Annotated in this window: 51 protein-coding genes (1 of these 51 cut by a window edge); 21 read left to right on the top strand and 30 right to left on the bottom strand. The window is 61.8% G+C overall.

Annotated elements, in window-relative coordinates:
* A partial coding sequence (locus BM173_RS13285) for an integrase core domain-containing protein (protein WP_143089651.1) occupies positions 1 to 321 on the top strand: 321 nt, incomplete at its 5' end.
* 117 nt (positions 322 to 438) lie between these two features.
* Here BM173_RS13285 and BM173_RS13280 read toward each other — a convergent pair.
* Positions 439 to 1,470: a hypothetical protein gene (locus BM173_RS13280; RefSeq protein ID WP_143089650.1), complete on the bottom strand. Its 1,032-nt coding sequence runs from the start codon at positions 1,468 to 1,470 to the stop codon at positions 439 to 441.
* Positions 1,471 to 1,836: 366 nt separating this feature from the next.
* On the opposite strand from BM173_RS13280, the gene BM173_RS13275 reads away from it, so the two are divergent.
* Complete coding sequence (locus BM173_RS13275; protein WP_218152652.1) at positions 1,837 to 2,682, top strand: phosphatase PAP2 family protein; 846 nt, start codon at positions 1,837 to 1,839, stop codon at positions 2,680 to 2,682.
* A gap of 148 nt (positions 2,683 to 2,830) precedes the next feature.
* On the opposite strand, the gene BM173_RS13270 is transcribed toward BM173_RS13275, so the two are convergent.
* Positions 2,831 to 3,463, bottom strand: a complete 633-nt coding sequence (locus tag BM173_RS13270) for a tyrosine-type recombinase/integrase (protein WP_090482730.1) — start codon at positions 3,461 to 3,463, stop codon at positions 2,831 to 2,833.
* Positions 3,464 to 3,719: 256 nt separating this feature from the next.
* The gene (locus tag BM173_RS13265; RefSeq protein ID WP_090482853.1) at positions 3,720 to 4,457 is read right to left on the bottom strand and encodes a sulfite exporter TauE/SafE family protein; all 738 of its coding nucleotides are present in this window, start codon (positions 4,455 to 4,457) and stop codon (positions 3,720 to 3,722) included.
* Positions 4,458 to 4,517: 60 nt separating this feature from the next.
* Here BM173_RS13265 and BM173_RS13260 point away from each other — a divergent pair, with 60 nt between their 5' ends.
* Positions 4,518 to 5,132 (top strand): GNAT family N-acetyltransferase, encoded by a 615-nt coding sequence (locus tag BM173_RS13260; RefSeq protein WP_090482727.1) that lies wholly within the window; start codon positions 4,518 to 4,520, stop codon positions 5,130 to 5,132.
* A 19-nt stretch (positions 5,133 to 5,151) separates the two neighbouring features.
* Here BM173_RS13260 and secA read toward each other — a convergent pair whose 3' ends face one another.
* The 3 genes from secA to BM173_RS13245 form a co-directional block, all read right to left on the bottom strand.
* Positions 5,152 to 7,914: a preprotein translocase subunit SecA gene (secA, locus tag BM173_RS13255; protein WP_090482724.1), complete on the bottom strand. Its 2,763-nt coding sequence runs from the start codon at positions 7,912 to 7,914 to the stop codon at positions 5,152 to 5,154.
* 109 nt (positions 7,915 to 8,023) lie between these two features.
* Entirely contained in the window at positions 8,024 to 8,293 is a 270-nt protein-coding gene (locus BM173_RS13250) for a hypothetical protein (protein ID WP_143089649.1), read from the bottom strand.
* 104 nt (positions 8,294 to 8,397) lie between these two features.
* Positions 8,398 to 9,018 (bottom strand): energy transducer TonB, encoded by a 621-nt coding sequence (locus BM173_RS13245; protein WP_090482718.1) that lies wholly within the window; start codon positions 9,016 to 9,018, stop codon positions 8,398 to 8,400.
* Between the two features lie 113 nt (positions 9,019 to 9,131).
* Here BM173_RS13245 and argJ point away from each other — a divergent pair, with 113 nt between their 5' ends.
* The 4 genes from argJ (at position 9,132) to BM173_RS13225 (ending at position 14,974) form a co-directional block, all read left to right on the top strand.
* A complete protein-coding gene (gene argJ / locus BM173_RS13240; RefSeq protein ID WP_090482716.1) occupies positions 9,132 to 10,358 on the top strand; it encodes a bifunctional glutamate N-acetyltransferase/amino-acid acetyltransferase ArgJ in 1,227 nt (408 codons plus the stop codon).
* The gene (locus BM173_RS13235; RefSeq protein ID WP_245755893.1) at positions 10,355 to 11,152 is read left to right on the top strand and encodes an inositol monophosphatase family protein; all 798 of its coding nucleotides are present in this window, start codon (positions 10,355 to 10,357) and stop codon (positions 11,150 to 11,152) included. The genes argJ and BM173_RS13235 overlap by 4 nt, the downstream gene beginning before the upstream one ends.
* Before the next feature lie 100 nt (positions 11,153 to 11,252).
* Positions 11,253 to 13,439: an RNA degradosome polyphosphate kinase gene (locus tag BM173_RS13230; protein WP_090482845.1), complete on the top strand. Its 2,187-nt coding sequence runs from the start codon at positions 11,253 to 11,255 to the stop codon at positions 13,437 to 13,439.
* Complete coding sequence (locus BM173_RS13225) at positions 13,436 to 14,974, top strand: Ppx/GppA family phosphatase (protein WP_090482713.1); 1,539 nt, start codon at positions 13,436 to 13,438, stop codon at positions 14,972 to 14,974. Before BM173_RS13230 ends, BM173_RS13225 begins: the two co-directional genes overlap by 4 nt.
* Before the next feature lie 7 nt (positions 14,975 to 14,981).
* Here BM173_RS13225 and apaG read toward each other — a convergent pair whose 3' ends face one another.
* Positions 14,982 to 15,380, bottom strand: coding sequence for a Co2+/Mg2+ efflux protein ApaG (apaG, locus tag BM173_RS13220; protein WP_090482842.1), 399 nt, complete (start codon positions 15,378 to 15,380; stop codon positions 14,982 to 14,984).
* Positions 15,381 to 15,620: 240 nt separating this feature from the next.
* On the opposite strand from apaG, the gene BM173_RS13215 reads away from it, so the two are divergent.
* The 3 genes from BM173_RS13215 to BM173_RS13205 are packed head-to-tail and all read left to right on the top strand — an operon-like array spanning position 15,621 to position 17,767.
* On the top strand, positions 15,621 to 16,886 hold the full coding sequence (locus BM173_RS13215; protein WP_090482710.1) for a TadE/TadG family type IV pilus assembly protein: 1,266 nt from the start codon (positions 15,621 to 15,623) through the stop codon (positions 16,884 to 16,886).
* 3 nt (positions 16,887 to 16,889) lie between these two features.
* Positions 16,890 to 17,369 carry a TadE/TadG family type IV pilus assembly protein gene (locus BM173_RS13210; RefSeq protein WP_090482707.1) on the top strand — a complete coding sequence of 160 codons (480 nt, stop codon included), beginning with the start codon at positions 16,890 to 16,892 and terminating at the stop codon, positions 17,367 to 17,369.
* Positions 17,366 to 17,767: a TadE/TadG family type IV pilus assembly protein gene (locus BM173_RS13205; protein ID WP_177201912.1), complete on the top strand. Its 402-nt coding sequence runs from the start codon at positions 17,366 to 17,368 to the stop codon at positions 17,765 to 17,767. The genes BM173_RS13210 and BM173_RS13205 overlap by 4 nt, the downstream gene beginning before the upstream one ends.
* A 4-nt stretch (positions 17,768 to 17,771) precedes the next feature.
* Here the strand turns inward: BM173_RS13205 and BM173_RS13200 are convergent, their stop codons facing one another.
* Together BM173_RS13200 and BM173_RS13195 are read right to left on the bottom strand one after the other, a co-directional pair.
* The gene (locus tag BM173_RS13200) at positions 17,772 to 18,383 is read right to left on the bottom strand and encodes a 2-hydroxychromene-2-carboxylate isomerase (RefSeq protein ID WP_090482701.1); all 612 of its coding nucleotides are present in this window, start codon (positions 18,381 to 18,383) and stop codon (positions 17,772 to 17,774) included.
* Positions 18,380 to 19,585 carry a trans-sulfuration enzyme family protein gene (locus BM173_RS13195; protein WP_090482839.1) on the bottom strand — a complete coding sequence of 402 codons (1,206 nt, stop codon included), beginning with the start codon at positions 19,583 to 19,585 and terminating at the stop codon, positions 18,380 to 18,382. Before BM173_RS13195 ends, BM173_RS13200 begins: the two co-directional genes overlap by 4 nt.
* Before the next feature lie 82 nt (positions 19,586 to 19,667).
* Between BM173_RS13195 and BM173_RS13190 the strand changes: the two genes are divergently transcribed.
* Entirely contained in the window at positions 19,668 to 20,939 is a 1,272-nt protein-coding gene (locus BM173_RS13190; protein ID WP_090482698.1) for a phospholipid carrier-dependent glycosyltransferase, read from the top strand.
* 3 nt (positions 20,940 to 20,942) lie between these two features.
* Here BM173_RS13190 and BM173_RS13185 read toward each other — a convergent pair whose 3' ends face one another.
* The 10 genes from BM173_RS13185 to pgi form a co-directional block, all read right to left on the bottom strand.
* Entirely contained in the window at positions 20,943 to 22,055 is a 1,113-nt protein-coding gene (locus BM173_RS13185) for a glycosyltransferase (protein WP_090482695.1), read from the bottom strand.
* Between the two features lie 31 nt (positions 22,056 to 22,086).
* A complete protein-coding gene (gene leuB / locus BM173_RS13180) occupies positions 22,087 to 23,154 on the bottom strand; it encodes a 3-isopropylmalate dehydrogenase (RefSeq protein ID WP_090482692.1) in 1,068 nt (355 codons plus the stop codon).
* Positions 23,151 to 23,750, bottom strand: coding sequence for a DNA repair protein RecO (gene recO, locus BM173_RS13175; protein WP_090482689.1), 600 nt, complete (start codon positions 23,748 to 23,750; stop codon positions 23,151 to 23,153). The genes leuB and recO overlap by 4 nt, the downstream gene beginning before the upstream one ends.
* Before the next feature lie 32 nt (positions 23,751 to 23,782).
* The gene (locus BM173_RS13170) at positions 23,783 to 24,028 is read right to left on the bottom strand and encodes an accessory factor UbiK family protein (RefSeq protein ID WP_090482686.1); all 246 of its coding nucleotides are present in this window, start codon (positions 24,026 to 24,028) and stop codon (positions 23,783 to 23,785) included.
* A 31-nt stretch (positions 24,029 to 24,059) separates the two neighbouring features.
* Complete coding sequence (locus BM173_RS13165) at positions 24,060 to 24,614, bottom strand: TspO/MBR family protein (protein WP_090482683.1); 555 nt, start codon at positions 24,612 to 24,614, stop codon at positions 24,060 to 24,062.
* 117 nt (positions 24,615 to 24,731) lie between these two features.
* The gene (locus BM173_RS13160; protein WP_090482680.1) at positions 24,732 to 25,595 is read right to left on the bottom strand and encodes a hypothetical protein; all 864 of its coding nucleotides are present in this window, start codon (positions 25,593 to 25,595) and stop codon (positions 24,732 to 24,734) included.
* A 46-nt stretch (positions 25,596 to 25,641) separates the two neighbouring features.
* On the bottom strand, positions 25,642 to 26,997 hold the full coding sequence (gorA, locus tag BM173_RS13155) for a glutathione-disulfide reductase (protein ID WP_090482677.1): 1,356 nt from the start codon (positions 26,995 to 26,997) through the stop codon (positions 25,642 to 25,644).
* A 64-nt stretch (positions 26,998 to 27,061) separates the two neighbouring features.
* Positions 27,062 to 28,453: a DEAD/DEAH box helicase gene (locus BM173_RS13150; protein WP_090482674.1), complete on the bottom strand. Its 1,392-nt coding sequence runs from the start codon at positions 28,451 to 28,453 to the stop codon at positions 27,062 to 27,064.
* Between the two features lie 206 nt (positions 28,454 to 28,659).
* Entirely contained in the window at positions 28,660 to 29,646 is a 987-nt protein-coding gene (locus BM173_RS13145; RefSeq protein WP_090482671.1) for a calcium/sodium antiporter, read from the bottom strand.
* Positions 29,643 to 31,226 (bottom strand): glucose-6-phosphate isomerase, encoded by a 1,584-nt coding sequence (pgi, locus tag BM173_RS13140; protein ID WP_177201911.1) that lies wholly within the window; start codon positions 31,224 to 31,226, stop codon positions 29,643 to 29,645. Before pgi ends, BM173_RS13145 begins: the two co-directional genes overlap by 4 nt.
* Before the next feature lie 53 nt (positions 31,227 to 31,279).
* Between pgi and lepB the strand changes: the two genes are divergently transcribed.
* Genes lepB through BM173_RS13120 form a run of 4 tightly spaced genes read left to right on the top strand, consistent with a single transcriptional unit; the run spans position 31,280 to position 35,015 of the window.
* On the top strand, positions 31,280 to 32,179 hold the full coding sequence (lepB, locus tag BM173_RS13135; protein WP_090482668.1) for a signal peptidase I: 900 nt from the start codon (positions 31,280 to 31,282) through the stop codon (positions 32,177 to 32,179).
* The gene (gene rnc / locus BM173_RS13130) at positions 32,176 to 32,847 is read left to right on the top strand and encodes a ribonuclease III (RefSeq protein ID WP_090482665.1); all 672 of its coding nucleotides are present in this window, start codon (positions 32,176 to 32,178) and stop codon (positions 32,845 to 32,847) included. The genes lepB and rnc overlap by 4 nt, the downstream gene beginning before the upstream one ends.
* On the top strand, positions 32,844 to 33,749 hold the full coding sequence (gene era / locus BM173_RS13125; RefSeq protein ID WP_090482663.1) for a GTPase Era: 906 nt from the start codon (positions 32,844 to 32,846) through the stop codon (positions 33,747 to 33,749). The genes rnc and era overlap by 4 nt, the downstream gene beginning before the upstream one ends.
* Before the next feature lie 12 nt (positions 33,750 to 33,761).
* Positions 33,762 to 35,015, top strand: coding sequence for an MgtC/SapB family protein (locus BM173_RS13120; protein ID WP_090482660.1), 1,254 nt, complete (start codon positions 33,762 to 33,764; stop codon positions 35,013 to 35,015).
* A gap of 10 nt (positions 35,016 to 35,025) precedes the next feature.
* On the opposite strand, the gene BM173_RS13115 is transcribed toward BM173_RS13120, so the two are convergent.
* The 5 genes from BM173_RS13115 to plsY form a co-directional block, all read right to left on the bottom strand.
* Entirely contained in the window at positions 35,026 to 35,208 is a 183-nt protein-coding gene (locus tag BM173_RS13115) for a hypothetical protein (RefSeq protein WP_090482657.1), read from the bottom strand.
* Complete coding sequence (topA, locus tag BM173_RS13110; RefSeq protein ID WP_090482654.1) at positions 35,208 to 37,754, bottom strand: type I DNA topoisomerase; 2,547 nt, start codon at positions 37,752 to 37,754, stop codon at positions 35,208 to 35,210. The genes BM173_RS13115 and topA overlap by 1 nt, the downstream gene beginning before the upstream one ends.
* 82 nt (positions 37,755 to 37,836) lie before the next feature.
* Entirely contained in the window at positions 37,837 to 38,265 is a 429-nt protein-coding gene (locus tag BM173_RS13105) for a GFA family protein (protein WP_090482650.1), read from the bottom strand.
* Positions 38,262 to 39,380 carry a DNA-processing protein DprA gene (gene dprA, locus BM173_RS13100; protein WP_090482648.1) on the bottom strand — a complete coding sequence of 373 codons (1,119 nt, stop codon included), beginning with the start codon at positions 39,378 to 39,380 and terminating at the stop codon, positions 38,262 to 38,264. The genes BM173_RS13105 and dprA overlap by 4 nt, the downstream gene beginning before the upstream one ends.
* The gene (gene plsY / locus BM173_RS13095) at positions 39,377 to 39,976 is read right to left on the bottom strand and encodes a glycerol-3-phosphate 1-O-acyltransferase PlsY (protein WP_245755892.1); all 600 of its coding nucleotides are present in this window, start codon (positions 39,974 to 39,976) and stop codon (positions 39,377 to 39,379) included. The genes dprA and plsY overlap by 4 nt, the downstream gene beginning before the upstream one ends.
* 96 nt (positions 39,977 to 40,072) lie before the next feature.
* On the opposite strand from plsY, the gene murI reads away from it, so the two are divergent.
* The 4 genes from murI (at position 40,073) to BM173_RS13075 (ending at position 43,769) form a co-directional block, all read left to right on the top strand.
* The gene (murI, locus tag BM173_RS13090) at positions 40,073 to 40,867 is read left to right on the top strand and encodes a glutamate racemase (protein ID WP_090482642.1); all 795 of its coding nucleotides are present in this window, start codon (positions 40,073 to 40,075) and stop codon (positions 40,865 to 40,867) included.
* Between the two features lie 106 nt (positions 40,868 to 40,973).
* A complete protein-coding gene (gene hemA, locus BM173_RS13085; protein ID WP_090482639.1) occupies positions 40,974 to 42,194 on the top strand; it encodes a 5-aminolevulinate synthase in 1,221 nt (406 codons plus the stop codon).
* 65 nt (positions 42,195 to 42,259) lie between these two features.
* A complete protein-coding gene (locus BM173_RS13080; protein ID WP_090482636.1) occupies positions 42,260 to 42,952 on the top strand; it encodes a nitroreductase in 693 nt (230 codons plus the stop codon).
* Positions 42,953 to 43,001: 49 nt separating this feature from the next.
* Entirely contained in the window at positions 43,002 to 43,769 is a 768-nt protein-coding gene (locus BM173_RS13075) for a hypothetical protein (RefSeq protein WP_090482633.1), read from the top strand.
* 12 nt (positions 43,770 to 43,781) lie between these two features.
* Here the strand turns inward: BM173_RS13075 and BM173_RS13070 are convergent, their stop codons facing one another.
* Together BM173_RS13070 and BM173_RS13065 are read right to left on the bottom strand one after the other, a co-directional pair.
* Complete coding sequence (locus tag BM173_RS13070) at positions 43,782 to 44,984, bottom strand: type III PLP-dependent enzyme (RefSeq protein ID WP_090482629.1); 1,203 nt, start codon at positions 44,982 to 44,984, stop codon at positions 43,782 to 43,784.
* Between the two features lie 188 nt (positions 44,985 to 45,172).
* Positions 45,173 to 45,730, bottom strand: a complete 558-nt coding sequence (locus BM173_RS13065) for a LemA family protein (protein WP_090482627.1) — start codon at positions 45,728 to 45,730, stop codon at positions 45,173 to 45,175.
* Between the two features lie 65 nt (positions 45,731 to 45,795).
* Between BM173_RS13065 and BM173_RS13060 the strand changes: the two genes are divergently transcribed.
* A complete protein-coding gene (locus tag BM173_RS13060) occupies positions 45,796 to 46,740 on the top strand; it encodes a DUF3137 domain-containing protein (RefSeq protein WP_090482624.1) in 945 nt (314 codons plus the stop codon).
* Positions 46,741 to 46,895: 155 nt separating this feature from the next.
* Positions 46,896 to 47,909 carry a hypothetical protein gene (locus BM173_RS13055; RefSeq protein WP_090482621.1) on the top strand — a complete coding sequence of 338 codons (1,014 nt, stop codon included), beginning with the start codon at positions 46,896 to 46,898 and terminating at the stop codon, positions 47,907 to 47,909.
* Between the two features lie 3 nt (positions 47,910 to 47,912).
* Here BM173_RS13055 and BM173_RS13050 read toward each other — a convergent pair whose 3' ends face one another.
* The 4 genes from BM173_RS13050 to BM173_RS13035 all read right to left on the bottom strand — a co-directional run.
* Positions 47,913 to 49,091, bottom strand: a complete 1,179-nt coding sequence (locus BM173_RS13050) for a carboxynorspermidine decarboxylase (RefSeq protein ID WP_090482618.1) — start codon at positions 49,089 to 49,091, stop codon at positions 47,913 to 47,915.
* A gap of 41 nt (positions 49,092 to 49,132) precedes the next feature.
* On the bottom strand, positions 49,133 to 50,122 hold the full coding sequence (locus BM173_RS13045) for a peptidyl-alpha-hydroxyglycine alpha-amidating lyase family protein (protein WP_090482616.1): 990 nt from the start codon (positions 50,120 to 50,122) through the stop codon (positions 49,133 to 49,135).
* A gap of 99 nt (positions 50,123 to 50,221) precedes the next feature.
* Positions 50,222 to 50,854, bottom strand: coding sequence for a hypothetical protein (locus BM173_RS13040; protein WP_090482613.1), 633 nt, complete (start codon positions 50,852 to 50,854; stop codon positions 50,222 to 50,224).
* An 11-nt stretch (positions 50,855 to 50,865) separates the two neighbouring features.
* Positions 50,866 to 51,127 carry the 3' portion of a hypothetical protein gene (locus BM173_RS13035; RefSeq protein ID WP_090482610.1) on the bottom strand. 434 nt of this gene lie beyond the right edge of the window, so 262 of the gene's 696 nt are visible here — the last part of the coding sequence; its start codon lies beyond the right edge, outside the window; it ends in the stop codon at positions 50,866 to 50,868.

The raw sequence follows: 51,127 nt of genomic DNA, 5'->3' as shown, positions 1-51,127 counted from the left end.
GCCATCCTGCGCTGGTCACAGGAACGGCGGGTCGAGTGGCACTACATTGCGCCCGGCAAGCCGATGCAGAATGGCTTCGTGGAAAGCTTCAATGGCCGTCTGCGCGACGAATGCCTCAACGAGACGCTGTTCACCTCACTGGCTCATGCCCGGTTCGTGCTCGCTGCATGGCGGCACGATTACAACACGGTCAGGCCACACTCGAAACTGGGCGGGAAGACCCCCGCCGAGATCGCCGGCGAACGTGTCTGGGGGCATGCCCCCAGACACGTTGCCATCCCATCAAACATCAATCATGAAGGAGCGAGACTCTACCTCTGAATGGTAACAATCAGGGGAGCACGTCATGCGCTCTCAGGTCGGTTCTAATTATTCCGATCAAGCCTTCCGCTGTTCAAAAACTCGTTTTGGCGGCCCATTAATTTCGGCTTAGGAACCTTATCTAGGCGCACGATTGAGTTCCTCTGCATCCGAAGCAGTGCGAGCCTGTGTAATTCCGGGGATGCTAGGGCCGGGCTTTGCACTTCTTCGATTCCAAATCTCTCCTAGAAATTTCACAACGCTGGGAAGCCCTAATGCCAAGAAAGGGGCGAACATAATGCCCCAATAGTCATTGTCTGGGCGTCCGAGGAACAGAAGCGCAATGCAAAACAGCGCCACGTAAACTGCTGCTACCTTCAATTCGACACGTCGCACTGCGATGAGCGATAGGAGAAAAGTCATTACCACGGCAACGAGGGGAAAGCCCGACAATTGGCTCGTCAGGATATTCCATTTGGCCGCTGCAAGAACCATCGGCAGCCCTCCGGATACAACCCATCCCGGCGAAACAGGATCCGCCGACGTAACGACCGTCGAAACAGCTACTGAATGAGCAAACCACATACCAGCGCTCAAAAGTCCGACTGCGATAAGCCACAAAGCTCTTTTCCAATCGCGTGTCGTAAGCGCGACAAGTCCCATAGCGATAGCGAAGAGGATAGAAGTTTCACGTATCAAGACAGCGATGAATGCGAAAGCGATGCACAAACCGAGATTACGATAGAAGGCGAGAGACAACGCGATAAAGCAAATCGCCCAAGTTTCATGCAAATATATCGAGTTGGGTGCACCGACATTTGCCAAGCCGCTCATGAGCAAAGTGATCGTAGAAACCCGTTGCCAGGTGGGCAAATCTGAAAGTGCCCTCATCCAGGCAAGCGCGGCGGCAAGGCACAGGGCAATTAAAACGAAGAAGCGGGACAGTCGAGTCGGAAGATGTGCCAATGCGAACGCTAAAGTCGGTGGACGAAAGGCTGGCACTGGTTTCAACGGATAGCCACCGCTGCGCAGTTCGTCGGCTGCTACGTCGTAATAAGATTCTCCTTCATGCATCCTCTCAACGATATTCTGATAGAGCACACGGTCATCGCTCGCTGCGGCTGGAACCGCGAGGATGAGACAGCATATAGAAACGAGCAATCGGGTCATCTCGTCACAGTGGCCGATAACCGGTTTGGCTGGAAGGATGAATCAAACTATCTGATCCCAACTCTATGAAAATGCGGTTCCGCGCCTATGACTTTAGAACGAAGCAATGGTCTCGCGTTCGGCAAAGGAGGATCCTTAGTTCGCCTATTTACATTTGCAGATTTTCAGTCCCCTGATGAAACAAGCTGAAACTTACTGAATTTCGCCCTACCAATATGATTTTGTGATATTTAGTCTGGCGGCATGCGGGATCGGGCATGGATATACCCAGCGGTTTTTTTAACCCTCAGCAATGCTGCGCTAGCGTTGCTTCTTTTCCCAAACCCTCTCGCCCTTTTGCAGGGTCTCAAGATCGTCCCATTTTGGATGCTCGGCACTCTGGCTGGGTTTGGCGTGGTGGTGATATCCAAGACGCTTAAGATGATGAGAGCGGGGGAGGAACGTCCCTTGTTGAAGCTCAGGGAATGGGCCGATTGGCAGTTAGTTATGACTGTGATGGCAGCAATGACCTTAGCATGCCTCAATCAAACTGCGTTTCTATGGCTCAAGCCGACACTGAACATTTACGTGCCATTCACGGCGGACCCGCTGCTAGCGGATATTGATAGGGCATTATTCCTCAATCGCGATCCCTGGACGCTGCTGACGTGGCTGAACAATGATTGGTCAGGCCTCATCTATCACTTCATTTGGTATGCCTCGATAACGGGCTCGCTGATGATGCTGTTATCTCGGCCCGCAAGTGCCCGAAAAGCAGCGATGGCCTTGACCTATTTCGTTTGCTGGTCGGTGATTGGCCCGCTTATTCATTGCCTTCTACCAGCTGGCGGACCGATATTTTATCAACGCCTTGGTTATGGGGATCGCTTTGCTGGAATAGATGGAGGAATCGAAACTGAACGTGTGGCGGACTTCCTGTGGCACGGTTTCGAATCTGGCCACTTCGAAGTTGCTAGCGGAATTTCCGCTATGCCATCGCTGCATGTGACTTTGGCGGTGTGGACCGTGTTATGTGTTGCCCAGTTCAAACCGCGTTATGCGCTGTTGGTGGCGTTCTTCGCAATTTATGTATTTTTGCTCTCTATTTCGCTCGGTTGGCATTACGCGATTGACGGGATCGTTGGCGGCACATGTGCTGTATTTATCTATCACATCTTACGTACAATTTTTGAAAACCGTAGCCCACAGTCGTCAACCGCACTCATTCGATAGGACAGCTGGGCCGACTAGATGTGTCAGTCTGACCAACTTTACCCCGACGAAATCGAAGCGTGTCCGCTTTCCACCCAATAGTGGACATTCATGACCACCTGGTCGACGGGAAAGCGGCCCTTCCGCTTTGGGGAGGGCCGCCTCGGTCTCAGATCTCTGTTCGCTCAGCGAGAAGCAAAGCATCTTCGATATCGACACCAAGATACCTGACAGTGTTCTCGATCTTGGAATGACCAAGCAATATTTGGATGGCTCTCAGGTTGCCCGTCGCCTTGTAGATCATCGAAGCCTTTGTTCTACGCATCGAATGTGTCCCGTACTCTTCCCGGCGCAGTCCAATGGCTGTGACCCACTCATCAACCAGTCGAGCATACTGCCGTGTGCTTAGGTGGCCGTCGCGGTCTATCCGGCTCGGAAATGCAAAGTCGTCGACAGTGCCGCCACGACGCTCGAACCACACCATGAGGCTCGTTCGTACGTCACTGGTCAGCTCAAATTGAACCGGCCTGTGCGTTTTCTGCTGCATAACGGTCGCGCGCCTTCGGATCTCACTGCCTGCCACCAGGTCGCCGATCTTGAGCTTGACGAGGTCGCAACCGCGTAGCTTGCTGTCGATGGCGAGGTCGAACAACGCTCGGTCTCGGATCCGTTGCTCGCGATCGAGAAAGAAGCGAACCGCCCAAATCTGCTTCTGCGACAGAGGCCGTTTGGTCCCGACTTTCTTTCCGGCATTCCAAGGTGCTCGATCCTGCATCGCTGGATCATAGTGTGAGTAGCCCATGGCATTTCTCCTCGGCCAAGGATTGGCCAATTGAGGAAAAGCAATGATGCATGAATTCTAGCAAGTTTGATGACCGCTTTCAGGCGCTGGCCGACGAGCTCTCTATGTCCCAAATGGGGCGCAAAGCGGACCTTCAGCGGTTAGACATCGTCTCTTAGACGCGGCAGAACCCCGTCGCACGATTTGGGGCGGTTAGACAAATTTTACCCCAGAATTCCGCCATTGTGGCGGCCCAACTCGGGGAGCCACTTTTCTCTTACAATCCAAAAAGTAAGCGCGCGCCCACCCACGCGGTGAGCGCGGCCGTGCCCCATCGTATCCAGCGCTGGGGAAGGTATTTGAGCGCCAGCAGGCTGCCGATCTGCCCCCCGATCGCCACGGCGACGAGCAGTGGCAGGCCCACATCCAGCGCGGCAACGAACCTGCCCTCCCCGCCCTTCAGGATCTGGCCCGCCAGCCCGAAGAGCGAGTTCACGAGGATGAACAGGCTTGCAGTCGCGGCGATGGCTCGCGCGGAATTCCACTTGAGCAGGTGCAATAGCGGCGCGAGGAAGATGCCTCCGCCGATCCCCACGAGTCCTGCCAGATACCCGAGCGGCGCAGCGAACAGCCATGCCCACGCCCCGCGGTTCTGCGATTGCCCTTCCGTATCGCGCACCGGGACCAGCATCGTCGCCGCAGTCAGCAACAAAGCAGCACCCAGCATCGTCAGGAACGCTGTCTCCGATATCGGGGTCAAACCTCCGAGCAATGCGGCAGGCGCAGCAATCGCGGTGAGCACCCCGGCCTGACGCCACGGCGTCACTCCCGCCCTCGCAAAGCGAATGGTGCTGCCGGCCGCCACCCCGATGTTACACGCCAGCGCGATCATCGGGAGGATGCGGTAATCGACGCCCGACAGCGCCAGCAGCGCATTATATGTCGACCCGCCGCCGAAACCGACGCTTGCGTAGAGCAAGGCTGTGACAAAAAACGCGATGAGGAGCGGCAGCATCGCAATCACCTAGACCGCGTGCAGGTTCGCATCTAGCCTCTGAATTCGGGAGGGGATTGCATGACGGCGGACGATATCGAACTGGGCGACGGGCTTGTGCGCGCGAGAACGGGAGAAGGCGGCCTCGTCGGCGACATTACGGCCGAGGCGTTCCGCAACGATCCCTTTAATCTCTGGATGCTCGGCCGCTATCCGGCCATTCGTGCCCTATTCCGCCATCAGGCGAAGCGTATCTATGTGCCCCGGGGTTTCGTTTACCGCGCAGGCACTGACGGCGCGTGCATGTGGGCGCTGCCCGGAACGGACACGCTGTTCACCCGGCTGGACTATTACCTCTTCGCGCTGCCGACGCTGGTCTACAGCGGACCGGCGGCCATCGCGCGCGCGGTGAAGACCGGAGAGGCGATGGAGAAGAGCCACCCGACCTTCCCCCATGCCTACCTGTTCAGCATCGGGGTAAGGCCCGAAAAGCAGGGCACCGGCCTTGGCCGCAAGCTGATCCAGCCCGTGCTCGATGCGTGCGACCGGGCGCAGATGCCCGCTTATCTGGAGAACTCGAACCCGGCAAATACCGGGTTCTATGCCTCGTGCGGGTTCGAGCCCGTTGGTGAGATCAGGCCCACGCCGGACGCGCCTCCGCTGGTTCCGATGCTCCGCCAGCCCCGCCGGTCATAGCGACGGGGCGGCGGCCCGATCAGGCTTTCGCGCCGACCGAACCGTGGCAGTGCTTGTACTTGCTGCCCGAACCGCAGGGGCACGGTGCGTTGCGGCTGATTTCCATGTCCGCAAACGGGTTGTCGTGCGAGGATGCACCACCCGGGCTGGCAGCTGCGCGCGGGCTTCCGGCAAGCGAGCCGAAGAGGTCTGCGCGGCTTTCCGAACCGTCGCCATCGGCCGAGTTGTCGGCCCCGGTGAGCGGATCGATATGGCCGGTGAGGAAATCGGGCAATTCCGGCAATTCGACTTCCGGCAGCGGAGCGGGCTCTGCCAGTTCGATGCGCAGCAGTTTGGCAGTCACGTCTTCGCGCAGGTTGTCGAGCATGCGCTGGAATAGCGCAAAGGCTTCCTGCTTGTATTCGTTGATCGGCTGCTTCTGGGCGTGCGCACGCAGCCACACGACCTGGCGCAGGGCGTCGAGCGTAGAGAGGTGTTCCTTCCACTGGTGGTCGAGTTCCTGCAGCAGCAGGCTCTTCTCGATGCGGCGCCACAGGCCCGGATCGGCATTGGCGATCTTGGCGTCCATGCGGCCGTTCGCTTCGGCAAGAATGCGCTCTTCGATGATTTCCGGCTCGATCTGGTCTTCTTCGAGCCAGTCTTCGAGCGGGAAGCTCATGCCGAATGCCTCGTCGAGACGCGTCTTCAGCCCTTCGACGTTCCACTGTTCCGGATAGGAACCCGGCGGGCAGTTTTCGGCGACAATGGCATTGATTGCATCGTGACGCATATCGACGACGACATCGTCGACCGCCTCGCTGTCCATGATCTCGGCGCGCTGTTCGTAGATGACCTTGCGCTGGTCGTTCATGACGTCGTCGTACTGGACGACCTGCTTGCGGATTTCGTAGTTGCGCGCCTCGACCTTCTTCTGCGCGGTCTCGATGGCCTTCGACAGCCATTTCGAACCGATCGCCTCGCCGTCTTCGAGATTCGAATTCATCATGCGGGCGAACAGCGTGTCCGGCCCGAAGATGCGCAGGAGATCGTCTTCCAGGCAGAGGTAGAACCGGCTGAGGCCCGGGTCGCCCTGGCGCCCGGCACGGCCGCGCAGCTGGTTGTCGATGCGGCGGCTTTCGTGGCGCTCGGTACCGAGGACGAACAAACCACCCGATGCGAGAACCTTCTCGCGTTCGGCGGCGACCTCTTCCTTGATCTTGGCGATCGCAGCTTCGCGTTCCGGGCCTTCCGGCATATCGGCGAGTTCTTCCTCGACGCGGAATTCGACGTTGCCGCCGAGCTGGATGTCCGTACCGCGACCGGCCATGTTGGTGGCGATGGTGACGGCACCGGGACGACCAGCCTGCGCGACGATATGCGCTTCACGCTCGTGCTGGCGGGCGTTGAGGACTTCGTGGGCGACGCCTTCCTTCTCGAGGAACTGGCTGAGCAGTTCGGATTTCTCGATCGAGACCGTGCCCACGAGGACCGGCTGGCCGATCTCGTTTTTCTCGCGAATTGCCTTTGCAATCGCGGCGAACTTGTCGAGCGTGTTCTTGTAGAACTCGTCATCCTCGTCGATGCGCTGGACGGGAACATTGGTCGGGATCTCGACCACGTTCATCTTGTAGATGTCCCAGAATTCCGCCGCTTCGGTGGCGGCCGTACCGGTCATGCCCGACAGCTTGGGATACATGCGGAAATAGTTCTGGAAGGTGATCGAGGCGAGCGTCTGGTTCTCCGGCTCGATCTTGACGCCTTCCTTGGCTTCCACCGCCTGGTGAAGGCCGTTCGACCAGCGGCGTCCGTCCATCATGCGACCGGTGAATTCATCGATGATGACGACTTTCTCGTCCTTCACGATGTAATCCGTGTCCTTCTTGAACATGATGTTCGCTTTGAGCGCCTGGTCGAGGTGATGGACGACCTGCGTATTCTCGACGTCGTAGAGGTTGTCGGTTTCGAGGAGGCCGGCTTCCTTCAGCTTCTCCTCGATCGCGTCGGTGCCTTCTTCGGTCCAGGTGATGTTCTTCGTTTTCTCGTCCGCGTCGTACCATTCAGGATCGAGATCCTTCACGATCGCGTCGATCGAAACGTAAAGATCGGACTTGTCCTCGGTCGGACCCGAAATGATCAGCGGCGTACGCGCTTCGTCGATCAGGATGGAATCGACCTCGTCGATCACGGCGAAATTGAAGGGGCGCTGCACCATCTGGCCGCGCTCGTGCTTCATGTTGTCGCGCAGGTAATCGAACCCGAATTCGTTGTTCGTACCGTAAGTGATGTCCGCGCCATAGGCGTCGCGGCGTTCCATCTCGTTGAGGTTCGGCACGATCACGCCGATGGTCAGGCCGAGGAACTGGTGCAGGCGGCCCATCCATTCCGCGTCACGGCGGGCGAGGTAATCGTTGACCGTGACGACGTGGACGCCCTTGCCCTCGATCGCGTTGAGATAGGTGGCAAGCGTGGCGACCAGCGTTTTACCTTCACCGGTGCGCATTTCCGCGATCTCACCGCGGTGGAGCACGATGCCGCCGACCATCTGCACGTCGAAGTGACGCATGCCGAGGACGCGAACCGAGGCCTCGCGCACGGTTGCGAAGGCTTCGGGCAGGATGTCGTCCAGCGTCTTGCCGTCTTCCAGCTGGGCGCGGAATTTGTCCGTCTGGGCGCGCAATTCGTCATCCGAAAGCTCCTGAAGCTGAGGCTCCAGAGCATTGATTTCATTGACGATCTTTCCGATCGACTTGACGTAGCGTTCGTTGGACGAACCGAAGAGGGATTTGGCGAGAAGTTTGAACATGGTGGGGCGCAGGCCTCGAATGAGCGAGCTGAATTGCTGGCGGATTAAGAGAAAATGCCCGTGCACCAGAAAGGGTGCCGGGCATGAAACCGGATCTAATTGTCAGGGGCTATTCGAAAGCGCGGTCAGCGCCGAACATCACCGTGGGGATATAGATCGTGACCGGTTGCTGTTCCTTGCAGGGAGCCAGCTTGTCGGTCCGGGATTTCTGTTTGCGCTGCTTTTCCGAGCAGGGGGACTGTGCGTCCTTCGCATCGTCCTGGTCGGCGCGCTGTTCGACGCCGATCCGTGTCGTGCCATCAAACGCCGCCTGCACAGGTGCACCCATGGCTGCAAGGCCAGTGAGGAGTGCTAGAAAGGCGAGAAGACGTCTGGTCATCGTTCGACCTAGATAATGCCTCATCTGCATGGCGTCCACCCCGACTCCCAGTTTTCCCTAAATCAATGCTTGCCAGTATTTAATGAATACAAGTTGAATTGAGATCAATCCTCGTCGCTCAGCGGCAACCGCTCTACGATATGAGTTAGCCGATAACGCCTCTGTTCAAGCGTTCCGTCTTCGGAGCGGGGAGGCTCGAAAGTAGGCGCAACGTCGCAAGGATTTTTCTCCGCGTCATCGGGCAGGCCTTCGACCCGGCATTCTTTCACCGACCCATCGCGATCGACGAGATATTCGAGGACGAAGTGCCGTTCGCTGGGCAAGCTCTTCGCGCCGGGAAGGACAAAGCGGACCGCTTGTTCGTAACGCGATGCGATCGGAATACCCTTCTCGTCACGCGCGGGTTTGAAACGGCCGCGCTGCATCAATTTCGCACAAGCGATGCGGTCGAGGTCGGGAATATCGCTGCTGACGGTGACGCGGCAGGCACTGACACGCCCGGACTTTTCGATGACCAGTTCGGTGACGACCCTGCCCTGCGATCCGGTGCGTTCCGCCCAGTTGGGATAATCGGCAGTCGTTACCCAGTTGGCGGGATTTTCCGTCGGCTGCGCCTTTTCCGCAGGCTCTATCGGCAGCATCCGGACCGGCGGAACTATATCGCTTTCTTGCGCCGCCACTGGCGCGGATACTGTTACAGCCAGAAGCGTGATGAATTTATACATTGCGACCCCTTCCGTATCTGCAAATCGATAAGAAATTACCGCCGCAAATACATCGGGCGAGGTATCGCGCGATACGGCTTGACGCAACCCGTCATGCGAATAAGCCACAGGCTATGGATTTACCCCCTTCTCCGCTCGCCCGGCCCTTTCCCGATATGCCGCCCATCGCGGGCGCAGAGCTGCGTGTGGCCCGCGCCCGCTACAAGGAATGGGACCGCGCCGACCTCACCTTTGCCAAGCTGGCCGAGGGCACGAGCGTGGCAGGCGTTTTCACCAGCAGCGCCTGCGCGTCGAGCGAAGTCGAACTGGGGCGCGAGCAGGTGAAGCTCGGCGAGGCACGCGCGCTGGTGGTCAACGCTGGCAATTCCAACGCTTTTACCGGCATCCGCGGACGCGAGGCGGTCGAACAGATCATGGCGCAGGTCGCCGAGGCGCTCGACTGTAAGCCGAGCGAGGTCCTGGTCTCTTCCACCGGCGTCATCGGCGTGCCCCTGCCCAAGGACAAGGCGCGCGCAGGCATCGCTGCCGTCCTCGATGCCCCCACCTGCGGGTGGGAAGAGGCGGCGCAGGCGATCGGCACGACAGACACTTTCACCAAGGGTGCCCAAGCAGCAGCCATGGTCGGCGAAACGCGCGTGGAGATGTGCGGTATCATCAAGGGAAGCGGCATGATCGCCCCGGATATGGCAACCATGCTCGGCTATGTTTTTACCGATGCAGCCGTGGCGCCGGCCTTCCTCCAGGAGCTGCTATCGAAGGCCAACGCGGAAACCTTCTCCTGCATTACGGTCGATGGCGACACCTCGACCAGCGACACGGTGCTGGCTTTCGCGACCGGCAAGGCTGGCAATGGCGAACTATCGTCCTGGGAAGATGTCGGGGCGGATGCATTTTACGCGGCCCTGCTGGAGGTGTGTCGGGAGCTAGCGCAACTCGTCGTGCGCGACGGCGAAGGCGCACAGAAGTTCATTGAAATCGCGGTTACGGGCGCAAAGAACGACGAAAGTGCCCGGCGGGTGGCGCTATCCATTGCCAACTCACCCCTGGTAAAGACCGCGATTGCAGGCGGAGATGCCAATTGGGGCCGCGTGGTAATGGCGGTCGGGAAAGCGGGAGAGCCTGCCGACAGGGACCGGTTGTCGATCGGTTTCGGCGGCGTTTGGGCGGCCAAGGACGGACAGCCGCTGGCAGATTACGACGAGGCGCCCGTCGCGCGGCATCTGCAAGGCGATGAGATACGGATCGACGTCGACCTTGGCATTGGCGATGGCAAGGCCACCGTGTGGACGTGCGATCTCACGCATGGCTACATCTCGATCAATGCGGATTATCGTTCTTGAACGCCCTGGATCGGCGGATACGCGCGCTGATGGAAAGCGTCACGCAGGCAGCCATCCTGCCGCGCTTCCGCAACCTTGCCTCCGGCGATGTGGAGGACAAGGGCGGCAACGATCCCGTGACCATTGCCGACCGTGACGCTGAAAAGCTGCTGCGCGAAGGGCTGTCCGCAATCGATCCGGACATTGCCTTCGTCGGCGAAGAAGCCGCACACGAGGATCCGGCAACGCTCGACCATTTGGGCGATGACTGCTGGATCGTCGATCCCGTCGACGGGACACGCAATTTCGCTGCCGGTCACGCTCCCTTCGGCGTGCTCATCGCGCGGGCAAGCGGCGGCCTCACACAATCGGGCTGGATATACGACTGCCTTAGCGGCCGCTTCTGCTCTGCCCATCGCGGACGAGGTGCGTTCGTGGATGGCGAGAAGGTGATGGCCAAGCCATCGGGCCGGACACCGCCCGTCGCGGCGATCTCGCTTGTCTATATGGACGATGGCCAGCGCGAAGCGACCAAGCGTCACATCGCGCCGAACTACGAACTCGTCGACATTCCCTATTGCGCGGCGGAGCAATATCCGCGCCTCGCATTGGGCGAAAACGATGTATCGATCTTCGAGCGAACACTGGCATGGGACCATGCGGCGGGCACGCTTTGGCTCGAGGAAGCGGGCGGAAAAGCCGCCCGTCCCGATGGGTCGCCTTACCGGGTCGATGAACACGGCCGCACAGGCCTTATCGGAGCGGCCAGCCCCGCCTTGTGGGACGATCTGGCCCGCCTCTATGCAGAAATGTGACGGTGATCTGACCAGCCCCGACAAACGGTGACTTCAAGGACGGGTTTCAAATAGCGCACCTTCATTCTACATTCGCAAGGCAGCCATCGAAGGATTGTTCGTGACCCTAGGCAATGCTCCCAGTTCCGGCGACGAGGCCGAAGCGCACGATGCAGGCGTGGATGCGCCGGTCGAGCCGCAAGCCGCGGAGGAGCGTTACACCAACCGCGAACTGTCCTGGCTCAGCTTCAACCGGCGCGTTCTCGCGGAGAGTGAGAACGAACGCTACCCCCTCCTCGAACGCCTCCGCTTCCTTTCCATTTCGGGCAGCAACCTGGACGAATTCACCACTGTCAGGATTGCGGGTCTCGAAGGGCAGGTACAGCGCGGTATCGAAACGACGGGTATCGACGGTCTCAGTCCACGACAGCAGCTCGATGCAATCCGTGAACAGGTTCTTGCGCTGGAGGATCGCCAGCAGGAAAGCCTTGAAGTCCTGCGAGACCTGCTTGCCAGCGAAGGCATACTGATCGCTACGGTCGAGCAGCTGGATCGCAAGTCGCAATCCTGGCTCAAGGACTATTTCACGACCGACATCCTGCCCCTGATTACACCGCAGGCGATCGACCCGTCGCACCCCTTCCCCTTCGTGGCGAGCGGCGGCATGGGCGTGCTGTTCCGCCTCAAGCGCGGCAAGCGCAAGGGCGAACTGGTCGAAATGGTGCTCATCCCCTCGGGCGTGCCGCGCTTCGTGCGCGTGCCGGGAGAACTGGCGATCTACGTCGCGATCGAGCAGCTGGTGACCCAGTTCGCCGACCAGCTTTTTCCCGGTTTCAAGATCCTTGGGGACGGCGTCTTCCGGGTGCTGCGCGACAGCGATATCGAGGTAGAGGACGAGGCTGAAGACCTGGTGCGCTATTTCCGCACCGCCATCCAGCGGCGACGCCGTGGCCGTGCGGTCATGCTGGAACTCGACGACGAATGCGACGCATCCGCCGAAGCGCTCTTGCGCGAGCATTTCGATGTCGATGCCGCCATGATCGTCAAAACCGGAGGAATGCTGGGGCTGCACGACCTGTCCTCGATCTGCAACGAGCCGCGTCCCGACCTCAAGTTCACGCCCTTCTCCCCGCGCTATCCCGAACGTGTGCTGGCCCATGATGGCGATTGCTTTTCCGCGATCCGGGAAAAGGACATCGTCATCCACCACCCCTATGAAAGCTTCGAAGTGGTGGTCGATTTCCTGCACCAGGCCGCGGTCGATCCAAGCGTGGTCTCGATCAAGCAGACCCTTTACCGCGCTGGCGACCAGTCGCCGGTAATCGCCGCCCTTGTCGAGGCCGCGCAGAACGGGAAGGCCGTGACCGCAGTGGTCGAGCTGAAGGCGCGTTTCGACGAGGAGCGTAACCTGCGCTGGGCGAACGAGCTCGAACGTGCCGGCGTCCAGGTCATTTATGGCTTCACCGAATGGAAGACGCACGCCAAGGTCAGCCTCGTCGTCCGCCGCGAAGAGGACGGATACCGCACCTACTGCCACTTCGGGACCGGAAACTATCACCCGGTCAATGCGCGCATCTATACCGATCTCAGCTATTTCACCGCCGATGCCGCCCTCGGCCGCGATGCCGCCAAGATGTTCAATTTCATCACCGGCTATATCGAGCCGGACTCCCTGGAAAAGATCGCCGTTTCGCCCATCGGGATGCGCCAGAAGCTCTACGATCTGATCGACGTGGAAATTTCCAATGCCAAGGCGGGCAGGCCGTCAGGCATCTGGGTGAAGATGAATTCGATCACCAATCGCGAACTGATCGACAAGCTTTACGAGGCGAGCCAGGCCGGCGTGGAAATCCGCATGGTCGTTCGCGGCATCTGCTCGCTGCGTCCGGGCATTCCGGGCATGAGCGAGAATATCAGCGTGAAATCGATAATCGGGCGCTTCCTCGAACACGGGCGCCTGTGGGCATTCGCCAATGGCAAAGTACTGCCAAGCCGCCAGGCAAAGGTTTACCTCACCAGTGCCGACGCCATGAGCCGCAATCTCGATCGGCGGGTGGAGGTGCTCGTGCCGGTCACCAACAAGACCGTGCACGACCAGCTTCTCGGCCAAGTGATGCTCGCCAACATCCTCGATACAGAACAGAGCTGGAGCCTCGATTCCAGCGGCCAGTACCAGCGGATGCGCAAGGGCGAGGACGGGTTCAACTGCCACGAATATTTCATGTCGAATCCCTCGCTATCGGGTCGCGGATCGGCGCTGCAAAGCCACGAAGTGCCCCGACTGACCCTGAGCGGAGCGCGCAAATGACGTCTGTAAAGTCGAGGAGCGCCAAGTGGCAGCGGCGCCTAATCCATCCGCCGCGCGCGGTTATCGACATCGGCTCCAACACCGTTCGCCTGGTGCTCTACGAAGGAACCGCGCGAGCGCCCGAAACCGTCTGGAACGAGAAGGTCGCAGCGCGACTGGGGCGTGACTTGTCCGAAACGGGCCGCATACCGGACGAGGCAATGGACGAGGCCCTTGCGGCTCTCGCGCGATACGCCCTGATCATCGAAGATCGCGGAATAGACAATGTACAGACCGTCGCCACCGCTGCTGCACGCGATGCGCAGAACGGGGCGGAATTCCTTTCCCGCGTCGAGGCTCTTGGCCTGTCCCCGCGGCTGCTGTCCGGCGAAGAGGAAGCGTGCGCCTCTGCTTTTGGCGCCATCGGAGCCTTTCCCGGCGCCAATGGCATGGTCGCCGACCTTGGCGGCGGCAGCCTGGAACTGGTCTCCATCGGAGACGGCGAATGCAAGGACGCAGTGAGCCTGCCTTTCGGCACCCTGCGCCTGCCGGCCCAGCGCGCCTCGAGCGAGGATTTCGCAGGGACCGTGCACCAGGCCCTGCCAGGCGTCGTCTGGACGTCGGATCATGGCGGCCCCCTGTACATGATCGGCGGCACCTGGCGCGCACTGGCCCATTACGCCATGCGCGACAGCGACTACCCTTTGACCGACCCGCATGGATTTTGCCTTTCGGTCGAAGACGCGCACGCGCTGGCCACCGACCTCATCGATGCCGATCCCGACAAGCTGGTGCAGATTTCCGGTATTTCCGCGATGCGTGCCAGCTACCTTCCCGATGCCGCAGCCCTGCTCCGCCCGCTCCTCGACGAATTGAAGCCCGAAAAACTGGTCTTCTCCAGCTGGGGTATTCGCGAAGGGCTCCTGTTCAGCCAGCTTTCGGACATCACCCGCTCGCTCGATCCCCTGCTGGCAGGCGTCCACGCCTTTGCCGAGCCGCGCGATGCTCCCATCGTCGATGCGACCCGCATCGTTGGGTGGACCGTCGAACTTGCCGATGGCGCGGGAAAACGGAACGAGCGGATCAGGCTTGCCGCAGCGCAGCTTGCGCTCGCGCTGCAACGCGTAGAGCCGAACATGCGGGTGAACCACGCCACCGAATGGGCGCTGGACAAACGCTGGATCGATTGCGACGCGCGTGACCGGGCGATGATCTGTGCGGCCCTATTCGGCAGTCTGGGCCGTACAGAGGTGCCGGACAAATTGCGCGTCCTGGCCAGTGATGACGATTTGCGTGAGGGCGTGACCTGGGGCCTCGGCTTCCGACTGGCCCGAAGGCTTGGCGCAGGAGCGCGAACGGCCCTGGCCTCAAGCCGCCTGAGGCTGAAGAAGAAATCTCTCGTCCTCTATCTCGACAACAGCCGCGCAGCGCTGGCTACTTGGCCGCTGACAAAGGACTTCGAAATCCTGGCCGAATGGCTGGACCGCAAGCCCAAGATCAAGACGGGTGAGTTCCACTTCGAGGACGACCTCGAAGAAGAGGATGAAGAGGAATAATTCCTGATCAGTCAGCTGTCGCAGGTGCTGCGAGCGGGAAAAAAGGAATGCGGACCTCGAAGGGCGAGCCGTCTTCGCGGTGGAAGGTGTAGAACCCTTCCATCGATCCGAAGGCCGTTTCGAGCGGGCAACCGGATACATAGTCGTGGCTTGCCCCCGGAGCGAGCGAGGGCTGTTCGCCGACCACACCTTCGCCATCGACATGCGCCACCATTCCGCGGGCATCGGTGATGCGCCAGTGGCGGGTCTTGAGCTGGACGGTTTCATGCGAGCCGTTCTCGATCCGGATGTGATAGACCCAGAACCACTTGTCGGCATCTGGCTGGGACTGTTCCGGGAGGAAATTCACGGCGACCCGGACGGTGATCCCGTCGGTCGTGGCGGCGTGTTGAAATAGCTCCTTGATCACAGTCACAAGTTAGGAATTGTCGAGCGCTGGACAAGGTTCCAAGGGCGCCAAAACGGCATTTATCCGCCGTTTTTTGCTTCGCGCGCCCTCTGCCGCTCCAGAATTTATGTGGGCCGCTGCCTGCTCCTTGCCCGAAGAGCCTATGGTTAACATCGGTTTACCGAGGTTTGCGACAAACTCTTAGCAAGCCCCGCTGTATCCCGGACCGTGACGAATTCGACGACCGGGGAAACAGGGATGCGTGACCGTATCGGGACATTTCTGAAGCGCCTGAGAAAAGACGTCTCGGGCAATATCCTGCTCATGGCAGGAGCCGGAACCACGGCCCTCATCGGTGCGGCCGGGATCAGCGTCGACACTGTCCAGTGGTATCTCTGGAAGCGCCAGATGCAGCAGGCGGTCGACACGGGCGCAGTCGCAGGCGCACTCGCCATGTCGTTCGGCCGCGATCACAACGCGGCAGTGACTAGCGAAGTGGGTCGCACCGCAAACACCGCGCACACGATCGAACTGGTCTCCACCCCGCCCACCTCGGGTGCATGGTCGGGTGACAATGGCGCCATCGAAGTGGTTGCCACGACAAGCCAGGTTCTCGCCTTCTCGTCGATCTTCCTCGACACGCCGCCGACCATCCGCACCCGCGCAGTCGCAACTGCGGTGGCAACGGGCAATCCCTGCGTGCGCGCCCTTGCGACAGACGGCACCGGCATCGATGTTTTCGGTAATGCCCTGGTCAACCTGGGCTGTCCGGTTTCGTCCAACTCTCCGGGCGGTGTTTCCGTCGACCTCGGGGGTTCGAGTTACCTGGACACTAATCTTGTCCTGAGCGTCGGAGGAATTGATTATGGCGCAGGCAACATTCCGTCGGATGCCGCGCTCGTTTCTTACGGCTTGCCGGTCGAGGACCCGCTCGCAGACCGTAACCTGACCTGGCACAACGACTGTCCGCAGAACAATTTCCGCGTCCGCCCGAGCGATACGACGACGCTCAATCCATGCCGCTACAACAATGGCCTGCGCATCCAGGGTACGGCCTATTTCAATCCCGGCGTCTACGTCATCCATGGCGGAGCTTTTACCATCAACTCTGGGGCGAGGCTGCGCATGGCGCCGGGCACCACGGGCGGCGTTACCTTCGTCCTGACCGGTAACAGCGCCAACACGGTGGCCACCCTGTCGATCAACGGTAGCGCCGATATCGATCTCAAGGCGCAGACGATGGCCGAAGATCCGCTGTGGGGTGGCATCCTGTTCTACCAGGATCGCATCTCGTCCGATCTCAGCAACACGATCAACGGCGGGTCGAACATCAACCTGCACGGTGCGATCTATTTCCCCACCAGTGACCTCACCTACAACGGGAATTCGGCACAGACGGCGCAATGCCTGCTGATCGTGACGAACCGGATCAACTTCGGCGGGGCCAACAACATCGACAACAATTGCGATTCCGATCTCACCGCCATCAACTCGTCCGCATTCACCATCCGGGTAGTGGAGTAAGCCATGCTGTTCCATTTCTTCCGCAAGCTACGCGACGACATTTCGGGTGTCGGTTTCGTCGAGCTGGCCCTGACCGCTCCGCTGCTCGCACTCATGTTCCTTGGCATGACCGATCTGTCGATCATCGTCGCCTCGCGCATCGACCTGGAACAGGCCGCGCAGCGCACGACGGACCTCGCCCTCGCCAAGCGCCCGACCAGCACGGACACCAGCTATCTCGTCGCCGAGGCCATGGCCGCCAGCGGTCGGCCTGCGAGCGATGTCACCGTCACCTACATCCTGGAATGCAACGGCACGGTCATGAGCAGTTTCAACGATACCTGTGCCGCCGGCGAAGTGCCCAAGCGTTTCGTCAGCGTCTCGATCGTCGAACCGGTTGCTACCGGGTTCAACTGGCGCGGGCTCGCCGGCATGTTCACGGGCGAAGTCGCTGCCTACGAAGGCACGACGGTAACCGGCGACAGCATCGTGAGGCTCCAGTGAAGAGCCTTGCCCAGCACATCCGCCGCGACGACGCCGGCTCCTTCGGGGTGGAATTCGCCATCGCATTGCCGGTGCTGATCGCACTGATGATCGGCATCCTGAATTTCGGCCTTGTTTTCAACGCCAACGGCTCGATGCGCAATGCGATGGGTGAAGGCCTGCGCTATGCCAAGGTCGAGCGCACAGCGAGCGATGCGGACGTAATTTCCGTAACGCGCCAGTCGCTCGTCGGGGTGGCACCCAACGCCGTCCAGACGCTCACCTTCAATCGCGCAACGGTCAACAATACGGAGACCGGCACGATGACCATGACGATCGTGATCCAGCCGATCATTCCCTTCGCGCCCTTGCCCCCGATCAGGCTGACGCAGACGAAATCGATCTACCTGCCGACCTGACCGGTCAGGGCTTCCCGCCCGTCAGATAGGCTTCGATCTGCTCCAGGCGTTCCTTTCCGAACCACATTTCATCGCCGATGAAAAAGGTCGGGATGCCGAAAGCACCGCGGTCGACGGCTGACTGGGTGTTATCGACCAGCTTCTGTTTGACCTCCGGATCCTGCGCCGCGTTGAGGAAGCGTTCGGCATCGAAGCCCCCCTCCTCCAACACCCTGCCGACCACGTCGACGTCGCTGCAATCGATATTGCGTTCCCACACGGCTGGCTGGAACAGGTCGACCAACCGCTGCATCTCGTCCTGATTGCTCGACGCTACGAGTATGCGCTGGAGCAGGATCGTGTTGAACGGCAAATCCGGGTGCATCCGGAAGGCCGACAGCTCGTGCCGGTCGATAAATCGCTGGAATTCGAGCGCGGCGTAGGGGACTTTGCCCTTCACATTGGCATCGCGCATCATCGGGGGAGAATTGCCGGTCAGCTTGTGCATGCCGCCGAGAAATACCGGCGTGACTTCCAGGTTCGCACCGGTTCGGGCGACAATCTGCTTGAGCGGATACCAGGCGAGGTAACCGTTGGGAGCTCCCAGATCGAGGATCAGTTCTACCGTTTTGCTCATAGTCCGGCCGCCTTCAGTGCCTGGTCGAGATCTTCCTTGATGTCCTCGACGTCTTCCAGGCCGACATTGATCCTTAGCAGTCCTTCGGTCACGCCCATTTCGTCGCGCGCCTCCTGCGTCATCCCGGCATGGGTGGTGCTGGCGGGGTGGCACATCAGGCTGCGCGCATCGCCGATATTGTTGGAGATATCGACGAGCCGTAGCGCATCCAGGATGGCGAAAGCGGTCTTCCTGTCGCCTACATCGAAGGCGAAAATCGGGCCTGTGGCGCTCATCTGGCGCTTGGCCAATTCGTGGCGCGGATGGCTCGGGAGGCCGGGATGCAGCAGTTTGGGCGCACGCGCTTCGATCGATTTGCCGAGTTCCACGGCATTCTCGCTCTGCCGATGTGCCCTGAGGCTCAGCGTTTCCAGGCCCTTCAGCACGACCCACGCATTGAACGGCGCGCAATTGGGGCCGGTGTTCCGCTGGAACGGCAGCAGGACCTCGTCGATCCATTCCTGCGAACCGCATACGGCTCCGGCGAGCACCCTGCCCTGCCCGTCCATCAGCTTTGTCGCGCTGTAGGCCACCACGTCGGCACCGAAATCCATCGGCCTCTGGAGCGCGCTGGTGGCAAAGGCATTGTCGACAACGGTCGTAATCCCGTGCGCACGCGCGACCTCGCAGACGTGGGCAAGGTCGACCACATCGAGCGTCGGGTTTGCCGGGGTCTCGAAAAAGAAAACCTTGGTGTTCGGGCGGATGGCCGCTTCCCAAGCGTCGTCATCGGCACTGTCTACGACGGTAGTCTCGATACCGAAGCGGGGGAGGAGATGATCCAGCAGCCAGCGGCACGAACCGAAGGCGGCCCGCGCACCGACAACGTGGTCGCCGGCCGAGACCTGGCACAGCAACGCAGTCGTCATTGCGGCCATCCCGCTCGCCTGTGCGCGGCAGGCTTCGGCGCCTTCCATCAGGGCGATGCGCTCTTCCAACATGGCGACGGTCGGGTTCTGGAGCCGGGAATAGGTCATCCCTTCCGCCTCGCCCGCGAAGCGGTCCGCTACGGTTTGCGCATTATCGTAGGTATAGCCCGACGTCAGGAACAGTGCCTCGCTCGTCTCGCCATGCTCGCTGCGCCACGTGCCGCCGCGCACGGCCTGCGTGGCAGGACGCCAGTTGGAGGTGATCGAGCGGTCGGTTCCGGTGGTTTTCTTCATCGCCTGCGGGATAGCATGCGCGGCCTTTGCGGCAAGCAAAGCCTGTTGTGTCGAGTGAAACGCTCGCTTAATCGGTTACCCGATGATGCGCGCACCCGAGCAGCCTCTGGATCCTCTTGGCTGGTGCGTAGCGCTGGCCCTCGGCTTCTGGCTGCTCGTCCTTTGGAACCTCGCAATCCCGAGCGCTCCGTACTTCGACGAAGTGCATTACGTGCCCGCCGCGCGCGAGTTGCTCATGCTGGAGCAGTTCAACAACCGCGAGCATCCCTTGTTCGGCAAGGAGATGATCGCGCTGGGAATAGCCGTCCTGGGCGACAATTCGTGGGGCTGGCGCATTTTCCCCTCGATCGCCGGGATGCTTGCCCTGTTCGCCGCCATGCGCGCCGTATGGTTCGCAACGCTCAGCAGGTTTGCCACGATCACGTCGGGCGTTCTCCTTGCGACGGGATTCCACCTCTTCGTCCATGCGCGCATCGCCATGCTCGACATCTTCATGATTGCGGCGCTGGCAACGGCATTCTGGCAGCTGGCTGGAGCCATGCGCGAACCGGAGACCGGCCGATGGAGGCTGGCGCTGGCGGGCGTCGCGCTCGGTCTCGCGATGGCGAGCAAGTGGAATGCAGTACCCGTCGTCGTGGTTCCGGGCCTCGCCTTCCTCGCGCTGCGCTGGAAGGCCGGCCGCAGGCGCCTCGTCCTGTCGCGCCGCGGCATGCCGGTGCCGGGAATTACCCTTGCTGAGGCATTCCTGTGGCTCGGCCTTGTGCCACTCGCGGTCTACTGGATTACTTTCTGGCCCGGCTACCGGTTCGAAGTGAATGGCATCGAGAACGGCATCTTGGCGCATCACCGGCTCATGCTCGACCTGCAAACGCAAGTGCTCACCATGCATCCTTACGAATCCACGTGGCCGGAGTGGATGCTGAACCTGCGTGCGATCTGGTATCTCTACGAGGAAGTCGACCAGGCCCAGCGAGGGGTCATGCTGGTCGGCAATCCCTTGACAATGCTGATCGGCTTGCCAGCCATCGTGTGGTGTGCGCTTCGCGGGATCATCAAGCGGCAAGCTGCTCATGGCGCAGTCGCCCTGCTTTACGCGGTGAGCCTCGGCCTCTGGCTTTTCGCCGAGAAATCCACGCAGTTCTATTATCACTACTTCCTGCCAAGCAGCTTCCTGCTTATCGCCATCGCCCTCCTGCTCGACGATCTGTGGAAGGCAGGCTGGCGGAAGCTGGCGATCGCGGTGCCGGTGGCGAGCGTCATGCTTTTCGTTTTCTATTACTTGATCCTGGCTGCAGAGCCGCTCAAAGGGCCCGACAGTTTCGCGGTCTGGACGTGGCTGGAATCCTGGCGTTAGCCCCTAAAACCGACCCCAGACGAAGCGGCTGGACAGGGCATAATTCCAAACCGATGCGATCGCTATCCCGATAAGCGCGGCGAGCACTTCATGGACGCCGCGCTGGAACAGCATCGTGGCGATGGCCACGTTTGCCACGGCGCCGACCGAACACGCCGCCACGAAGCTTGCCCAGCCGCGAAGCAGCTCGCCAGCCTTCCTGATGCGCCGGTCACGATAGGTGAGGAAATTGTTGAGCCAGAAGTTGAAGGTCATCGCACCCAGCGTGGCGATTGCCTGGCTCCATGCGAAATTCGCGCCTGCCAATAGCAGGAACAGATAGAGGATCGCCATGTGGACCAGCACGCCGAGCGCGCCGACGGTACCGAACAGGGCGAAACGCGTCGGTATGAACTTGCCGAAGGTCTTGTCGTAGAGACCTGCTAGGAAATCAAGAGCGATCGCCCGGTCGAGCTTGCTCTCACCCGAGCGACGGGCGGCGAAATCCAGCGGGAATTCCTCGACCACGAGAGGTTCTTCGGACGTTGCCAGCAGGTCCAGAAGGATCTTGAAACCGATACCTGACAACCCAGGCACCAGCTTGAGCGCCGCCTCGGTCGGCAGGAGGAAATATCCGCTCATCGGATCGGTCAGCTTCACGCCGGTCAGTTTGCGCGCCAAGGCGTTTGCGACATTGGAAAGCTGCACCCTGTCGGGACGGCCCCAGTCTTCCGTGCTGGCACCTTTGGCAAACCGGCTTGCCACAGCGACTTGCGCCCTGCCCGATCGCACCGCTTCGAGCATCGGCGCAAGCAGCTTGGGATCATGCTGGTGATCGGCATCCATTACCGCGCAATAGGGAGCGGCGGTCGCGCAGAAGCCTTCTATTGCGGCGCTTGAAAGGCCCCTTCGACCAATTCGCTGGATCACGCGAACGCGGTGGTCCGCCCGCGCCAGCCTACGAGCCTCCTCGGCAGTGCCGTCCGACGAATTGTCATCGACAACTAGGACTTCCCACCCGGTCTCACCAAGGGCCCGGTCGATCCGCTCGACAAGCGGCGCGAGATTGTCGCGCTCGTTCAGCGTCGGCAGGATGATCGCCAGCTGAAGACTGCCTTGGGGTCCGGTCGGGTTCATGACGCGACCCTTGCGGAGGGGGCTGCAATTCTCAAGCGGTTGCTTGCAGATGTCTCACGATGGCATCGCCAATCTCCTGCGTGCTCGCGCTACCGCCGAGGTCTGCACCGCGAACTTCGCTGGACAGGCTCGCCGCGACTGCCCGCTCGATCCGGTTCGCATCCGCATCGCGGCCCAGCGAATGGCGCAGTAGCATGGCGAGGCTCAGGATCGCGGCGACGGGATTGGCCTTGCCCTGCCCTGCGATATCCGGAGCACTGCCATGGATCGGCTCGTAGAGGCCGAACGTGCCGAATTCGGTCGTGCGTTCGCCCAGGCTGGCGCTGGCGAGCAATCCGATCGACCCGACGCAGGCGCTGGCCTGGTCTGACAGGATATCGCCGAAAAGGTTACCGGTAACGATCACGTCGAACTGGCCCGGGCTGCGCACCAGCTGCATCGCGGCATTGTCGACATACATATGGTCGAGCTCGACATCCGGATACTCGCCAGCCAGTTCGATGACCGTTTCACGCCAGATGCGGCTGGTTTCGAGCACGTTGGCCTTGTCGACGCTGGTCAGTTTCTTGCGGCGTTTCTGGGCGGCGCGAAATGCGCTGTGGGCGATGCGGCGGACTTCGGCCTCGTTATAGGACATGTCGTCCCAGCCTTCCCTGCCCCCTGCGCTGTCACGCTCCCCCTTGTCGCCGAAGTAGACGTCGCCATTGAGCTCGCGCACGACGAGCAGATCGATGCCGCGCGCCAGTTCGGGCTTGAGCGGGGAAAGGTCCTCGAGACCCGGAAATCCGGCAGCAGGGCGCAAATTGGCAAACAGCCCAAGTTCGCTCCGCAAGCCAAGGATCGCCTGTTCGGGACGATGTTCACGCGGGAGAGTGTCGCATTCCGGATCGCCAACGGCACCGAACAGGACAGCGTCCGCTGCGCGCGCCATTTCCAGCGTTTCGGCGGGAAGCGGATGACCATGCCGCTTGTAGGCAATGCCGCCCACGTCTCCTTCGAACAGGGTGAGCTGCGGCAGCGCAAGCGCATCGAGCACCTTGAGCGCTTCGCGCGTGACTTCGGGCCCGATGCCGTCACCCGGCAATACCGCAATCTTCATGTCTCGATCCGTCCCAGACGCTGCCTCAGTACAGTCCTAGCGGCTAGAACGTCGGCGCGTGTGTCGGCAAGGAGATAGCGCGCTATGAGGCCCTCCGAACGGTCGAGAATTTCCAAGGCCTCGCCAAGCCCCGCTATCTCGGGCCGCTGGCCGCCGTAGCCCAGCTCCCGCAGGAGGAGCACTTCGTAGCTCGCGAGTGCCGGCGCCCAGCCACGGGCGGACGGCGCACTGCAGATCGCGTCAAGCAGGGCGACGAGCGCGTTGTAGAGGCTCGGATAAGCATTGCGTTCCGGCAGAGCCGAAGCCGTCAGGGCGCAAGTCCAGGCAATGGCCGATGCCGGAAGCGGCTCGGTAAGCCAGGGCCCGCGGCTTTGCGACAGCTCCAGCCGGGCGAACGGCAACTGGCTATCGGACTTCGCGCGAATTTCCGCTTCGACGAGATTTCCCGGAATGACCACGGGGCGCAGCTGACGCCCCCTGCCACCTGCGACATAGGCTGCCACCACGCCGCTTTCTTCGGTCAGCAGACGAGCGATCACCGCTGTCTCGCCGTGCGGACGGGCGGCAATTACTATCGCTGGCGCGGAAAGGTGCATCCTGTCCCCCTACCCCAAGGCAGGGGCAAGCGTCACTTGTGCTTGGCTTCGAGCGCGGCGATGCGCTCTGCCAGCTTGTCGCATTCTTCGCGGGCACGGGCGGCCATCGCCTTGACCGTGTCGAACTCTTCACGCGTCACGAAATCCATTCCGCCGAATGCTTCCTTGGCGCGTTCACGGGCGCTTTCGCGAGCTTCGCGGGTCATGCCCGCAAGCGTGCCTGCCGCCGAATTGGCGAGTTTGACGAAGTCGGCGATCATGGGGTTCTGGCTCTGCATGGCAGTTATCTAGGCGCGAAAGGCCCGCGCTTCAATTGCCGATGCGCACACGCTCCGAACCGCCCGAAACCGTGCCGCCATCAGCGTCGGGATTGAGCTGGAGGAACTGCCAGTTGAGAACGGTCGCGAACAGCACCCATGCGAGATAGGGCAGCAGCAGGATCGCCGCCAGCTGCCGGACCATCCAGAACAGGGCGATTACTACCAGCAGCGTGATATCGATCGCGATCAATACCGCGAGGGCAAAGGTGAGCTCCTTCATATCGAAGAACACCGGCGTCCAAGCCAGGTTGAGCAGGAAATGCACGACGAACGCCGTCAACGCGATACCGCGTCCGCGCGCGCCCCAGGCAGCGCAGACGAGCGCGACCGCAAGGCCGATCATTACGTAAAGGATGGTCCAGACGATGCCGAAGGTTGCCGGAGGCGGATAAATGCCGGGCTTTTCGAGCGCCTGGAACCAGTAGCTGTCGGGCCCGCCAAGCTGGCCGGACAGGAAACCGAGCAATACGCAAAGGGGCACCGTGAACAGCGCCCAGCGAATGAAACTTGCGCGCAATTGTCCGCGCGAAGCCAATACGTTCATCGAAAACCCCCACAGGCGATTCGTTTGTTTACCTTGTGACCACCACGGCACCTGCTGGCAACACGGGGCGATGAACCATGCCGGATCGGGACGGTTCGAGCGGATCGAGACGGATACTTAGCTGTCCGCGCCCTCGCCGGCACCGGGTGGCGGCGGCGGAACCACCGGGTTCCTCAGATGGGGGTAGTTGGTGAGAAAGCGCTCACTGCTTTCGGGTGAACCGACCACCAAAATGGGCGCTTCGCCACATGACGCGCGTAGATTCTGTTCGGCTTGGGGCGAGATATAGGCAGAGGGAGGGCCGCCCCAACTCATCGCTTCGCCGAGCCGCGCTCTTGTCTGCCCCCCGACGCGATCGACGAGGATGTAATACCCTTCGCTATCGCGATCGAGGCCGATCTCGGCGTGGAAGAAGGCCAGCTTGTCGGCCTCCCCCTCACCTTCGGTTGCCCAGAAACAGCCGTCGCGCAATTCCACCCTGCCAGCCAGCAGCGCTTCGTTTTGCGCGCCCGTACGCGCCGAGGATGCCGGCCATACGCGGATGCCCTCGCTTGCCGCTTCGGACACCTCAGGCAGGTTCATTGCAGGGACAAACGACCAGGAGATATGGGTGGGAACATCCCAGCCGTTTTGCGTGGTCCACGACCGGAACTCGCTTTCGGTCATGCCGACATCGAGATGCGTGACGGCCCCGCCAGGCCCTTTTCCCTCGAACCCAGCGCCAAGGAGCAGGTTTTCGGCTTCGAGCCGTTCGAACCACGTTTGCCCGACAGCCTTCGCGCTTGGCGGTATCGGCCCAGTCGCGTCGCGGCGGACATAGCCCTCGCCTTCAATACGCGCTTGCTTGGTCAGGGATGCATAATCGGGCGCCGGAGCCTCCACCTGCGTCGCGTAGTCGCGATCGGCGGTTGCGGTGGAGCTGTCATCCTGCGCAGGTGCGCAGGCGCCCAAGATTACAGCAAGGGGGAGCAGATATCGCATCACGCAATCCTGCTCGGGCTTGGCTGACACCCGGCTGAACGCGGGATCATCGCATCAGGACAAGCTCTTCCGCCATCGTCGGATGGATTGCCGTCGTCGCGTCGAAATCCGCCTTCGTCAGACCAGCCTTCACTGCGATCGCTGCCGCCTGCATCATTTCCGGCGCCTCGGGTGCGATCATGTGAATGCCGACGATCTTCCCGCTGTCGCCATCGCAGATCATCTTCATGAGGCTGCGCTCGTTGCGACCGGCGAGTACGTTCTTCATCGGGCGGAAATCGGAGAGGTAGACCTTGACCGAGCCCAGCTGGTTCTTCGCCTCGCCCTCGGTCATGCCGACTGCCGCAATCGGCGGATGGCTGAAGACGGCGCTGGGGATGCAGCTATGGTCGACCGCAACGGGATCTCCGCCGCCGAAGACGGTATCGGCAAATGCCTGGCCTTCGCGAATGGCGACCGGCGTCAACTGTACGCGATCGGTAACGTCGCCCACGGCATAGATGTGATCGACATTGGTCTTGCTGAACCGGTCGACCTTGATCTCGCCGCCGTCCCCAAGCTCAACGCCTGCCGCGTCGAGGCCGAGACCTTCGGTATTCGGAAGCCGGCCGACCGCGAACATGACGAGGTCCGCGTGCTCTTCCTCGCAGTCGGAAAGTTTGACGAAATAGCCGCCGTCTTCGCACGGCTTGATGTATTCGAAGGTCGTGTTGAAGCGGAAGCTGATCCCCTTCATCGTCGAAATCTGGAGCAGGCGGTCGCGTACGGCTTCGTCATAGCTGCGCAACAGCCTGTCGCCGCGATTGACGATGTCGACCTTGCTGCCGAATTCGTTGAAGATACCGGCGAATTCATTGGCGATGTAACCGCCGCCAGCGATGATCACCTTCTTCGGCAATTCGTCGAGATGGAACGCCTCGTTCGAACTGATCGCATGCTCGGCACCCTGGCATTCGGGCATGCGCGGACGCGCGCCGGTTGCGATCAGGATGTACCTGGCAGTTACCTTCTTGCCGCTTGCGAGGGTAACCTCGTGCGGACCGGTAATTTCCGCTCGTTCGTGGAAGATCGTGACATCGTGGTTTTCGAGCGTTTCGGTATAGGCGCCCTCCAGCCGGTCGACGTCGGCCAGCACATTGTCGCGCAGGGTCTTCCAGTCGAACTTCTTGCCTTCGATCTCCCAGCCGAACTTCTGGCAGTCCTCGAGGTCTTCGGCAAAATGCGCGCCGTAGACGAGCATCTTCTTCGGGACGCAGCCGCGAATGACGCAGGTTCCGCCCACACGGTGTTCCTCGGCGATCGCGACCTTGGCGCCATGTGCCGCCGAAACGCGGCTGGCACGCACCCCGCCGGAGCCCGCGCCGATGGTGAAGAGGTCGTAATCGTATTCGGTATCGGCCATCCGGCGCTCCTGTCAGCTTTGCGCGTGTCTCTCGCCAACAGTGAGCGCGATGGCAAGTTCCGAGTTAACTTACGCCGCGAGACCGGTTGCGGTTACGGTTGCGATTGCGATTTCCGCCGGGGCGGCCACCACGCGGCTTGCCTCCGCCTGGCGCTCCATCGCGCTTGGGTGCGCCGGCCCGGTTGGGATGCTTGTTCTTGGGCTTCGGCTTCTTGGCAGCGGCATTGCCGGTCGGACGAACCTTGGGCTTTGCCATGCGCTGCCCGGGGGCCGCGCGCTTGGTCGGTCCGACGCCTTCGACGACAGCGCGGAAGTTGTCGGGCAGCGGCAGCCGCTCGAACTCGGCGTCGGTCTTCTTGCGAATGTCCTTGAGGTAATCGCGTTCGTCCTCGGCGCAGAAAGCGATCGCTACGCCGTCGCGGCCTGCACGCGCGGTACGGCCGATGCGGTGGACGTACTGCTCCGGCACGTTTGGCAGCTCGTAGTTGATCACATGGCTTACGCCCGGAATGTCGATCCCGCGTGCAGCGACGTCGGTCGCGATGAGGATCGGCGTCTTGGCGCGCTTGAATTCATCGAGCGCGCGTTCGCGCTGCGGCTGGCTCTTGTTGCCGTGGATGGCGTTTGCGGGAATGCCTGCCTGGCCAAGCTTCTTCACGATACGGTCGCAGCCATGCTTGGTGCGGGCGAAGATCAGCACGCGTTCGAACTTGCCGGGCACCTTGTGGCGTTCCGACAGGACCATCTCCAGCAGCGTCTGCTTTTCGTCCTGCTGCACCATGAAGAGATACTGGTCGATGCGCTCTGCCGTCGTGCTTTCGGGCGTTACGCTGACCTTGACTGGGTTGCGGCAGTACTTGCCGACCAGTTCCTGGATCTGCTTGGGCATGGTGGCGCTGAAGAACAGGGTCTGGCGATTTTCCGGCACCAACTGGCTGATCCGACGAAGCGCATGGATGAAGCCGAGGTCCAGCATCTGGTCCGCTTCGTCGAGGACGAGGATTTCCACGCCATCGAGCTTGAATGCCTTCTGGTCGATCAGGTCGAGCAGGCGGCCCGGAGTCGCCACGAGGATATCGGTGCCGCGGTGCAGCTTGTTGCGGTCCTTGTTGACCGAGGTGCCGCCGACGATGGAGTGGACCTTGAGGCCCGCGAGCGCACCATAATCCTTGGCACTGTCGGCAATCTGGCCAGCCAGTTCGCGCGTCGGTGCAAGCACCAGCATGCGGCAGGATTTGAACGGCGTCTGCTTGTCGGCTTCGCGCAGGCGATCGATGCTGGGAAGCATGAAAGCCGCGGTCTTGCCGGTGCCCGTCTGGGCGATGCCCATCAGGTCGCGGCCTTCGAGGACGGGCGGTATGGCCTGTGCCTGGATCGGCGTCGGTTCGGAATAGCCTTTGAGGTCCAGCGCCTGGAGAACGGGCTGCGACAGGCCGAGATCGGTGAATTTTGTCATGAATACTCGCATTATATGCGGCGCGCAGACGGATTCGTCGCGCGGCGCGGGTGTCAAACGACCCGCGTGAAAAGGGAAGTCATTGGAATAAGACCGAGGCGCGGCCGGGGCGATGAATGTCTCTCAAATCGCCGCTTCACGCTGGCTAGCGCGCTTCGATGGGCCTCATGTGGATGCTGCGCCGCACAAAGTCAATGAACCTCGGCTTATACCGTGCTGACGGTGTAGGCGAGGAAACCGACGTAAGCTGCCAGCAAGATCCCCCCTTCACGCCTGCCAAGCCGACCGCCCGTCCATGAAAAGACGATCGCTGCGATGGCTGCCAGCAGCAGGATGTAGAGATCGCTCGTCAGGATGCTGTTCGGGATCGGGCCCGGCGCCACCAGCCCCGTCACTCCGCCGATGAAGAAGATGTTGTAGATGTTCGAGCCAAGCACATTGCCGAGCGCAATGTCGCTTTCCTTGCGCAAGGCAGCGATGATTGTGGTGGCAAGTTCCGGCGCGGATGTTCCGGCAGCTACCACAGTCAGTCCAATGACCGTATCGGAAACCCCCAGCGCGCTTGCGATTTCGATCGCTCCATCGACAAGGACAGTGCCGCCGGCGACAATCAGTACGATCCCGACGAGGAAGAAGGCGACCGATTTTACCAGCCCCTTGCGGTCGGGCCGTGGGTGATCGTGTAGCCCGGGATCGGCGTGTTCCGCGGCTGCGGTCCTCTGGCTTGCCGCCTGTAGCTGGTGTCCTGTCCGCTCTTGGTGATAGGCGAATGCGATATAGGCGGTGAGTGCCAGCAGCATTCCTGTGCCTGCAACCCGGTCCAGTCCGATGGAGTTGCCTGCGAGCAATAGCACGACAACGCCGGCCAGACCGACCATACCGTCGCGCCACAGCACGCTGCCGCGCACGGCGATCGGCGAAATGAGCGCCGCCGCTCCAAGAATGAGCAGTGTGTTGGCGAGGTTGGACCCGACGATATTGCCGAGCGCGATACCGGGCGATCCGGCAAGCGCTGCCTGGACGCTTGCCGCGAGTTCCGGCGTGGATGTTCCCAGCCCGACGATCACAAGGCCGACCAGCATGGGCGACAGGCCCACCTCTTCCGCCAGGCGCGACGCACCGCGGACGAGCAGTTCGCCTCCGCCCACCAACAGGACGAAACCAAGCAGCAGAAGCAGGATGGAGGTGGTCACTCGGCGAGGCCCGCGGCTTCCAGCAGCGCTTCGGTGCTGGCGTCGAACTCTTCGCCGCCTTGCTCGATCGCCTTGGCCATTTGCTTGCCGAGTTCGACGCCGAACTGGTCGAAGGGATTGATGCCCATAAGGACGGCGCTGGCGAAGGTGCGATGTTCGTGAAATGCAATCAGGGCGCCCAAGGTGGCGGCATCCAGATCGTCGCACAGGATCGTCGCGCTCGGCCGGTCGCCGGGATAATTGCGCGCCGGATCTTCGCCCTTCTTGCCTGCCATCAGGGCGGCCCCTTGCGCAAAGCAGTTCAACAGCAGGATACGGTGGTGCGCCGGATCTAGATCGTCGCCGGGCGCCGCGCTGGCGATGAAATCCACCGGTATGAGGTGCGTGCCCTGGTGCAGCAATTGGAAGACCGCGTGCTGCGCGTCGGTGCCCACCCCGCCCCATGTGATCGGCGCGGTCGGGCCATCAACGGGCTGCATGTCTGCGGTAACGCGCTTGCCGTTGCTCTCCATTTCCAGTTGCTGGAGATAGTCGGGAAACAGGCCAAGCCGCTCGTCATAGGCGAAGACCGCCCGCGTCTGGCATCCGCGAACGCGCGTGTAATAGAGATCCGCGAAAGCAGCCCGCAGCACGAGGTTTTCGCGCCCGTCCGTATCGCGGAAATGCGCATCGACTGCCGCTGCGCCTGCCAGCATCTCGCGAAAATCGTCCATGCCCACCGCCAGCGCGATGGGGAAACCGATCGACGACCAGATCGAATAGCGCCCGCCAACGCTCTCCTGGAACGGCAGGATGCGCGTCTCGTCGACGCCCCATTCCACGGCACCTTCGGGGTTCGCTGTTAGCGCAATCACCCTGCCCGACGGATCGGATACGCCATTGTCCGACAGCCATTTCAGCGCACTTTGCGCATTGGTCATCGTCTCGATCGTGGTGAAGGTCTTGCTGGCGACAGCGATCAGCGTCTTGGCGGGATCGCATTTAGCGAAAGCCGCTTCCAGCGCGACGCCGTCGATGTTCGAGACGACGTGCACATCGCACAGCGACAAGTCGCGGCTGAGGGCATCGACGCCCAGCGCCGGGCCAAGGGCACTTCCCCCGATCCCGATATGGATGAGATGGGCGATTTCGCCGAAAGCACCTTGGTGGATCGCTTCGACCAGCATGCCCATCCGGTCGATGAGGGCAGCCGCTTCTTCGACCTTCGCCGGGTCGCCGACACCGCGCAGGGTGGAGTGGTCTGCCGCGCGGCCTTCGGTCGGATTGACCACCTCCCCAGCGAACAGTTTTTCGCGCTGGCCGGTGAAATCCATCGTGTCGGCAAGCGCCTCGAACCGGTCGAGCACGGCCCGGTCGAGATGGGTCTTGGACCAGTCGAACAGGATACCGCCCGGTGCCATCGGGTCTTCCGCCCGATCAGCAGCCAGTTCCAGCCGCCCGGACAGCATGGCGACACGCTCTGCACCGCCCGGTTCGTCTGCCCCCTCGCCCCCGTCGCGCACCGCGCTGAAGAGTTCGAGCAGGGTCGGCTGGGGCAGGTCGCGCAATTCGCCCCACAGGTCGGCGGCAGTCTTTGGCATGGCTTGGCAAAAGTCCTTTCGTGACGGTGTTAGTGCGACTAGGGAATGCCGCGATGATTGAGAACCCCGCAAAGAGCGAAACCGGCGCGGATACGAATGTGACCGACACGAAAAAGGACGAGGAAAGCTGGGGCAGCTTCCTCAAGTTCTGTCTCAAGCTGGTCCTTGCAGTCCTGCTTTTCCGCACCCTGATCGCCAGCTTCTTCACGATTCCGTCCGAAAGCATGCTTCCGGGCCTCAGGATCGGTGATTACCTGGTCGCTGCCAAGTGGCCGTACGGTTATAATGAAAATTCGCTGCCGCTGGGCCTGCCCGGTCCCAAAGACCGTATATTCGGCAGCATGCCCGAGCGGGGCGACGTCGTAATCTTCAAACACCCCGTCGACCGGACCGATTACGTAAAGCGCGCGATAGGACTGCCCGGCGATACGATTGCGGTTCGGGACGGCCAGCTGGTGCTCAACGGACAACCGGTCCAGCGCGAAGAGGCAGGCTATGCCGAGATCCCGATGAGCTCGAACACCGCTTGTCGCGCAGATGGCGGCGTGGTCGTCGACAATCTGTGCCGCTATCGCCAGTTCCGCGAGACGCTGCCCTCGGGCAAGAGCTACCTGACCATCGATTTCGGCAATGTCGGCGCGCGTCCGCTCAGCGATGCCAACGGCCAGTTGATGGTCGATGGCAATGGCCGCCCGGTCATGATCGATCCCGACAACACTGCGCCCTTCGTCGTGCCCGCAGGCAAGATCTTCGTCATGGGCGACAATCGCGACAATTCGCTCGATAGCCGTTATCCTGCCGTTGGTGGCCAGGGTGTCGGCATCATCGATGAGGAACTGCTCGTCGGGCGCGCCGGCATGGTCCTGTGGTCCACCGATGGTAGCGCCGAATGGCTGCTGCCCTGGACATGGTTCACGGCGGCACGCTGGGACCGGATTGGAGAAGGCATTTGAGCGGTCTCGACCCCGATGCACGCGCATGGCTCGAAGCGACCGGCTTTTCGGTCGATGACGAAGCGATGTGGCGTGCCGCGTTGACCCACGGCAGCATGGGCGAAAAGCGGGATTACGAACGCCTCGAATTCCTGGGTGACCGCGTCCTTGGCCTGTCCATCGCGCATTGGCTGTTCGAACAGAGCGAGGCACCCGAGGGCAAGCTCGCCCAACGCCTCAACGCAATCGTCAGCCGCGAAATGTGCGCCACGGTCGCGCGCGGCATCGGCCTGTCGGACCACATTCGCATTTCCAAGCAGGCGCGTGCGGACGGCGGCAGGGATAGCGACAATATCCTCGGCGACGTGATGGAATCGCTGCTTGGCGCGCAGTTCATCGACAACGGGTTCGAAGAGGCGCGCAAGCTCGTCCACCTTCTGTGGCGCCCGGCCCTCGAAAGCGGCGCCGGTGAAAGCAAGCATCCCAAAAGCGCGTTGCAGGAATGGGCCGCAGGGTGTCGCCGCAAGCCGCCGGAATACGAGGTCATCGACAGGTCGGGGCCCGATCACGCTGCCAAGTTCACTGTGCGCGTAAAGGTACACAAGGTCGGCGAAGCGGAAGCTACCGCCGGCAGCAAGGGCGAAGCCGAAAAGGCCGCCGCAAAAGCATTCATGGAGAAATACGCGTGAGCGAGACCAGCCAGACCCGCTGCGGCGTCGTCGCCGTGATCGGCGCCCCCAATGCGGGCAAATCGACCCTCGTTAACCAGCTTGTGGGGCAAAAGGTCGCCATCACCAGCGCCAAGGCTCAGACAACGCGCGCGCGGATGATGGGCATTGCCCTGCATGACGAGACACAGATGATCCTCGTCGATACGCCCGGTATCTTCGCGCCCAAGCGCCGCCTCGACCGCGCGATGGTCAACGCCGCCTGGGAAGGCGCGGAAGCGGCCGATGCGATCCTGCTGCTGGTCGATCCGATCAAGCAGCGCCGCCATGAACTCGACCCTCTGATCGAGCAGATCGCATCGCGGCCCGAGCGCAAGATCCTCGTCCTCAACAAGGTCGACCGCGCGAAGAAGGAGCCGCTGCTGGCATTGGCTCAGGAGCTGAACGAGAAGGTCCAGTTCGAGACGGTCTATTTCGTGTCCGCCCTCACCGGAGACGGCGTGCCCGAAATGAAAGCAGCGCTCGCCGATATGATGCCCGAGGGCCCTTGGCACTATCCCGAGGACCAGGTCAGCGACGCCAGCGAGCGCATGCTCGCCACCGAGATCACGCGCGAGCAGCTGTACCAGCAGCTGCACGAGGAGCTCCCCTACGACAGCGCCGTTCGTCCGGAGAAATACATCCAGCGGCCCGATGGCAGCGTGGAGATCCACCAGCAGATCGTGGTCATGCGCGACAACCAGCGGGCCATCGTTCTCGGCAAGGGAGGCAGCCGCATCAAGGCTATCGGCCAGGCCGCGCGCGAAGAGCTTACCGAATTGCTCGGGCAGAAGGTCCATCTCTTCCTGCACGTAAAGACCGATGAACGCTGGAGCGAGGACAAGGAAATGTTCGAGGAAATGGGCCTCGACTGGACCCGCTAGGACGCTTTCCGGATGAACTGGCTCGACATCCTCCCGCATCTCGGCGCAGCGATCGCCGTCGGGTTGATGATCGGGCTGGAGCGCGGATGGAAACTGCGTGAAGCCCAGGACGGGCACAGGGTTGCCGGTATCCGTACCTTCACCCTGCTTGCGCTCGCCGCAGGGCTTTCGGGAGTTCTGTCTTCCATCGGATATGAAATCGCCGCGGGCATCCTGCTTGCGGGTGCTGCAGCCGTTATTGCCATCGGCTATTCGCGTTCGGTGCTGGACAACGGCAAGCCCGATGCGACCTCTGCAGTTGCAGCCATGGTCACGCTTGGCCTCGGGTTTCTTGCCGGTATCGGCCAAGGCGCACTAGCGGTAGCCGGCGGCGCCCTCGTCACCCTGCTCCTCGCGCTGAGGAACGACGTGCATCGCTGGGTCGGCCTACTCGATGAAGACGATATCAAGGCCTTCGCGCGCTACGCCGTCATCGCCCTTGCGGTGTTCCCGTTCCTGCCGGAAGGCCGCTTCGGTCCCTATGACGCGTGGGAGCCGCGCAATCTGTGGCTGGTGGTCATCATCGTCACGGGCTTTTCCTTTGCCGGTTATGTGGCGAACCGCCTGTTCGGGGCACGGCGCGGCACAATCGCCACCGCAGTGATCGGCGGTCTTTACAGCTCGACCGCAGTCACCCACTCTTTTTCGCAGAAGATCGGCGCAGGCTCTGGTGGCGGGGCCGAAAACGCCGGTATCGCCCTTGCCAGTGCGGTCATGTACCTGCGCGTGATCGTGCTTGTCGGGGTCCTTGCCACAAGCCTGCTTCCGCATTTCGTGATCGTGGTCGCACCTGCCCTGCTGGTCGGCTTTGCCGTGGCTTGGCGTCTTTACCGCAATGCTCCGTCGACGACCGGCCCTGCCCCGCCGGGTAATCCGATCGCATTGCTGCCTGCCCTGACGTTCGTCACCTTCGTTGCCGTTGCCGCCGTTGCAGCGCGATGGGCGCAGGAGGAGTTCGGCGAACAGGGAATAGCGATCTTGCTGCTACTCATGGGCAGCATGGACGTGGACGCGGCAATCGTGACTGCAGGCGGCCTCGAACCCGGGACGATCGCCCCCCAGCTGGCCGCGCTGGCGATTGCCGGGACCATCCTCGCCAACATGTCGGTGAAGCTGGGCGTGACGCTGGTGTACGGCAAGCGCGAAGCCCGCCCTGCAGCATGGGCGCTGGGGGCAAGCATGGTCGCTTTGGCGGCCAGCCTCGTAGTCGGATATATCCGGCTCTAGTCGAGGGCCGTCAGCGCTTCTTCGCGACCTTGATCTTGTTCTTCTTCGCGAAGTCCTTGGTGGATTCCTCGCTGCGTCCCAGAGCCTTTGCGATCTGCTTCAGCCCCTGCCCCTTGGCAGCGAGGGCGCGGAGTTGCCCCGCCTCCTCGCCAGTCCAAGGTTGCTTGTGACGCTCGAAGCGTTCCTTGCCCATCAGTCGGCCTTCTTCTTCGCCGCCGCCTTCTTTTTCGGAGCAGCCTTCTTCTTCGCCGGGGCCTTGCGCTTTTTCTTGGCCGGTCCCTTGGCAGCGCGTGCGTCGATCAGTTCGATGGCTTGCGCTTCGGTTACATCCTCTGGCTTCATGTCCTTGGGGATCGTGGCGTTGGTCGCGCCGTCGGTGACATAGGGCCCATACCGGCCCGGCATGACCTTCATCTCGCCGCCGCTGGTGGGATGTTCGCCCAGCGTCTTGATCGGTTCTGCCTTGCCGCGTCCACCACCCTTGCGGTTGGCGGCCTGGGCGAGGATGTCGACCGCGCGGTTCATGCCGACTTCGAAGACTTCGCGCGTGTTCTGCAGCTTTCCGTACTTGCCGTCATGCCGCAGGTACGGGCCGTAGCGCCCTATCGCAGCCTCGATCTCCTTGCCGGTTTCCGGATGCGCACCGACAATGCGCGGAAGGCTCAGAAGCTTGAGTGCCCATTCGAGATCGAAATCGTCGAGATCCTTGGGGATGCTGGCGCGCTTGGCGTCCTTGCCCTCGCCCAGCTGGACATAGGGGCCGAAGCGGCCGGTCTTGCGCTCTACCGGAAGGCCCGTTTCCGGGTCTTCGCCCATGACGCCATCATTGGCCCCGCCGTCACCCTCGCTGCCCGGCTTGGCAAACTGGCGGGTAAACTTGCACTCGGGATAGTTGGCGCAGGCAACGAATGCACCGAAGCGTCCGCCGCGCAGTGCCAGGCGACCGCCTTCGCGGCCTTCCGTCTCGCACAGCGGGCAATGCCGCGGGTCCTTGCCATCGGCGCGCTCGGGGAAAAGATAATCGGACAGGAAATCGTCGAGCACCTCGGTCACTTCCGAAGGCTTCTTCTCCATGATCTCTTCGGTCTTGGGTTTGAAGTCCTTCCAGAACTCGGCCAGCAAGGCCTTCCATTCCTCTTCACCAGCGGAAACTTCGTCGAGCTCGTCTTCCATGCCGGCGGTGAATTCGAAGGCCACGTAGCGCTCGAAAAATCGTTCGAGAAATGCTGTCAGGAGACGGCCCGATTCCTCTGCAAAGAAACGGTTTTTCTCCATCCGGACATAGTTGCGATCACGCAGCGTCTGGATCGTGCTGGCATAGGTCGACGGGCGGCCGATGCCGAGCTCTTCCAGCTTCTTGACCAGGCTCGCTTCCGAATAGCGCGGCGGCGGCTGGGTGAAGTGCTGGTTCGCTTCGACTGCCTTCTTCGCAGGGGCATCGCCCTTGCTCATGTTCGGCAGCAGGCCGTCCTCGTCATCGTCCCCGCTATCGTCGCGCCCTTCCTGGTAAACGGCGAAGAAGCCCGGGAACTTCACGACCTGCCCGGTCGCGCGCAATTCGTGCTGGCCGGTCCCGTCGCGCAGCGTCACCGTCGTGCGTTCGAGCTGGGCGGCGGCCATCTGGCTGGCCATCGCGCGCTTGAAGATCAGGTCGTAGAGCTTGCCCTCGTCCCCGGAACCTGCCCGGTCTCGCTTGAAGTCGGTCGGGCGGATAGCCTCGTGGGCTTCCTGCGCATTCTTAGCTTTGCTCGAATAGAACCGCGGCTTGTCGGGGATGTAATAGGCATCGTAGCGATCGGCGATGGCCTTGCGGCAGGCGTCGATCGCGCTGCCGTCCATCTGCACGCCGTCGGTACGCATGTAGGTGATCGCACCCGCCTCGTAGAGAGACTGGGCAAGCCGCATGGTGTGGCTGGCCGAAAAGCCCAGCTTGCGCGCAGCTTCCTGTTGCAGGGTCGAGGTGGTAAAAGGCGGGGCCGGATTGCGCTTGAGCGGCTTGGTTTCGATGTCTTCGATCGTGAAGCGCGCATCCTGGACCGCCTTTTGCGCGGCCTTCGCACTGCCTTCATCGCCGAGCGTCAGCTTGTCGAGCTTCTTGCCGTCGAACTTGACCAGGCGCGCGTCGAATTCCGTCCCGTCCTGTTCCAGCTTGGCGATGATCGACCAGTATTCGTCGGCCTTGAAATGCTCGATCTCGATCTCGCGATCGACGATGATGCGCAGCGCGACCGACTGGACGCGGCCGGCGCTCTTCGCGCCGGGCAGGCGGCGCCACAGCACCGGGCTGAGCGTGAAGCCATAAAGATAGTCGAGCGCGCGGCGCGCAAGATATGCGTCGATCAGCGGCTGGTCGAGCTCGCGCGGGGCCTTCATCGCATCGGTGACGGCCTGTTTGGTGATAGCGTTGAAGGTGACGCGGTCGACCTTCTCCGGCAACGCCTTGCGCTTGGCGAGCAATTCGCGGACGTGCCAGCTGATGGCTTCCCCTTCGCGATCGGGGTCGGTCGCGAGGACTAGGCGGTCGGCCTGCTTGGCAGCATCGCTGATTTCCTTGAAGCGCTTCTGCTTGTCGCGATAGAGTTCCCAGTCCATCGCGAAATCCTCGTCCGGGCGCACGCTGCCATCCTTGGGCGGCAGGTCGCGGACATGGCCGTAGGAGGCGAGAACCTTGAAGTCCTTGCCGAGGTATTTCTCGATGGTTTTCGCCTTTGCGGGCGACTCAACAATAACCAGTTGCATGGGGGTAAAAACGGTCCCTTACGTGTGTACGTGTATGTACGCGCGATTTTCAGTTCGGTTCGCGGGTCGTCAAGCGACTAAGTTATTTTTTGGCAAACACGCGCCACGCGAGCTTTGGGATCCATTCCAAAGCCATCCGGATCGACGATTTCCTGATAGGTGCCGGCGTCATGTCGTAGAAGTCGGGCTTGCGGTCAGAGAATATCTCGCTGGCCAGCTCGAGACCTTCCTCGCCGAACAGTCCGGCTGATACGGCCAGTTCCGGACCCAGTTGCGGCCGATGAAAGATGTTGGAGCCACACGCCTCGCAAAAGCCCCGCTCGGCAAATCCCGAGGATTTGAAAACCTTGAGCGTGTCACCGGAAATCTCTGCATCGGGAACCTGAAGCGCCATCCACGGCCCGCTGCACCACTTGCGGCACATCGCACAGTGACAGACGTTAACGCCCTTCTCGTCCCTGGGAAGCGTAACCGTGACCGAACCGCACAGGCATGAGCCGCGCATTGTCATGATGACAGGCTCACCCGCCCGGCAGCATGCCTCTCCAGCCGTCCGGCAATTTCCAGCTCAAGCAACGCCAGCTGCACCGCCGCCGCGCTTGTCCCCGATTGGCGGATGAGTTCGTCGATGGCGACCGGCGCGGTTGTCAGGAGCGAGGCGATATCGGCGGGTTCGGCCCCAGCCATCTCGCCCGGTTCGGAATCGAACGGCGTTACCGGCTCCCGGAAGGTCGAGCGCGGGCTGCCGTCGAAGCCGGTCAGCAATTCCACCACATCCTCGGGCGATTGAACCAGCACTGCGCCTTCGCGGATGAGGTGGTTGCAGCCGTGGCTGCGCGCTTCGAGAGGGGAGCCGGGGATCGCCATGACCTCGCGCCCCGCCTCGCCCGCCAGACGCGCGGTGATGAGGCTGCCGGACTTGACCGCCGCTTCAACCACAAGTGTGCCGCTGGCGAGGCCTGCGATGATGCGGTTGCGGCTGGGAAAGTGGCTCCCGCGCGGTTCGGTGCCGGGGGGCTGTTCGGCGATCAGCAGGCCTTCGCTCGCGATGCGCTCCTGCAAGTCGGTGTGCTGTGGCGGATAGGCGATATCGATCCCGCTGGCGATGACACCGATGGTGCGTGGAAAAGAGCCCTCGTGCGCCGCCCCGTCGATGCCGCGTGCAAGGCCCGACACCACCGTAAAGCCAGCATCTGCCAGCCCCTGCCCGAACTCTCGCGCCAGCTTGACCGCAGCGGCGCTGGCGTTTCGTGCGCCGACCATGGCGACGCAAGGCTTCGCCGCCAGCGACAGGTCGCCGCGATAGGTGATGATCCGCGGCGCTCCGCCGATTTCGGCAAGCAGGGCCGGATAATCCGGCTGGTCGTGGAAGAGATATTTCGCGCCTGCTGCGCGTACGCCCTCCACCTCGCGCTCGATCCGGTCCTGCGGCGCAGCGCGATATTGCCGGCCGCCCTTCTTTCGGAAGTCGGGCAAAGCCTCCAGCGCCGCCGCCGCAGTGCCATAGCGCGCCAGCAGCATGACGTAGCTGACCGGTCCGATGTTGGGCGAACGCAGCAGGCGGATGCGCGCGAAGGCTTCGGGCTGCGACAGCGGCGCAGCCTGCGGACGGACCGCCTCGTTCACTTGGAGGAGCCGACCTTCGGTTCGGTCCCTGCGGCCAGCCGCTTGATGTTTTCACGGTGCAGCCAGATCACCAGTACGGCAATCAGGGTCAGCACCTTGGCGAATGTCGGAATGCCGAGAACGAACGCCATGACGGCAGCGGCCACAACCGCGCTCATCCCCGCCAGCGAGCTGATGCGGGTGATCGCGAGGACGCCGATCCACACAATTGCGTAGGCCACACCGATCGGCCAGGCGAGCGCGAAGCTGACACCGGCATTGGTGGCGACGCCCTTGCCGCCCTTGAAACCCAGCCAGACCGGGAAGGCATGTCCGATGACGGCAAACAGCGCGGCCCAGCCCATGTCCTGCCAGAACCACATTCCCGCCAGCCAGACCGGCACGAAACCTTTCGCGAGGTCGAGCAGCAGCGTGGCGGCGGCCAGCCCCTTGCTGCCGGTGCGCAGCACGTTCGTGGCCCCGATATTCCCGCTGCCCTGCTGGCGGATGTCGCCCTTCCCGGCCAGCTTGGCGAGGATCAGGCCGAAGGGAATCGACCCGAAGCCATATCCCAGCAACGCGGCATAAAGCGCGGTGATGGTCAGTTCGGTCGGCACTGGCGGTCCCCTTCTCTCTTCACGCAAAGGCTTGTCCTGCCCGTGTATTTCCATCTACCGCCCTAAACAAGGCGACAGGCGAAAGGATCATCGGTTTTGGACGCGAAAGCACCCATCCTGCTCTTCGATTCCGGTGTGGGCGGGCTGACCGTCCTCGCCGAATTGCGGGCCGTGCTGCCTGATGCCCCGGTAATCTACGCCGCCGATATCGCAGGGCTCCCCTATGGCGCGAAAAGCGAGGCGGAAGTCGCGGCACGGGTTGCAGGGCTGCTCGGGCGCATGGCCGAACGTTACGAGCCGCGCCTGATCTGCATAGCCTGCAACACTGCCAGCACGATCGCGCTCGGCATGGTCCGCGACGTGCTGGAAACACCGATCGTCGGCACCGTGCCCGCCATCAAGCCCGCTGCCGCCATCACCAAGACCGGCACCATCGGCCTGCTGGGAACCGAAGCCACGGTTCGCCAGCGCTATGTCGACGATCTCGAAAAGGAATTTGCGAGCGGCAAGACGCTGCTGCGTTACGGCGCGAACGACCTGGTCGCGCTGGGAGAAGCGAAACTGCGCGGCGACGAGGTCAGCGTGGACGACGTTACCCGTGCTGCATCCGGTCTCGTACTGCAAGCGGGCGGCGAAAATCTCGACACCGTGGTGCTGGCGTGCACCCACTTCCCCTTGCTCGAGCCGGAACTGCGCGAAGCATTCGGCAAGGATGTCACCTTCGTCCACGGTGCCGCCGGCATTGCGCGGCGCGTCGCCTATCTCGTCGATGGTCAGCAATTCGATGCCTCGGGCGGCGACTTTGCGGTCACCACCGGCGAGATGAACGATTTCGAGCGGCTGGCTCCGGCCTTCGCCAGGCATGGGATTTCGCGGCTGGTGCACTTCTGACCCTTGAGAATCGTTCGCAAAGATCGCGGTGGCGAAACGGCGTTCCTTGCACTATGTGACCCCGCAGAAATTGCCGCTGACGGGCGGCGCTGACGGGCAAACCCGCGTGAACTACGACCAGATCTTCGACGAAGCGATCGACCGCCTCCACACGGAAGGCCGCTATCGCGTGTTCATCGACATCATGCGCAACAAGGGAGCGTTCCCCAATGCGCGATGCTTCCACGGTCACAATGGCCCGAAGCCGATCACCGTCTGGTGTTCGAACGACTATCTCGCCATGGGCCAGCACCCCAAGGTCATCGAAGCGATGGAAAATGCGCTTCACGACGTTGGCGCGGGTTCGGGTGGCACTCGCAATATCGGCGGCAACACGCACCTCCATGTAGAGCTGGAACAGGAACTGGCCGACCTGCACGGCAAGGATGGCGCGCTGCTGTTCACCAGCGGATATGTCTCGAACGATGCGACGCTCTCGACGCTGGCCAAGCTGCTGCCCGGCTGCGTGATTTTCTCCGACGAGTTGAACCATGCCAGCATGATCGCGGGCATCCGCAATTCCGGCTGCGAGAAGCGGGTGTTCCGCCACAACGATCTGGAACATCTCGAAGAACTGCTCTCCGCAGAAGACGAAGCGACACCCAAGCTGATCGCTTTCGAAAGCGTCTATTCCATGGATGGCGATGTCGCGCCGGTCCATGCGATCTGCGACCTGGCTGAAAAGTACAACGCCCTCACCTATGTCGACGAAGTCCACGCGGTAGGCATGTACGGCAAGCGCGGCGGCGGGATCACGGAACGTGACGAAGCTGCCGACCGGATCGACATTATCGAAGGCACGCTGGGCAAGGCATTCGGCGTGATGGGCGGTTATATCGCCGCCGATACCCGCGTGATCGACTGCATCCGTTCCTATGCCCCCGGCTTCATCTTCACCACCTCGCTCAGCCCGGTGCTGGTCGCAGGTGTTCTGGCAGCGGTCCGCCACCTCAAGGGCTCCAGCGAAGAGCGCGATGCCCAGCAGGCAGCTGCCGCCAGCCTCAAGGCGAAGATGCGCGAAGCAGGCCTGCCGGTCATGGACAGCACCACGCATATCGTGCCCCTCATGGTCGGCGATCCTGTACGCGCCAAGAAGATCAGCGACATCCTGCTCGCCGAATACGGCGTCTATGTGCAGCCGATCAATTTCCCGACCGTGCCCCGCGGGACGGAGCGTTTGCGCTTCACACCCGGCCCCACTCACAGCGAAGCGATGATGGACGAACTGGTCGCTGCGCTGGTCGAAATCTGGGACCGCATGGACATGGAACTGCGCAAGGCAGCCTGATCCGTAAGGGATTTTACCGAGCCGCTTCGCTACGCTAATCCCTTCCCGCCTGAAGGGAGAGAAATGTGAGCGGCAATCCGGAACAGACATTCGCCGAGGTCGTCCTCGGTCGGCGCAGCATTCGAGGCTATCTCGACAAGCCCGTGCCGCGCGAGTTGATCGAGGAAGTACTGGCCCTGGCCATGCGCTCTCCATCTTCGATGAATACGCAGCCCTACCATTTCCACGTCATTACCGGTGCGCCGCTCGACGCCATCCGCAAGGGCAATACCGAAAATATCCTCGCAGGCGTGCCCGATAGCCGCGAGTTCCGTCGTGGGGAGCCTTTCGCCGGCGTCCATCGCGAGCGGCAGATCGGCTGCGCCGTCCAGCTGTTCGAAGCCATGGGTATCGAGCGCGACGACAAGGAAAAGCGGCAGGACTGGGTGCTGCGCGGCTTCCGCCAGTTCGATGCGCCGGTCTGCATCATCATTACCTACGACAAGGAATTGTCCGGCAGCGACGACACGCCTTTCGATTGCGGCGCCGTCACCACCGCGCTCGTCAACGCCGCCTGGAGCCGCGGACTTGGCTGCGTGATCAATTCGCAAGGTATCATGCAATCGCCGGTGGTACGTGAGCACGCCAGTATACCCGATGACCAGGTTATCATGAAAGCGGTCGCCATGGGCTGGCCGGACCCCGACTTTCCTGCCAACCCGGTAAAGATAACCCGCCGCGAAGTTAGCGAGGCGGCGAGGTTCGTCGGCTTCGACTGAGGGAAAGAAACGCCTGTTCGCAGGTTATGATGGCGAACAGGAGGACGACTTGGCAGATAAACTGGTAGATTTGGGTGACGGCTTCTGGACCGTCAGGGGCGAATTCAGGATCGGCCTGCTGGAAATCGGCACCCAATGCTCGCTTGTCAGACTGCCCGACGGAAATTTCGTCTTCCTCGACAGCTATACGCTCGACGATGGGATCCGCGCCCAGATTGATGGCATTGTCGGTGATGCCAAGGTCGCTGCGATCCTCAACCTGCATCCGTTTCACACCATTCATTGCGAATGGATGCACGAGGCATATCCCGAAGCGGAACTGTTCGGCACTGCGCGCCATGTCGACAAATTCCCGGCGCTTCCCTGGCAGGAATTGCGCTGCGAGGACGATGCGATGAACGAGAGGTTCGGGCCGGACCTTACCTTTTCAGTCCCTCGCGGCGTGCCGCTCGTCAGCGAGGACGAGAGCGTGCACTTTTCATCGGTTCTCGCCCTGCACCGCCCCAGCGGCACGATCCACGTGGACGACACGTTCGTCTATCTGGACAAGGGCTTCCCGCTGTCCCTGCTTCCGATGATCAAGCGCCTGTCTTTTCACCCCACGCTCGCCAAGGCACTTGAGCCGCGCGCGGGTGCGGCAGACGAATTTCGCGAATGGGCGATCGACCTCGGGATCGACTGGGCCGATGCGCAGCGGATCGCCGCTGCCCATAACGCGATTTTCGAGTTCGGCGAGAAGCGCTTCCCCGATTACGTGGGGGAAGCACTTGGACGTGTCGCTTCCGTGCTCGATCGCCATCGCGCCGAGCACGGGTAAGCAGACGAGGAATTACCTGAGGCTGACGACGTTGTCGGCGGCGGGACGCGTGCGGCTGCCGTCGTAAAGGCTCGCCATCGGCTCGTCCTCGACGATGATGCGTTCGGCAGAGCCGAAGCCGTTGAAGTCGGTCTTCATCGCCGCGCCGTAAGCGCCAAGCATACCGATTTCGATGTAATCGCCAGCCTGGATGTCTTCCGGCAGGCTGAACGGTCCCGGCATATAGTCGGCATCGTCGCAGGTCGGACCGTAGAACGCGAAGTCCATTTCCGGCTTGATGAGGTCGTCCTCCATCGGGCGGACCGGGAATTTCCAGTCGACATGCGCGGCATCGAAGAGGGCGCCATAAGCGCCATCGTTGATGTAGAGTTCCTCGCCGCGGCGCTTTTCGACCTTTACTACGAGGCTGGAATATTCCGCGCACAGCGCACGGCCGGGCTCACACCACAACTCCGCGTTGTAGGCGATCGGTAGCGCATAGAAGTGCTGGTGGATGATGGTGAAGTAATCTTCCAGCGGTGGCGGTTCCATGCCCGGATAGACACTGGGGAAGCCCCCGCCCACATCGATCATGTCGATGACCACGGAAGCCTCCGCAATCGCGGCGCGCGTGCGGTCCAGCGCCTGAACATAGGCGAACGGGCTCATCGCCTGGCTGCCGACATGGAAGCAGACACCCAGCCAGTCGGCATACTGGCGGGTTTCCTGCAACAGCGCCGGCGCTTCGGTCAGATCGCAGCCGAATTTCGATGCAAGGCTAAGCGCCGCGTGTTCGCTGGAAACGCGCAGGCGGACGCAGAGCCGCAGATCGGTCGCAGGATTGCCGTCGGCATCGCTTGTCGCCTCCACGATCTTGGCGAGTTCTTCACTCGAATCGAGGCTGAAGGTCTTCACGCCATGCTCGATATAAGCTTCGCGAATGGCACCGCGCGATTTGACCGGGTGCATGAAGCACAGCGTCGCATCGGGCAGCACCGAACGCGTCAGGCGCACTTCGGCGATGGAGGCGACGTCGTAATGCGTGACGCCATTGTCCCACAGGATGCGGAACAGGTCGGGCGACGGATTCGCCTTCACCGCATAGAGCGACTTGCCCGGAAACTTCTCGACGAAGAAACGGGCAGCGCGCGCAGCGGCGTGCGGGCGATTGAGGATTACGGGCTCGTCCGGCGCGAGGGCGCGAACTACGGACCGGGCGTCAGGGAAATGCTGCAACTCAAGGGACCCCCTAAACAGCTCTTGCGAGCCATGAAACGACAAGCTGCCTTGCGGTTAGGAAGTCCCCTTGGGGCAGCAGGAGGCGCGCATATACTTCGTATGTCATGAACTGCAAGTGAAAACCGCGCGGGCGATTGCAAGGTTTCGCAGGTCGCAGCGGGCCTGAGCTGCGATAGGCCGTGCCGTCAGAAGCCGACCTTCGGGACAGCGTCGACCACGCCCTTCTCACTGTCATCGAGGCGGTGGAAGTCCGCTTCCTGGAAACCCAGCGGTCCGGCGAACAGCACGGCAGGGAAGCTTTCGCGGCCGGTATTGTACCGCGAAACCGCCGCATTCAATGCCCGGCGAGCCGCAGCCAGCTTGTCTTCCACATGGGTCAGTTCGCGCTGCAATTCCTGGAAGTTCGCGCTTGCCTTGAGGTCCGGATAGGCCTCGCCCAGGGCCAGGAGCCGGTCGAGCGCGACGCGCAAACCCTGCTCGTCACCCGAAGAGATCGGCCCGTTCGCCGCCTGGTTACGCGCGGAAATCACGGCATCGAGCGTCTCTTTCTCGTGTCCGGCATAGCCCTTTACCGTTTCCACGAGATTCGGGATGAGGTCGTGGCGCTGGCGCAGCTGTGCGTCGATGTCCGCAACGCCCTGATTCACCGATTGGCGCAGCCCGACCAGCCGGTTGTAGATGCCGATGACGACCAGCGCGAGCAGCACGACGAGCGCGATCAGGACGATTGCAACCACTTCCATTCCTTAACCCCCTATTCGATGTCTGCGGGTATGATAGGGAACAAGGGTTAAGGGGGAAAGTACGCGTGATCGAATATCCGGACGCCGACCGGCTGATGGCAGGCGAACTTGGCGAATGGCTGCAGGGTCAGCGCCAGGTACGCCAGGATGCGATCGCGCAGTCGCATGACCGCTTGTTCAAGTCCGGCCTCGTCCTGCTCCCCCTTGCCGCATTCCTCTTCATCCTCGCCCCGCTTCCCCTCGAACCCAAATTCTGGATCATCGCCATTGCAGCCGGTGGGGCGTGGGCGTGGAGCCAAGTGCCGAAGCACAAGGCAAAGAAGCAGGTAAAAACCGGCATCAACGAGGCGATCGCCGATGCGCTCGGCCTTGCCTACCGTCATGATTGCGAGGGCAGCGAGGCGTTCGGCAAGTCGCGCGACTATTCGATGCTTCCCTCGCATGACCGGGCAACCTTCGAGGACATGTGGGCGGGTGAAGCGGCAGGACACTCTCTACTGCTGCACGAGGCTCATCTCGAAGAACGCCGCGGATCGGGCAAGAACCGCCGCTGGGTCACGGTGTTTCGCGGGGTGATCCTGTCGATCGGCTTCGACCAGCCATTCCACGGCACCACCCTGCTCGCTCCCGATGGTGCATTCAGCAAGTTCTTCGGCGGCGCAAGGGATAGCATCAAGGTCGACGGACAGGTCCTCGACCGCGCGCAGATGGTCAGCCCCGAATTCGAGGATCGCTTCGACATCTACACCACGGACCAGACCGAGGCGCGCTGGCTGATGCACCCCGAATATATCGAGCGCATCATGGCGCTGGAACATTCGCTCGGCGGCAAACACAGCGCGGTCCTGTTCACCGGCGGCAGTATGGTGATGGCGATCAAGAGCAGCAACATGTTCGAAAGCGGCTCGCTCGACCACAACGAGGACGCTTTCCTTGTGCGCGAGACGATCGGGCAGTTTGCCCGGCTGGCGGATCTGGCTCTGGCGCTGAACCGGCTACGAACAGATTGAAGCGGTTTGCAACCACATAGGTAGCACCGGTAAATCAGACAATTAAGCCGGGGAAACCGCAGAATTCGGCCATTCTTCCAGAATGTGCTATGAAATTCGGCGGTCGCCCAAAAACGACAGGTCGCGCTCACAAGCATTCCTTAGGGAGACCCGTCATGTCCGCAATCCGTCCTCTCGCATTCACCCTTCTCGCCGCGGCTCTGGCAGTCGGATCAAGTGCGGCGCCGCCCGAAGGGAAAGGTGGCGGGGGTGGCGGAAAAGGCGGCAAGGACGATGCCGCCGACTTTCAGCCCGAAATCCTTTACCAGTACAACGGACGCAAATCGCAGGATGTCAGGCTTACCGATATCGATGCCTCATCCTTCGTAACCGTCCACGCCGCTGCGCCCGCCCAGCTTGACGGCTTTGCAGCCTCCGACGAAGAATATGCGGTGATCGCTTATGCTGAAGCAGGCGACATCTACCTCACGAATTGGACGGCGTCGCCAGTCGAAATAGGTGCAAAGTCGCTCATCTCCGCGAGAGACGATCGCGCTCCGGGATCGGGGCGCGTCCACTGGATGGATTTTTCCCCGGACGGCACCCGCCTCGTGTTCACGGAAAGCTCTGCCGAACCGAACAATCTTGGCTCCGATGCCGAGCGACGCCTGTGGGTTTACGAGATCGGCAGCGAGACCCTCTCTCTCGTCCTATGGAATTTCAGCATTCTCGATGTGGCCTGGAGTCCGGTCAAGGATGAGGACGACGTGGTGTATTTCACCGGCGGTGCTGTCGGCCTGAACTACCCAGAGCACCTTTTCCGCTTCGACATGGCAACAGGGGATCTTGATCCAGTACTCACATACGGTATCGATTATACGAGCAGGTATTTCGATATTACCGGCAAGCATGCCGCCGGATCGCCCAAGATCGCGATGGCTTTCAAGGAGGCCGACGGACGCGACTACATCAGGATTTACGACCTCGCGGGCAACCGCTTATACAGTGACTGGATGTCGCGCGGCGATATCTTGAATTTCGACTGCTCAGGGACGCGCCTTATCGGCAAGGACGAGGGTTCGACCGGGGCCAATCTGACAATCACACAAGTCGGCGGCACCGCTACCGGTTTCGTGTCGGGGCGCGGGTATCATTCAGTGTCCGACTGGATGCCGCGCAACCCTTGCTAAGCGTTAGCTCAACCGGTCCCTAAACGTATCGTAGCCGAACTCCTTCACCAGCTCGAGCTGGTCGATTTCGCTATCCCAGAGGTAGATGCTGGGTAGCTGGACGCCGTTGAAGGTGTTCGTCTTCACCATCGAATAATGTGCCTGGTCGAGGAAGGCGAAGCGTTGGCCGACCTGTGCGCCCGCGGGAATGCGATAGTCGCCGATCACATCGCCAGCGAGACACGAGGGACCGCCGATGCGGACCTCGGGTGTCTCGTGGTCCGTCGCCTCGCCGAGCATGGCGGGCCGATAGGGAGCTTCGATCACGTCGGGCATATGGCAGGTGGCGGAAATGTCGGCGACCGCAACCGGCAGCTCGTTGTGGCCGGTATCGAGGATCGTGCCGACGAGGATGCCTGCATCGAGTGCTACGGCCTCGCCCGGCTCGAGATAGATTTCGGCGCCCGTGTCATCCTTCGCATCGCGCAGGAATTCGATCAGCTCTTCGCGCTGGTAATCGGCGCGGGTGATGTGGTGACCGCCGCCCATGTTGATCCATTTGAGTTGGCCGAACCACGGCTCGATCGCGTCGAAGACCTTGTCCCAGGTGGCATGGAGCGGTTCGAAATCCTGCTCGCACAGATTGTGGAAGTGGATCCCGTCGACGCCTTCCATGATTTCCGGCGTCAGCTGGTCGATGGGAAAGCCGAGGCGGCTGCCGGGGCTGGACGGGTCGTAGCGGGGAACCTCGCCGGTCGGGTGCATCGGATTGATGCGAAGGCCAACGTCGAAATCCTGTCCCGCCGCGCGCGCGGCGTCGAGGATCAGCGTCGCGCGCTCCATCTGGCCGGGGGAATTGAAAATTACGTGATCCGAAAGGCGGCAGACCTCTTCCAGCTCTTCCGGTTTATAGGCCGCCGAATAGGTCGCGATCTCGCCGTCGTAGAATTCGCTCGCCAGCCGTGCTTCCCACAGGCCCGATGTGCATACGCCGTCGAGATATTCGCCGATGATCGGCGCGGTCGCCCACATCGAGAACGCCTTGAGGGCCGAAAGCACCTTGATATCGGCCTCGTCGCGGATTTCCGCCAGTATTTGGCAGTTCGCGCGCAGCTTGGCCGCGTCGACCACGAAGGCGGGGCTGCTGACGCGGTTGAGGTCGAAATGGGCAAATGCCCCGGGGTCGCCGGCTTTTGTTTCCATGCGCCGCGACTTAGGGTGCAGCGCGCCCGGAGGGAAGAGGCCTATTCGTCCCGGTCGGTTTCGACTCCGGCTAGATCGAAGCGGATAACCCGGTTGCCATAGACGTCGATCATGTAGGCCCGGCCCGCGCGATCGAGCGCAATGTCGTGCCCGAGGCTGGCGTTGTCGCCTTCGAGGCCGAGGTCGAAAGACCTTTCGACCGTGCCATCGGGCCGGTAAACGCGCATGATAGCTCCATTGCGATCGAGCATATCCCGCCCCTCGACCGCCAGGCTCCAGCCGCCGCCGAGCGGCTTTACGCTGTAGGTGTGGCCGCGTTCGAGGCCGCGCCACTCTCCCGCCGGTTCGCCATCGGTAGTGAGTACGGAGATGCGGGCGTTTTCCCGATCGGCTACGAATATCCGCTCGCCATCAGTGGAGATGCCATGCGGCAGGTCGAATTCTCCGGCATCCTGCCCTTCTTCTCCCCACTGGCCGAGGAAATTGCCTTCGCGGTCGAAACGCGCGATCCGGTTGTTCGTGTAGCCATCGGCGATAAGCACCGTGTCGCCGAGAAAGGCGATGTCCGCAGGACGGCCGAAATGCTCGCCATCCTGCCCCGCTTGTCCGCGAACGCCCCATTCGGAGCGCAGGATGCCGTCGTGCGAAAACCGCAGGACCTGTTCGCGCGCGACATCGGTAATCCAGATATCGTCCTCATCGTCGATGGAAAGGCCGTGCGGCATGACGAGCTCGTCGGCAGCCCAGCGGGCAAGAAGCGCGCCTTCGGGTGAAAACATGAACACTGTCGGCTGCGCGATAGCCTCCGTGGTAAAAGGCTCTACCCATTCTCGCCCTGCGCGGTGAAGGACAAAGACATGGCCATGGCTATCGACATCGACAGCGCTCGGCTGCCCGAAAACTGCATCTTCCGGCAACTCAGGCCATTGACTGTCGATGGCGATGCGAGGCGCCTGCTCGCGCGGCTGGGCGTTGCAGGACGCAAGCGCGCCCGCTGCGAGTAAGATGACCAGGGCGATCTGCTTGCTCATGGCCGCGATACTATGCCGCGAGCCGTCCGCGTCAAAGGCAAACGTGAAAAGGGGCAGGAAGACTTCGCCTCCCCGCCCCCGTTTCAATCACGACTGGACCTACTTTTCCTTGTCTGGACGGTAGACCAGCGCTCGGATCGGTCCTTCGTAGGAAAACCCGCGCGACATCATCGCTTCGTGCCCGCTGCGCCAGTTGGACGCACCGAAACCGGTATAGATGGTCGTCGTCGCAGTACCCGCCACGATGGTGTCGTGGCTCTCCCCGATCGGTTCGGGATCGACAGTCACCAGCGCGTACCGCTCGTTTTCCTGCGGCACGAACTGTACCGACAGGAGACCGGGACGGAACATGTACTGGTCACGCGTAAACGCGCGCGTTTCCACGCCATCGGCATCCAGCAACACCACTTGCGGCGACACAACCCGAGCGAAATCGAGCGCAGCGCCCAACTCTACCATCTTGGCACGGCTCGGATCCGGCAGGGCAAAGACCATGTAGGGGCCCGACGACCCATTGCGCACGAGGCACGGGCCGCTGGCCGAAAGCTCGTTGTCGAGCACCCAGATCTTCTTGTCCTTGTCCGGCGTCAGGCTGACAGCCGTGACCGTTTCCGGCGCATCGGCGCAGTCCGTGCGATCGAACGACAGCGTGGCGGGATAGCTGGGCGTGGTCGTCGCACACCCGGCCAGAGCCGCCGAAGCCGCCGCGAGAAGAAGCGTCGCTTTCTTCATCGCGAACCCCGTCACCGCATCAGGCGGACGGCAGTTTCCGCCACTTCCTTGAGCGCGACGTCGATGCCCTCAGCCAGGCGTTCGGGCTGGGAGATCATGTCTTCGCGGTTCTGAAACGCATAGTCAGGGCTCGGCGCGATAGTGATAATGCCAGCCTGTGCATCGACCGGATTGTAGATGATGCGGTTTTCCATCAGCGTCGCTCCGGTACCGGCATCGATCATCCTGACGTCGGCTGCCACGGTCGGACGCCAAAGCTGGTTACCCGAATTG

This window comes from Qipengyuania nanhaisediminis (genome assembly GCF_900115585.1).
GTDB classification, from domain to species: domain Bacteria; phylum Pseudomonadota; class Alphaproteobacteria; order Sphingomonadales; family Sphingomonadaceae; genus Qipengyuania; species Qipengyuania nanhaisediminis.
This window is presented reverse-complemented; position numbering and strand designations above follow the sequence as displayed.

Excerpts from the sequence above, each read along its gene's own strand:
- BM173_RS13280 (WP_143089650.1), bottom strand. The coding sequence starts at position 1,470 with ATGACCCGATTGCTCGTTTCTATATGCTGTCTCATCCTCGCGGTTCCA.
- BM173_RS13275 (WP_218152652.1), top strand. The coding sequence starts at position 1,837 with ATGCTCGGCACTCTGGCTGGGTTTGGCGTGGTGGTGATATCCAAGACG.
- BM173_RS13270 (WP_090482730.1), bottom strand. The coding sequence starts at position 3,463 with ATGGGCTACTCACACTATGATCCAGCGATGCAGGATCGAGCACCTTGG.
- BM173_RS13265 (WP_090482853.1), bottom strand. The coding sequence starts at position 4,457 with ATGCTGCCGCTCCTCATCGCGTTTTTTGTCACAGCCTTGCTCTACGCA.
- BM173_RS13260 (WP_090482727.1), top strand. The coding sequence starts at position 4,518 with ATGACGGCGGACGATATCGAACTGGGCGACGGGCTTGTGCGCGCGAGA.
- secA (WP_090482724.1), bottom strand. The coding sequence starts at position 7,914 with ATGTTCAAACTTCTCGCCAAATCCCTCTTCGGTTCGTCCAACGAACGC.
- BM173_RS13250 (WP_143089649.1), bottom strand. The coding sequence starts at position 8,293 with ATGACCAGACGTCTTCTCGCCTTTCTAGCACTCCTCACTGGCCTTGCA.
- BM173_RS13245 (WP_090482718.1), bottom strand. The coding sequence starts at position 9,018 with ATGTATAAATTCATCACGCTTCTGGCTGTAACAGTATCCGCGCCAGTG.
- argJ (WP_090482716.1), top strand. The coding sequence starts at position 9,132 with ATGGATTTACCCCCTTCTCCGCTCGCCCGGCCCTTTCCCGATATGCCG.
- BM173_RS13225 (WP_090482713.1), top strand. The coding sequence starts at position 13,436 with ATGACGTCTGTAAAGTCGAGGAGCGCCAAGTGGCAGCGGCGCCTAATC.
- BM173_RS13215 (WP_090482710.1), top strand. The coding sequence starts at position 15,621 with ATGCGTGACCGTATCGGGACATTTCTGAAGCGCCTGAGAAAAGACGTC.
- BM173_RS13210 (WP_090482707.1), top strand. The coding sequence starts at position 16,890 with ATGCTGTTCCATTTCTTCCGCAAGCTACGCGACGACATTTCGGGTGTC.
- BM173_RS13200 (WP_090482701.1), bottom strand. The coding sequence starts at position 18,383 with ATGAGCAAAACGGTAGAACTGATCCTCGATCTGGGAGCTCCCAACGGT.
- BM173_RS13195 (WP_090482839.1), bottom strand. The coding sequence starts at position 19,585 with ATGAAGAAAACCACCGGAACCGACCGCTCGATCACCTCCAACTGGCGT.
- BM173_RS13190 (WP_090482698.1), top strand. The coding sequence starts at position 19,668 with ATGATGCGCGCACCCGAGCAGCCTCTGGATCCTCTTGGCTGGTGCGTA.
- BM173_RS13185 (WP_090482695.1), bottom strand. The coding sequence starts at position 22,055 with ATGAACCCGACCGGACCCCAAGGCAGTCTTCAGCTGGCGATCATCCTG.
- leuB (WP_090482692.1), bottom strand. The coding sequence starts at position 23,154 with ATGAAGATTGCGGTATTGCCGGGTGACGGCATCGGGCCCGAAGTCACG.
- recO (WP_090482689.1), bottom strand. The coding sequence starts at position 23,750 with ATGCACCTTTCCGCGCCAGCGATAGTAATTGCCGCCCGTCCGCACGGC.
- BM173_RS13170 (WP_090482686.1), bottom strand. The coding sequence starts at position 24,028 with ATGCAGAGCCAGAACCCCATGATCGCCGACTTCGTCAAACTCGCCAAT.
- BM173_RS13165 (WP_090482683.1), bottom strand. The coding sequence starts at position 24,614 with ATGAACGTATTGGCTTCGCGCGGACAATTGCGCGCAAGTTTCATTCGC.
- BM173_RS13160 (WP_090482680.1), bottom strand. The coding sequence starts at position 25,595 with ATGCGATATCTGCTCCCCCTTGCTGTAATCTTGGGCGCCTGCGCACCT.
- gorA (WP_090482677.1), bottom strand. The coding sequence starts at position 26,997 with ATGGCCGATACCGAATACGATTACGACCTCTTCACCATCGGCGCGGGC.
- BM173_RS13150 (WP_090482674.1), bottom strand. The coding sequence starts at position 28,453 with ATGACAAAATTCACCGATCTCGGCCTGTCGCAGCCCGTTCTCCAGGCG.
- pgi (WP_177201911.1), bottom strand. The coding sequence starts at position 31,226 with ATGCCAAAGACTGCCGCCGACCTGTGGGGCGAATTGCGCGACCTGCCC.
- lepB (WP_090482668.1), top strand. The coding sequence starts at position 31,280 with ATGATTGAGAACCCCGCAAAGAGCGAAACCGGCGCGGATACGAATGTG.
- BM173_RS13120 (WP_090482660.1), top strand. The coding sequence starts at position 33,762 with ATGAACTGGCTCGACATCCTCCCGCATCTCGGCGCAGCGATCGCCGTC.
- BM173_RS13115 (WP_090482657.1), bottom strand. The coding sequence starts at position 35,208 with ATGGGCAAGGAACGCTTCGAGCGTCACAAGCAACCTTGGACTGGCGAG.
- topA (WP_090482654.1), bottom strand. The coding sequence starts at position 37,754 with ATGCAACTGGTTATTGTTGAGTCGCCCGCAAAGGCGAAAACCATCGAG.
- BM173_RS13105 (WP_090482650.1), bottom strand. The coding sequence starts at position 38,265 with ATGACAATGCGCGGCTCATGCCTGTGCGGTTCGGTCACGGTTACGCTT.
- BM173_RS13065 (WP_090482627.1), bottom strand. The coding sequence starts at position 45,730 with ATGGAAGTGGTTGCAATCGTCCTGATCGCGCTCGTCGTGCTGCTCGCG.
- BM173_RS13055 (WP_090482621.1), top strand. The coding sequence starts at position 46,896 with ATGTCCGCAATCCGTCCTCTCGCATTCACCCTTCTCGCCGCGGCTCTG.
- BM173_RS13050 (WP_090482618.1), bottom strand. The coding sequence starts at position 49,091 with ATGGAAACAAAAGCCGGCGACCCCGGGGCATTTGCCCATTTCGACCTC.
- BM173_RS13045 (WP_090482616.1), bottom strand. The coding sequence starts at position 50,122 with ATGAGCAAGCAGATCGCCCTGGTCATCTTACTCGCAGCGGGCGCGCTT.
- BM173_RS13040 (WP_090482613.1), bottom strand. The coding sequence starts at position 50,854 with ATGAAGAAAGCGACGCTTCTTCTCGCGGCGGCTTCGGCGGCTCTGGCC.